Raw genomic sequence first — 57,671 nt, forward strand, 5'->3', positions numbered from 1 at the left:
GCCGGAGACCGGACTTGAACCGGTACGGGCTTATTAAGCCCGGGGGATTTTAAGTCCCCGGTGTCTACCAATTTCACCACTCCGGCGTTCTATTTTGCAGAAACGATACTACCCGTCTTGCATCGATCCGTCAAGCGCTGATACCATGCGCTGGTCAATCGCCTATGAAGAAGAAAACCGAAGCACCCGATATCAGCGGATATGTAGATACCCATTTTCATGTACTTCACTCAATCAAAAAAGGTTTGAGCCGGCAGGAGGTTCTTGATTCCTCTTTTGATTCCGGTATGATCTTCGGCATAGATATTGCCACCGGTCCTGAAGATTTCAACGAACGCCTTGCCTTGTCCCGCGAGTATCCGGGTCTTTTTCTCAGCATTGGGTACTACCCCAGCTGGGCTGAATCCGCTCCGGATTCTTTAGAGGAAACTCTTGCCTCCCAGGCCGGCAGAAGCGACAAGATCGTCGCAATCGGAGAGGCCGGCCTGGACTATTACTGGAAATACGGCACCCCGCAAAAGCAGAAGGAGCTTTTCTCCCGGCAAATTTACACTGCAAACCAGCTTAAACTGCCCATCATTGTTCACTGCAGGGACGCACAGGAGGATCTTCTCGAGCTTCTTCAGGAAACAAGGGTCGAACACGGCGGAGTGATTCACTGTTTTTCCGGAGACTACTCCTTCGCTTCGGCCTGTATGGACCTGGGATTTTATATATCCTTTGCCGGGAATCTGACTTACAGAAATGCTCCGGAACTGCGGGATGTTCTAACAAAATTGCCCCTTCACTCCCTTTTGCTTGAAACCGATGCTCCCTATCTTTCACCGGAACCCAGAAGGGGCAGAATAAACAGGCCTTCCAATGTTCGATTCACCTATCAGGCTGCGGCGGACATTCTGGGGCTCGAAACAGAAGAGCTTGTATATACTGTGCGCAGGAATATGGAAAAGCTCTTTAATCTTCCAGGATCATAATCTCGACCCGGCGATTCATGGCACGTCCCTCTTCCGTATCGTTCGATCCGAGCGGTTCGTCGCCCCCCACACCCCGGTAGAGAAAACGTTCCGGAGCGATCCCTTCCTCTGCAAGAAGGCCGACAACTGCTTGTGCCCGTTGAATGGATAAATCGTACTGACTATCCCTGCTTCCGACATCCGCTGTGTGACCCGTTACCATGAAGGTTCTATCGGGTATCCGCCGTAATGCATTTGCCAGGGATTTCAGTTTTCCCATCTCGCCCGGGAGGAGTTGCGGCGAATCCGGATAGAACTGAAGATTCTTCAGGGTAATTGAGACGCCCTCGTCCCGCTCTTCAATACTTACGTCGTCAAGCTGTTCATCCTGTACAAGGCGGCCCAGATCATCCTTAAGAGCCTTCCGGTCCATACGTGGAAAATCCTCGAGCCAGGTAAGAATAAAACCTTCCCGTTGAACATTGCTGCCGTCCGCATAGCGGTAGTGTTCCTCCACTACATCACGCATAAAAAGGGCGGAGCCGTGATCCACGGGAATATAGATATCAACGATATGACGTCCCTGAAGACTGAGGAGCTCCCGGTCGCCGTAAGGATCCTCTCCCCTTTTATATCGAAGGGCGTATTGAGCACGAACAATGTGGGCATCATTACCATTGTACTCACCCGATCCCAGATACTCATATTCGCACAGGAAGGGTATCCGCGTTGCCTCCCGTCGCAGTGGATTCACCACACGAAGCCCGTAGGATTGCCATTTTTCTCCCTTCGCCACAGGCTCTGCAGGAAAACGGGGAAAATCCCGAAGGAGCGGATAATCAGTATCCGAGGCGACACGCATTTCTCCGGCGGTGGAAAATGAGAGTGTGACGGCCACCACATCATCGATTTGACGGGCCACATGACGCTGATCCCGGGTCATGGACTGAAGAACGTAGAAATTTCCGCTGTATTCCGACGTTTTTCCGCTTTCAAGAAACAGGGTTCCCCGAACCTCATTATGTACAAAACCCCTGTATTTTCCGTCAACCCGCTGACGCATATTCTCCTTCTCGACGATGCTGTAGCGCGGTTTGACTGCGGGATCAAAGGCATCGGTAAGGCTGATCTGGGAATGGAGAAGCAGGGGGAAAAGAAAGGGGAGAATTAATAAAAAAATCCCCCGCATATAACGGGGGACAATTCGGCAATTTATCATGACGTCTATACAGAATGCCGGGTGATATGCATCACCAGCTGTCCTGCATATCATCTACATCGCGGCTCTCTTCGGAATAGAGGTCCGTAACAGCCCGCATGTCATCAAAATAGATGTAGTAGTCGCCGTAGGTATCCACGGGATCACAGAGGATCTTGAATCCGTCTACCCGGATACCCATTCTGTTTGCATGGTGATAGTCCCGCTGAATAATATGGGGAGGAATAGCGACTGTCATCTTCTTCCAGCCGGTGAAGTTCAGACTGCCCATGGTTATTTCCGCACGGTTGCCAAAATAATCACTGATCAGAAGCTTCAGGGTATGGCGGTTGTTACGCCCCACAACCCATACTGAAATGGTCTTTGTGATTCCTTCAATTGCCATGGGCCGGGCCGGAGTTACCAGGAACTCATGAAACCCTCGTTTGAAGTATTCAACCTTCACACCGAGAACGTACTTGTCCACTTCGCTCTGGGAAATACCGATCTCTTCTTCCTCAGGAATGGGCTCCTTGTCCAGGGGACCTCCGGGAAGCCGCCGGATGCTTACACAGCAAACTCCTGAGCTGCCAGGGAAGTCACGGCAAGCAGACATACAATCAGCAGTAAACTCTTCTTAACAAGCTTCATAACTTCTATTCCTCTTCCTCGGGCCAGATCTGAGAGCGCGTTTCCGGGCGTACAAACTCGTCGCCATCAAAGCGGCTCTCAAATACGTCTGTAAGTACCTTTACATGATCCATGTAAAAGTCAAAACCCGCCACGTTTTCATCCGGTTCGGTGCGGAGCACAAACTTGATCAGTTTGAGGTTCCGGTAGTTGGGAATGTATACCTGGCTCTGGGGAATGTACGTGGGAATACTGATCCGCAGGTTCTGCCAGCCGGTATAGTTCAGGCTGCCCATGGGCAGAACGTAAACATATCCCCTGTAATCCTCAACATGAACCTCAAAGGTAAACTTGTACTGGGATCCCCAGGCCCATAAATCCAGCTCTTTCACCCTTCCCGGAAGGGAGATTTTCGCCGGTACCAGACCGTCGGGGCCCTCTTCCACGGGGAAAATCTCCAGGTAGTTGAATCCCTTGCGGTCAAAGGCCGCCTGCATTCCAAGCACCTGGTGCCCCTGACCGTCCCCGGCTCTGCCGTACAGGGCAAAGGGAAAGCCGTCAACAAGCTTGTACTTGGGATAATCCTCAGCGATAAATTTGCTCCCCTGAACATACCATTCGTAGGCAGAATCCTCACCATCGAAGGTTTCCACAACATCGGATACAATATTCTCAGTGGCTTTATCGGCAAATAGAGAGACCGGTATGGTCAGGATGAACAATAAAAGGCAAACAAAGAATAAACGGAAACCGCGTTTCATTCTTAACTCCTTTATGTAATAGAAAAACTCACAGGTCCGTCAGCAAGTTGAATTATATTTCTATCAAAATACTTTGTCAAACCTTTTTCCCTTTTTAGGGAAAAAGGGTAATTACTGATAAAATCTGTAATTACCCCCGTCGGACAAGCTTATTGACTTACACGGTCTGAAACCAGAAACCAGGGAGCTGCCTCCTGGCTTCCCTCGAGCAGAGACCTGTACACCCTTCCCCAGTCTACAGCAAGGGTCCAGGACCTGATATTTCCCCCGGAATCGACGGGACGGTCACTGATAATCATCTTTGGAAGCTTTCCCCTCGAATCAGGAGCCGGGTCCTGTGCGATTCCCGGGCTGTATTCACCCAAAAAAAGAAGAAGTACATCCGTCGCTGCCGCTGTACCAGTCCCGAAATCACGTTGTTTGACCCTTTCCACCGGTACCTGCAGCTCAGAAAAGCGAAAACGCCCATTCTCCAGGGTAAGCTTCCGGGTCATACTGTTCCAGAGGGTCTCGTCGGTGAATCTGATCAGGGTAATATGTACCGCATCGTCTGCAGGAAACTGAGACTCCAGAAGGGTGATAATTGCGTCGGCAGCCCCCCGGGTACTCAACTCCACCGCTCTGATCCCGGCCGGTGTCCGGTGGCCCGGAGGTACAACTGCGTAGACCGATACACCGGGATCCTCCCGGTGCACGCTTTCTGCAAGATCATAATACAGGGGACTGAAAACAAGAGCTTCAGCATTCTTATCCCCGGCGGCTTCCAGAATCTCCAGGGGAGAGGGTTTTTTGGAAAATACCTCGAATACTATCGGCCGGGAGGAAAACTCCTCAATCCCGGCCCCTTCCATCTCTCCGAAACTCGAATCACTGATAAACAGATAGGGTTTCGAACAGGAGAACATAAACAACGTAAAAAGCAGGGATAAAAACATGCCCCGAATCCGCATGCGGACACTCTACGGCTCCGCCTCGTACTGGTCAAGCCCGCCCTTGACATCGACTTTGCCCCTCCCTACAATCATCTGAAAGATTCATTCCATTTAAGGAGCAGAAAATGACTTCATATAAAGATCTGGGGCTCGTAAACTCCAGAGAGATCTTCAAGAAAGCGGTGGCCGGCGGCTACGCCATTCCCGCCTATAACTTTAACAACATGGAGCAGCTGCAGGCGATTATTCAGGCATGTGTGGAAACCAAATCTCCTGTTATTCTTCAGGTATCCTCAGGGGCACGCAAGTACGCCAACTCCACAATGCTCCGCTACATGGCCCAGGGAGCGGTGGAATACGCAAAAGAACTTGGTTACGCCATCCCGATCGTTCTTCACCTGGACCACGGCGACACCTTTGAACTCTGCAAGGACTGTATCGACTCCGGATTCTCTTCGGTAATGATCGACGGCAGCCATCACTCCTTTGAAGAGAACATTGCCCTGACCAAAAAGGTTGTGGAGTATGCCCACGCCCACGATGTAACCGTGGAAGGCGAACTGGGAGTTCTTGCAGGGATCGAAGACGATGTTGTGGCCGAAAAATCCACCTACACCAAACCGGAAGAGGTAATCGAGTTCGTAGAACGTACCGGCGTGGACTCCCTGGCAATCTCCATCGGGACCAGCCACGGCGCGAACAAGTTCACCCCTGAGCAGTGTACCCGTAACGCCGAGGGTGTTCTGGTTCCCCCTCCCCTGCGCTTCGATATTCTGGAAGAGATCGAAAAGCAGCTTCCCGGCTTCCCCATTGTGCTCCACGGCTCATCTTCCGTACCTGTCGACAAGGTAGAGACGATCAACAAATTCGGCGGGGCCATCAAGGATGCTGTGGGAATACCCGAGGAACAGCTGAGAAAAGCCGCCAAGTCAGCGGTCTGCAAAATCAATATCGACTCCGACGGCCGGCTTGCCATGACTGCCGCTGTACGGGAAGTTCTTGCCACTAAACCCGGGGAGTTTGACCCCCGCAAGTATCTCGGACCAGCCAGGGACTCCCTCAAGGATCTTTACATGCACAAAAACAAGGCTGTTTTGGGATCTGCAGGCCACGCCTGAAAACAAAATCACTGAAGAGACACTGTTTCAAAAGCTGCCAGGGAATACCCCCGTGCAGCTTTTTTATTCTGTGGGCACCTCTAAAAACTACTCTTTTCTCCATATCCTGCGTCGTCAAGATTTCCCGCGGTCCTCAACTCTTGTTGCCACAAGAGTTTGCGGGCGCTACAAAATCTTTCCTCCTTGACTATGGAAAAAATACCACGTTTTTAGAGGTGCCCCTGTCTTATATCAGATGCTGCCGGCGGGAAAGAAGAATACTCCCGGTTCCAATCAACAGGAACACAGCCAGGCTCAGTCCCCAGCGAAAGCTGTAGAAGAAGGCGGGAACAAGGGCCATGAGCAGAGATACCGGTATAATCAGTATCACGTAAAAGAGACGCAGGGCTCCCCTGGCCTGCAGATACTGCATCAGAATGAGCACAATGAGCACCAGAAAGAAGAATTCCGTAAGAGGCAAGCCAAAAAGAACGAAGGGATCCTGCACATGAATATACCGGACGCTGTTTATAGCGCCGGTGGGAATAAGGATTCCCATTGAAAAGGGCATCAGGGTCTCCTCGGAGAGGAAGGCGCTGAAAAAGCCGGAACGGAAGAGCAGCATTCCCACCACCGCTGCCAGTCCGAGAGCCAGGTAGGTTCTCAACCCCCATATAAACAGATCGGCGGTGAAGGAAGGTACCATACTTCCGGGAAAGGACAGAATCCACGAGAAGAATAGAAAGAGTAAAAAGGACCATACCCCTGCCGCCAGAGATTTCCACCAGTCCAGCTGATCAGGTAATCCGTTTTCTTTCAGGAGTAGCACAAAAAACGGCAACAGTAATGGAGAGAACAGCATAAACGCGATCATATGGCAAGATAGTAGCAGGAAAAGGTGCTTCGTGCAATCAACTTTGAGAATGTATGAGCGGGGTCAGGTCAGGGATTCCAGCTCAAGGCGGCTTTGAACGAGGCCGGCATGCTTTCGTTCATCCAGCGAGTATTGAGTAAAGAATACCCGGCCCTCCGTCTCCGTTATATTTCCCGCCAAATTTTCAAAGAGGTCAGCCATGGCCTCCTCTCTTCTCATAATATCCTTTAGTCCGGCAATATCGTCCTTCAGGTCCAGAGGTTTCGAAAGGCTCCGTATCCCCTCTTCCATGCTTTCCCGGGTAATCCCCTCGAAGAAATATTCTTCCAGTTCTTCTATTTCCGATTTATGCTCTCGTTCCTGATCAATGATTGTGTCCATAAGGCGCTGCAGGGAAGGTTTTTCGAGGGAGTTCCTGTAACGCAGATATTCGTTCATCGAGACATCTATCAGTCTTAGAATGGTCTCTTTCATACCGGCAGCCCCTTCGCGTTTACTCTAGGACAGATAAAATATATCAAATTTCCCCCAGGATGCAAATATATTCCTTTCAGCTATTTACATTCCATCCAAGAGCTTGCTATGTTAGGTGCTGATGCCCCGTTGGCTCTCATTCGTGGCGTACTTTCCAGTAAGCTGCCGTGGGTGAGTTATTGATTCTTTCCACGAGGGATGGTATAGTTCCATCTCATACCAGATATTTTTGGAGGACTATTGGCTGTTAAAGACCTGCGGATCAATGAACAGATCCGAGTTCGCGAAGTACGATTGATTGATGGCGACGGAGAACAACGCGGAGTGCTGCCGGTTAATGAGGCAATTCAGCTTGCCCAGGATGCCGGACTCGATTTAGTAGAAATCGCCCCGAACGCGAATCCGCCGGTCTGTAAGATCCTGGACTACGGAAAATATAAATTCGATCAGGAAAAGCGAAACCGGGAATCAAAAAAGAAGCAGAAGCTTCTGAAGATGAAAGAAATCCGGATGCAACCCAAGATCGAAAAGCACGACATGGAGTTCAAGGCAAAGCACATTCGGGACTTTCTTGAAGATGGAAATAAGGTAAAGGTCACGATTCGCTTTCGCGGGCGTGAACTGGCCCATACCGAACTTGGACGTGTGGTACTGGAAAAAATTATGGAGCTTTTAGGCGATTCCTTTGTTATCGACCGTCCGCCGGCAATGGAAGGGCGGTTCATGTCGATGATTCTGAACCCGAAGGCATCCAATAAAGCAAAGCAGAAGAAGAGCAAAGAGAGCGATACGAAGGAGGAGACGGCAGATGCCAAAGATGAAGACGCGTAGGGCCGCCGCAAAACGGTACTCCTACACCGGAAGCGGCAAAATCAAGTATAAGAAACAGGGCCTCAGGCATATTCTGACCAAGAAGAGTACGAAACGGAAGCGCAAACTTCGCAAGACTGGAATACTCAGTGAAGCGGAAACGAAGCGGGCCCGTGTGCTCATGCCCTATACCTAAGCAAAGGAGAACCTAAGAAATGCCACGCGCAGTAGACGGAACCAGACGTCACGACAGACGAAAAAAGATACTCAAATCCGCCAAGGGATTTTGGGGTCGACGCAAAAGTAACTTTCGGGCAGCCAAGGATGCCATAGCCAAAGCCGGCGTATATGCCTACAGGGACCGCCGGGCAAAGAAACGGGAATTCCGCAGACTGTGGATTGCCCGTATTTCTGCGGCCTGCAGAGACAGGGGAATAACCTATTCTCGTTTTATCAACGGTCTTTCAAAAGCAGAGGTTGAGATTAACCGTAAAGCCCTTTCGAATATGGCTATTGAAGATCCGAAGGCTTTTGATGCGGTTGTGGAAACGGCAAAATCAGCTCTGGGAGTTTAAACGCGTATGATTACGCTCGAACAGGTCCGCCTGCTTGATCAGAAGGTCAATCAGGCGGTGGAGCTTATTTCGTCCCTGAAATCCGAAAACCGTATGCTCAAGGATAAACTTGAGAGCTATCAGAAAAAAATATCCGAGCTTGAAGTCCTGCTGTCCGGCCTGAAAGAAGACCAGTCGGAAGTCGAGGTAGGCTTTCGAAAGGCCCTGGATACCCTTTCTGCTCTGGAAAAAGCCGGAGAGAACGCAGAAATCGCCCCGGAAGAGGAAAAGAATTTCGAAGCCGATGCAGATTCTGCCGATGAAGACCCTGAACTCGCCGACGAGGCTGAGCTGGACGAGGAAGAATCCCTTGAAGCTGAAACCGGGTCAGAATCTGAAGACGCGGAACTCGATATATTCTAAAAGCCGCAACAGGCACTGATAATGGGAAAGGAACCGCTGATGATCGATATTCTCGGCACGACTCTCAAGGTCAATACCGACGAGGATCCACGGTACCTTTCCCAGCTTATTAATTATCTCCATGAAAAAACCCATGAAGTCCGAAGCTCTACCCAGTTAAACGACCCTTTGAAAATTTCCATTCTTACATCCCTCTTTCTTATTGACGAGCTCTACAAGGAGCGCTCGGGCATTGAAAAAGCCGGAGAGAATGGGGATCTTTCAGTTCTTGCCGAAGGGATGATCAAAAAGCTGGAAGAGAGCCTCGATTAACGGGGCTAAATACCGCTTCTCCAATCTTTATTGTACTCTCCTTGCTTTTCTGCAGGCGCTGTGATTGACAACAGGGACAGGCAAAAGTTACTATCCCTAGCTGTATGGCCTTAATTACAAGTCAGCAGCTTTCGCGCTTCTTTGAAAGATACAACGATGTTAACCTGACCTTCACCAAGGACGTTGTTCGTGCAACAAGACTGCTGCAACGTAATACCCATATAAAGTGCCTTGGCGATCATTGGCCGTGCGTGCTGTATTCCTGTTCAATGAAAGGGGCCAAGGTTATCGCAAGCTTGAGTAAAAGCTTTTATGAAAAGCTGAAAAGCGCCAACAATCTCGTTACCCTGCATCTGGCTTTTGCTCAGGAAGACAAGAGTACTCCTTTGAGTTTTTTCGTTACCAGCAAGATCAATGGTTTTACTCCCTACGATAAATCCAAGCCGAACCTCAATTTTCTCAGCCTTGAATATACCCAGAGGCCTCCGGACGATCTCATCGTCATCCTCGGAACCCTGGCGGAGGCCAATATAAACTCCTCCCAGCGAAGAGAGGAACGCATCGAGATAACCGCCGATACAATCCGAAAACTCGGCCTGAAATCCAAGACGGGCCTGATTTACATTGATGGAATTCCGAGGAAATGCATCATCCGGGACCTCTCCTTCTCCGGCTCAAAACTGATTCTCCCCGGTATAGGGAAATTTCTTCTCAACAAAAACGCCCTGCTTCGTTTTGAGCTGTCCGAACGCAACAAGCAGATAAGTCTTGACGGTTCAGTGGTTCGAACGGAAAATGTGGCCGGACGCAAGGACCTGATTGCGGCTGCCGTCAAGTTTGAAGAACCGAAGGTTCCCTACGAATATAAACTTCTGATCAATGATTATCTCAACACCCTGCGCAGCAAGAAAGGAAACTTCAGCTGATTATGCCTGGAAAGCCCCTTGATTCAGTCTATTTCATTTCCATTCCGGAACAGTTCAGCCTTTCTGTGGGAGATTTTTCCGTCGATCCCGCCATCCTGCTCCCTGTGGAACTGCAGTCGCCTGCGGAGAAGCTGGATGTATCATCCATCAGCTGGGAAATGATCGTCTCCGGTATGTTGAGGGTGATTACATTTTCACCGGAACATGAAAACGCCGATTATTACCGCCGATTTGTTCTGGCGGTAAAACCTGATATTGAATCGGAGCTTGTCAGGGCAGGAATCGAAAAAGCCAGACATCACGATTACGACCTCGCCGAAGAGCTTTTTGCCACCGCTGCTGCGGTCAATCCCGAATCACTGGCCTCCTGGTTCAACCGTGCCCAGGTTTACGAGAGCCGGGCACGGTCGTATCAGCAGCTGGGAAATGACAGCCTTTGCCAGACCTTTCTTGAAAAAACGCGTCTGGCCTATGAGGCGGCTCTGAATATAGAACCCCGTTCCGTACAGGCCCTCAGGTCGGCGGGAGAGTTCTATCTTCGAATCGGAAACCATGAAAAGGCCCTGATCACCTTCAAGGAGCTGGCGGAACAGGAAGACAGCACCGGGGTGAGGGATATCATTGAAGAACTGACTACGCGGAAACGGCTGGATGCAAAGTTTCAGGAGGCCTACGCTGCCATTCTTGATGGCAGAGAGGAAGATGCCATCAGGTTTATCGACAACTTTCTTGCCGAATCCAATGCCACCTGGACCGCATGGTTCCTCCGGGGATGGGCGCTCAGGCGTATGGGTAACTATTCCGAAGCTGAAAAGAACTTTCGAACCGCCCTGGACTTGAGTGAACCCCAGACAGACATACTGAACGAACTGGCCATCTGCACAATGGAAAACGGTAAATTTGATGAAAGTCGCGGCTTTCTTGAAAAGGCACTGGAACTGGAACCCGAAAACGTAAAAATCCTCTCGAATATGGGAATAATCGCCCTGAAGCAGGGTAATCCTTCGGAAAGCGAAAATCATTTCAGACGAGTCCTCGAGATTGACCCGAAGGATCCCATCGCCCTGAATTTCCTGAATTACCTGGATTCATAATTCCCCCCCCCCAAAAAAAGCATAATTTTTTTTTGTTTTCTCTCTAAAGTTTAAGACCCGGGGTACCGAAGGTGTGAGTAAGGTAAAGTAGGCTTTACTGTGGTGCGTCGGGGTACTACTCCCCCTTATTCTGTTTATCGGAATTGCGTATTCAGGGTTTAGCAAAACTTTCCTTAAAAAAGGAAAAAAGGCACGGAGGCCTTTTTCTACCATTCTTTTCATGGAGGAAGAGATGATCATTAATCACAACATGAGTGCGATCTACGCGAACAATCGCCTCAACCAGACGAACCGAACTGTTCAGAACAACATGGAAAAGCTGTCTTCCGGACTGCGGATCAACCGCGCCGGCGACGATGCATCCGGACTGGCGGTATCGGAAAAGATGCGTTCCCAGATCCGCGGTCTGAATCAGGCTGCAGACAACGCTGAGAACGGCATCTCCTTTATCCAGACCACGGAAGGTTACCTGCAGGAATCCCAGGATATACTGCACCGGATGAGGGAACTGGCTGTTCAGTCCGCCAACGGCATCTACTCCGACGAAGACCGCATGCAGATCCAGGTTGAGATTTCCCAGCTCGTCGACGAAATCGACCGAATCGCAAGTCATGCCCAGTTCAACGGTATGAACATGCTGACCGGACGCTTCGCAGCAGACATGGGAGAAAACGTTGTTACAGCCTCCATGTGGTTCCACATCGGCGCCAACATGGATCAGCGGGAACGGGTTTTTATCGGTACCATGACCTCCAACGCCCTGGGTGTTCGGGACATCGGTTCAAACGAAATCATCAGCATGTCCTCTCCGGACAATGCAAACCGGGCCATCGGAACCCTTGATGCGGCACTCAAGAAGATCAACAAACAGCGGGCCGATCTGGGTGCCTACCAGAACCGCCTTGAGCACGCAGTTGTTGGTATTACCGTAGGGGCTGAAAACCTCCAGGCTGCGGAATCCCGCATCCGGGACGTAGACATGGCATCTGAGATGGTTGACTACTCCAAGAACCAGATTCTGGTACAGGCTGGAACCGCAATGCTGGCCCAGGCCAACATGAAGACACAGTCTGTGTTGCAACTTCTGGGATAGAGGGTTATATTAATAAGGTAAAACCGTCAGTTCTTTGAAAAAAACCCTCCGGGTTTAGTATGTTCGGTATGGGGAGTTCTTCCCTCTCCGGGTAAAATCGGGGATGAGGAAGACCTCCCTGTTACGTCGGATGGCATAACGGAGCGAAAGGCGCGCGGAAAGAGAAGCCTTTCGGCTGTCCGATAGTGACATACTTGCTTATAAGAGAGGCAAAGGATGCCTCTCTCAATCGATCCAGGAGGGTTATATGATAATAAATCACAACATGTCAGCCATGTACGCCAACCGGAATCTCGCTGTAAAAGGCAAAGAGTTAAACAGCAACATAGAGAAACTCAGCTCCGGTATGCGTATCAATCGGGCCGGCGACGATGCTTCCGGGCTTGCGGTATCCGAAAAGCTGCGGAGCCAGATTCGTGGACTCAACCAGGCAGAACGCAACATTGAAAACGGCGTGTCCTTTATCCAGACTACTGAGGGTTACCTTCAGGAGACCCAGGATATTCTGCACCGTCTGCGGGAACTGTCTGTACAATCTGCCAACGGTATCTACTCTGATGAGGACCGTATGCAGATCCAGGTTGAAGTCTCTCAGCTGGTTGATGAAATCAACCGGATTGCGAGCCACGCGCAGTTCAACGGCATGAATATGCTGACCGGCGCTTTTGCCCAGGAATCCGACCGGGTCATGCAGTTCCAGGTAGGAGCTAACATGGACCAGAACGAGCGGGTATACATCGGAACAATGACCGCTCAGGCACTCGGTCTGCAAGGCGCTCAGGGAGCGGCAGGAGAGATGATCTCTATTTCCACCCCTGATTCGGCGAACATGGCTATCGGTATGGTAGATAGCGCTCTGAGGACCGTCTCTAAACAGCGGGCCGACCTGGGTGCCTATCAGAACAGGTTTGAAGAAGCCTCTAAAGGCGTCGCTATCGCTGCTGAGAACCTTCAGGCTGCGGAGTCACGGATTCGTGACGTCGACATGGCCACAGAAATGGTTGATTACGCGAAAAACCAGATCCTGACACAGGCTGGTTCGGCGATGCTGGCACAGGCTAACATGAAGACCCAATCTGTTCTTCAGCTTCTTTAGTATTTATCATGCTCCGTTTACTGCAGTTCAAGAGATTTCTGGACGTCATCTCTTGAGGCAAGGGGGTCGGGAAGAAACCGCGCTTCTTCCCTTCTCTCTATTATCATAGTTGTTCCTACTTCATTGTTCTTCATCGACGTGAACTGACATAGAGCCTGGTATTAATGGAGTAATCCAGGGAGAAAAACAATGGACCTTGACATTAACGCAATCAGTCATGGGGGAGCTGTTCAGGGACGCCTGAACGACGCAAAAGCATGGAAGCAAAAGCGTCCGGCAGACACCAGGACTGAACAACCACGAACGATTCCCATGGAAAAGGGCCCGAGTCCTGATGAGGTACAGCGGATGCTCAGGGAAATCGTTAATTTCAGCAACACTTTTAACCGTCGGCTCAAGTTCTCTGTCAACAGGGATCTGAACCAGGTAGTGGTAAAGGTGATTGATCGGGACACCGATAAAGTAATTAAGGAAATCCCTCACGAAGGGCTGCAGCGACTGCATATGCGGCTCAAGGAGGCCATCGGGTTGCTCTTCGACGAGGAGATTTAAAACCAGTCTTTGTAGAGGACGCAACGCCTAATGTCCGACTTCTCGATCCCGGGTGTCTCAAGCAAATATAATACCGACAAAATGATAGAAGATCTCATGAAGCTTGAACGCGTTCCCCTTACCCGGGCCGAGGAGCGCATCGAGACTTTCGAGCTTCAAAAGCGCAACTGGCAGGAGATAAACAGAGGCCTTGCCCGGGTCCAGGACAGTGCAAAAAAGCTCTTTGGCTTTGAAAACCCTTTTATGGAACGCCTGGCCGTTTCCGGCGACGAAAGCATACTCGGAGCAAGCGCTTCCAGAGAGGCTGTTGAAGAGACCAGATCCGTCCTGGTAAAGAAAGTCGCCAGGGCCGACCGGTTTTTATCCGACAGTCTGGACAATGATTTTCGGGTAGCCAAAGGCATCTACGGTTTCAGTATCGGTGACCGGGAATTTTCCTTTTCCTATAACGGCGGAACCCTTGCGGATTTTGCCGCTACCCTGCAGCGGCGTTCCAACGGACTTTTACGCAGTTCCGTTGTAAAGAATACCCCCTCCACACAGGTTCTGATGATAGAAGGAACCCGTACCGGCAGTTCGAATACAATCAGTTTTCTCGAAGATTCCCGGCGTCTTGCCCTGGACGCAGGTATCCTGAAGCAGGCAGCCGCCGGTTCCCGCACCGTCGAACCGACCCCCGAGACGGTAAAGACTCCGGCGGGAGCCGTTTCGGGGTCTGCCGCCATCAGCGAGGGAAAGCTCGTTCTCGAACCTCAGACCCGCAGGGAGCTGCAGTTCAGCCCTCCCATACGGCCCGAAGCAGGCTTTATGCTCGAGTTTACCGTGGAGATTGAAAAGCTCCCCGAAGATGAATATGTCCCTCCCGAGCCGCCCTCCGGACCGGCTTCACCCGATCCGGGCGGGGTAACCCTCGATGATGTGACGGTACGCAACTTTGGAACGAATCCGGCATTGCCTTCATGGTCGCCTCCTCCCCCGCCGGTAAAAACCCTGGACATGAACATTCTGAGTCTCCGGCAGAGCGGAAGCTCGGTCAGGCTCCCTCCCCTTCGGGACCAGGAAGGTACCCAGACTGTCCAGGTTCCCCTGGAACCCGGCAGCGGAAGCATACAGGCCTTGATTGTTGATAATATCAATACCCATCGCAGGGTCAGTGTTTCAGCGGTCCGTTTTTACGATCCCGATTCCCGGGGAGATCTCGAACCGAAGAACCCTGTGGCCACAGCCTCAGATGCAGTTATCGAGGTTGATGGAATCGAGGTAATCCGGGAATCCAACGAGATCGACGATGTGATTCAGGGGGTAACCCTTGATCTTCGACGTCCCGGGGATCAGGCGATCGACCTGGAAATAACCCCGGACAGAAAGACCGCAAAGGATTCCATTATCGAGTTTGTCGGGTACTATAATCAGCTGATAAGCCAGATAAACATCTACACCAGTCGTGACGAGACGGTTGTCAATGAACTTGATTATCTCAGCGACGATGAACGCGAGCAGGCCCTTGAGAAACTCGGGCTTTTTCAGGGAGAAACAAGCCTGACCCAGATGAAAAACCGTCTTCAGCGCATTATGATGGACCCCTACACCACCCGTTCAGGCAGTGAACTTGCCCTGCTGGCACAAATCGGGATTTCAACCAACAGCAGAACAGGAGGAGCATTGCGGGCCTCAAGGCTCCGGGGATATCTGGAAATAGATGAAGCCGCCCTGGACAAGGCACTTGAATCCCGGCTGGAAAGCGTAAAAGACCTCTTCGGCTACGATTCCGACGGAGACCTGATTGTCGACCAGGGTGCAGCGGTCTCCATCGATAACTATATCCGGCCCTATGTCCAGACCGGAGGCATAATTGCCTATAAAACCTCGGCCATCGATGGTCAGATCGACAGAACCAACCGCGAAATCGTCAATCTTGAACGCAGCCTGGAACGGAAAGAGCAGCAGTTACGCCGTGAGTATGGTATGATGGAAGGAGCATTACAGCAGCTTGAAGACAATTCCAGATCTCTGGAGAGCTTTAACAACCGTAATCAGGATTAAAATCCGTATCAGAATCAGTAAGGATGACCATGGAAGTTATAATAAACAGCAATCCCGTAGATGTACATCTTGAAGAAGAAAAGAACGCCTGGGAGGTTGTCCGGCAGCTGGATACCTGGCTTGTGGCGGAAGGCTTTTTTATTACCGGACTGCTTGTTAACGGAAAGGCCGCTTCAATCTCCGACGATGATGCCCTGAAAGGGATTAGCATTAATTCCATCGGGAACCTGGAAATCCTTGCCCAGCCCCTCAATGAACTCAGCATAGAACGCTATTCCACGCTGCTGCAGTATTTTTCCTATATGTATCGGGCTCTTCAGGAGGGTGATGTAAAGCTCCTCAAGGATTTATCCTCCGAAGCAGGTCCCGTCATCAACAATATGGATTCAATACTCAGGCTGAAGGTCGGAGATAAACCTGTGTCGGAGGTTTTCTCCCGACTCATCTCGGAGATGAACTTTGATGGAGACTCCCCGACTGTTCCCGCCGATCTCAAGAACTTTACAGCCAATCTCTGTATTTTTATAGAGAGCCGTGCCAGGGAAATCGCGAATCCTCTGCTGGAACTCCGTTCTACCGCATCCTTGCTTGAATCCTACATTCCAAAACTCGAAGAAATCCCTATTCTGCTTCAGACCGGCAAGGAAAAAGAGGCCATGGAGATGGTCATAGCCTTCTCCGAGATAAGTGAAAAGCTTACCCGGCTGTATCCTCTCCTCAAGGAACGGGACAGTGAAAACCTGATGACCCAGGAGATAGACGGGGTATCCTTCGAAGAGTTTTACATCGATCTGAACGCCAAATTTCAGGAACTCACCGAGGCATTGGAAGCCGAGGATTCGATCCTGATAGGCGATCTTCTGGAATATGAGATTGCTCCGAAAATTCGGGAACTGACCGGTTCCATAGAAAATTTACCGGCCTTCGCGGACAGCAGCCTATGAGGATACTCATACAGACGACCTTTCAATGGAAGGAGACCGACCCTGTCTCCATGGTGATCGCAGGGCTTATCTTTGCCGGTTTTATTGTTTTTCTTTTTATCGCCAATGCTGCTTCCCGGAATTCCACAGGCAGACCCTCTTCCGGCGGAAACAGGCGCTTCAGCAGACGGTCTTTCTACGTCCGGGCCAAGAGCCTGGGTCTGAATCATGTCCAGATCAAGACCCTGCAGAACCTGATCAAACGCTTCCAGCCTGTCAATCCCAACAATATTCTGTACAACTCATCCCAGCTTGACTCCCTCCTCAGGCGGGGAATTCAGAGTATTGACGGCCTGAGCGCTTCGGATCAGCAGAAGGAAAACCAGAAGCTCCAATTGTATCGTATAAAACAGAGTATTGAACGTAATTCAAGCCGCAAGACCCTCTATTCGAACACGAAACAGCTGACCGCGGGGATACAGCTTGTCCTTACCCCGGAACATGGGGGACGCTTTCAGAGCAAGCTCCTGACCAATCTCAAGGGCTCTCTGGCGGCCTCTGTTCCCCTGGATGCCGAGGGACACCAGATACGATGGAAACGCTGGACGAAACTCAATGTTTTTTTCTGGCGCTCCAACGGACAGGGATACTTCTTTACTACAAAAATCAGCGGCTATGGAAAGGTCCGGTCCGCGGATGCCCTTTTATTGAACCACACATCCTCTATAACCCAGGCCCAGCAGCGTAAATACCGGCGACGCAGCATAGAACGTCCCGCCTACTTTTTTCCCGTCCGAATCATGACCGAGGGCATTGGAAAGGATGCCAAAAAGCGGGCCTACGTGGAAGGCAACCGGGGAACCCTGGCAACCATGCTGGACATTTCCAGCGGCGGCTGCAGCATTCGTACATCCAGACCGCTGTCAAAGGGTGACCTTATCAAAGTTGATTTCGAGACCGACCAGCGATCGAAAATTTCCTTTTACGGCAAGGTAATGCACACCAGAAAAGCGCGTCCCTTCGGCGGGGTAATGCATATAATGTTCACCCGTATCAGCAAACGTAACCTTAATAACATCAACGCCTACATTTACAACTACAGTACCTCCTGATTCCCTGCTTCCTGATATTGACCTCTCACATTTTTTTGCCTACAGTTATGTTCATGAAAATTCATGAGATTCGCAATCTCACCAAGAAAGAGACCCCCCTTCATTACAGGAATGAATACACCGGTTCGCTGGTGTATTCCGCCGGAAAGATTGAAGAAGAGGCTGTCGTTGAATTTACCCTGGAGCGTACAGCTACCGGAAATGTCGATATATCCGTCTCTTTTCCCTCTTCCATCCATTACCCCCTTGTTCCCGCGGTAAAAAAGGTGAAAGCCTACATAACTGGTCTGGAAAAAACCGGGAGACTGCTCTGAATTCCCACAGATGCAGCTCTCCTGAAGAGACCATCTCCTTTGGCCGCAGTGTAGGCGCTTCCCTGACGGCGGGAGATATTGTTTCTCTGGAGGGCAGCCTGGGCGCCGGCAAAACAACCATGGCCAAGGGTATTATCGAAGCCCTGGGCGTGGCAGAAACCGTAACAAGCCCGACCTTTACCATAATTTCTGAGTACTCCGGCAGGCTTCCGGTGTATCATATGGATCTGTACCGTATAGAGGACGAGGAAGAGCTCATTCATCTGGGCATCGATGAAATCATTTACGCCGGGGGAATATCCATAATCGAATGGATCGATCGCCTTCCAGAGTTGCCCTCCCGGTACCTGCGGGTCCTGCTGGAGGTTGTTCAGCCCTCGGGAGACAGGCTTGTCACGGTAGAAACTATCGAAGGACCGAGCCCCTCATGAAAATCCTGGCCTTTGACACCTCCGGTCCTGTGCTGTCCGTCGCCCTTGAGACCCCGCGGGGAAGATATGCCCTGATCCGTGATATCGGTCTGCGCCACGGGGAAATTCTGGCCTCCCTTATTCAGCAGCTCTGCACTGATGGGGAAACATCAATACGGGACCTGGATCTTATTGTCTGTGCCCGCGGTCCGGGCTCCTTCACCGGTCTTCGTATAGGCATGTCCCTGGCCAAGGGGCTTTCCGCCGGAAGCGGAGTTCCCCTGGTTTCCCTTCCGGTACCGGATATTCTTGTTCACCCCTACTCCTTTTACGCGTCCCCGGTAATTCCGGTAATCGATGCCAAAAAAGGACGCTTTTACGGGGCATGCTACATCGGCGGAACCAGGAAAAGCGAATATTTTGATCTGGATGCAGAAACGATTGTACGACGTTATAATTCAGCCGAAGGGATTCTTATAGCTGGCCCCGATGCGGAACTTTTCAAATCCGGACTCTCCGAGACCGGGAATGTTTCCTTTGCCCCTTACTCTCCGACAGCGGTTTTTGATATGCTTTCCATGGGACCGGTTCAGCTTGAAACGACCGGTCCGGATGCTCCCGGGCAGGGTCCCCTGTATATACGGAAAAGTGAAGCAGAACTGGGAATGGAGAAGGATAATGGAGGATGACAGGACGGGCATCATCCGTTTTAAGGAGAATCATCATAAGCGGAGTGCAGTTCCCCAGGCAGTTCTGGGATCCGATCTTCACACGACCTGGGTAAATAAGGCCTTCAAGGATCTTTTTCACCACCAGGATACCTGTACCGGCGAACATATAGCGACTTTTGCACACCTGACCGGACTCGATGGGAGATCCCTCTTCCATCAACTGAAAGATCCTTCGACGGGCTACTCCTTTACCGGTAATGGAGAAAGCAGATTCCAGCATTACCCGCGGCTCATTACCAATGTTCATATTGTTCCCATATTCCAGGAACCCTATGCCGATGAAATCATCGAAGGATACTGTGCCTATTTTCACGATGCCACACAAAGTCACAAACAAAGCTTAAGGGCGATCTTTTTGAGTCTTCTGGAAGCATCCCGGATGAAGGACAATGATACCGGCCGTCATATTGAGCGGGTTAATCGTTACTCCGCTCTTATGGCTGAATACATGTACAAGGATGGTACGGATTTACAGGTAGACCGTGATTTTGTGGATAACATATCCTTCCTGGCTGCCATGCATGATGTAGGAAAGATAGGTGTTCCCGATGACATCCTCAATAAAGCGGGCCCTCTGGCGGACTGGGAATGGGAAATCATGACCACCCACACCTTGAACGGGGCCTATATTCTCGGGGCCTATCCTGATTCCATGGCGGTCGAAATTGCCAGGAGTCATCATGAACGCTGGGACGGTTCCGGGTATCCCTATGGCCTTATGGAAGATATGATTCCCTTGAGCGCCCGTATCGTTACCATTGCGGATGTCTACGATGCCCTGCGCAGCAGGCGTGCGTACAAGGATGAGATGAGTCACGAGCAAGCTTCAGAATTGATTATACTCGGGAGCAGAACTCAGTTCGACCCTGACCTGGTGGAAATATTCCGGGTCCTCAAGGATAATTTCGCCGATATCTACAATGAACTCGACGACGCTAGTCATCCTCACTCTTCCGGGACGAAGAGGTAAAAAAATCCGCCAGGCTTCCAAGGTCCGAGGGACTTTTTGAGGCTGCCCTGTTCTCACTCTGGATTGCCTCATAGACTTCGTGGCGATAGACCTTTACAGTTTTTGGTGCAAGGATTCCCAGCTTTACATGGTCTCCCTTGATTTCAACGACGGAGACCTCGATGGTATCATTTATTATGATCTTCTCATTCAGTTTTCGCGAGAGTATCAGCATGCGGTATCCTCCCCCGCATGTTTCATCTCTTCGATGATGCTGTGCCGCACGTGCCAGCGTTCGTCCCCCGAGATAATCTGCCGGCCCTGCCGGGTCTGACGATTAATCAGGAGCGGCCCCTGCAGGTTGGCGGTCATTCTTTTCTGATCCTCAGGAATGGTAACTATGGAAAAAACGAGAAGGTTCGCATCCCCCTCTTTGAGGATCCCCAGGGCTTCAAGGTCTTCAGTGGAAACAGCGGGAGAATAATCAGGCCGGAATACCCGGGGGTCTATCAGAACAAAGGCTATGTCCCGTTCATCCAGCGATTGGAACCAGTAGAAAGGGGGATGTTCAGAGTCCATCAAGGCGAATTCAGTAAAACCCTCGAATCCGAAGAGCCCTTTTTGCAGGGTAATTCTCTGTCTTTCGTCAATGTCCAGTTCCCCGTAAGCTTTGGTATCAATCATCATGCCGGTACACTCCTTTCAGACTGGGCCTTAACGCAGGAAATCCATCAAAGTGGGCTGCAGAATGCGTCCGGCGGTCTGAAGGGCCGCCTTGTGGGTGTATTCAAGCATCTTGAGCTCCAGAATGGCCTCCGCCATGTCGATATCAGAAGCCAGTGAGTTCTGTTCCTGAGTCTGGGGGATTTCACGGTTCAGACGGTTCCAGACAATCTCCATCCGTTCATCAACGGATCCCAGTTTGGCGATCTCCTGGACCAGGTTATTCTGGGCTGTGGTGATTCCCTGGATACCACGTCCGCCGATATCGAGGGTATCCCCCGAGTAGAGACTGTCACGCAGGGATATTACCATGTCAAATACCGAACCGCCGGATTCCCGGGCATCCGAAGCGATATTGAAAGGAGGTCGTCCGTTTCCGGAAACAACACCCAGATCCTGCAGTACTGTACCCCCCTGTTCGTCTTCCAGAAGAATCTGGTGGGGCACAGTACTGCGAATATTCAGAGAATTTGAGACGGGATCCAGGTAGGCATCCACCGCCGCATCGGAATCCTTTATTTTGGCGATAATGCCGTGAATATTGTCTCCCGCAGCAAGAGGAACACGTACCCCGTCTATCAGGATCGCGGTATCCTCCGCAACCGTATAAGTTTCGGCGTTCACACCGGAGAAGATCTGATGCTGCTCCGCCCAGAAAATATTGTTGCCCCGGAACCCTGCGGGAATCAGATTTTCATCGGATATCTCCACAAAGTTGTCTTTGTTGCCCCCCACATAGTCGACCTTGGAAATAACCCTTCCATTGATTTCCGGATGCCTGGATTCCAGAGCACGGAAGGGCTCGGTGATATTCCGGTCTCCTCCGAATAGTTTGCTTCCGTCTGCACCGGAGGAGTTGGCTACTTCCACCAGCTCCTTCAGAAGCTCATTGACCTCCTGGCCCATAATCTTTTTGTCATCCTTTGTAAAGGTGCCGGTGGCTCCCTGGACGGCGATTTCCCGTATCCGGTGGAGAATCTGATTGGCCTCGTTCATGTAACCCTCGGCCACCCGGCGGAAGCTCTGGACATTCTCCACGTTCTCCTGGAAACGTTCCAGCCGGGAAATCCGGGAGAGAAAGCGGGCTGAATGGGCTGCGGCTACCGGTGCATCCCGCAGTTCCTTGATCCTCGTCTGTTCCGCCATCTTGTTCTGAAGGTCATTCATCAGCTTCTGCCGGCGGTAGGTGTGGTAGATCATGTCGTTGTTTGCCTGGTTCGTGCTAACTCTGTTCATTATCAAACTCCAAGGCGGTTAATGATTGTGTCGAGCATGGAATTAAAGGTGCTGATAAATCTGGCTGCAGCGTTGTATCCGTGCTGAAATTTAATAAGCTGAGAGAACTCTTCGTCTATATTTACCCCGGAGAGGGCCTGTTTCATTCCTTCAAGCTCCTTCATTACCAGGTTCTCCGTTTCGAAGGTCCGCTGAGCCTGTTCACCCCTCAAGCCGGCATCGGCTATGGTTTCTGCAAAAAAGTCGTCGAAGCTCATCAGGTTTCCCAGCATTACAGGGCGCGTTCTCAGCTGGGCTACAGAGAGGGCAGCGCTCCCGTCTCCGGGATTCGCAGGCCTGCCGTTTTCACCGAACCCGGCGGCAAGGCGATTGATATCGTTTTTCAAGGCCCCTGAGATTTCTATCCAGCCCGATGGGTGGGCCACCGGAGCTACGGCATAATTATCTCCACCGCCGCGGAAAGCCAGAACCGCGTCGGCCTGTTCCCAGTCATAGGCTCCCTCGGCTCCCGAGCCCTGAAGAATGCCGGCATAGCCCACGAGAAACTGTCCGGAATCCTCGATGTGGCGGATAACAAAATCGGGATTTTCAAGCTCCGTCGCCGGCAGAGCCTTCATGGCCATTCTTCCGGACTGGTCAAGCCGTGCCACGACTTCGGCCCCTGAGCGGTTGATTCTGCTGATTACATCCCCTACGGTATCCGTGGGATTATAGGGGATTTCTATATTTCCCTGCGGACCGGACAGCGTAATAGTGCCCTGCAGGCCCAGATGATCCTGAGGATTGAGATTGTTTGTTCCGCTGACCCGGAAAATGTAGGAGGAATCGAACTCCCCGTCTCCGTTACGGTCGTAGTTTCCCGCCACATCTGTAACAAAGGGAACTTCTTCAAAAAAGGCCCGGCCATTCTGTCCGTCCAGACCATAGGCGGAACGATGGATCTCGTTAACAAGATCGATATAATTCATGGCCAGGACATCGAGCTTCTGAATCTCCCCGCGGATGTCTCCGTCCCGCAAATCCAGCAGGGCCTGGAGTTTTCCTCCGGTAAAATAGGCCTCTTCGCCGCTCTCCGCCCAGCGGACGGTGGAGTAGCCTTCGTTCAGGGGATTCGGGTCGGTTCGCAGGGGGGTAAGGACCCTCCCCTGCATCAGATGCCGCCCCTGGGTATGAATGGAAAACTCGTCGGGGTCGCGGTTATCCACGGTAATATTGATGAGGCCCGAAAGCTCCTTGACAAGAAGATCACGGCGGTCAAGCAGATCGTTGGGGTTGTCCCCCAGGGCTTCCACCTTAAGAATCTCCTCGTTCAGGGATCGTACATCGTTGAGTATTGCGTTAACCCTGCCCACGGTGGCGGTCAGATCATCCTCCACCATGTTGCGGATCTCCTTCATCCGGGAGTACTGGCGATGGATACCGTCCATCAGAGCCTCGCCTCTCTGTACCACCGCCTGCCGGGCAGCTCCCTCCTGGGGGTGTATGGACAACTCCTGCCAGGAGTCCCAGAAACGGTCCATCAGGGTTCGGACCGAAGATTCTGTGGGCTCGTTATACACCTGTTCGAGCTGCAGCATATAGGAGTCCCTGGCCTCCCAGTACCCCCTTCCGTTTGCCCGGGAGACAATCTTGCCCTCCAGGAGTTCGTCATGGACCCGCTCTATCCGGGTAATATCCACCCCCTGGCCTATCTGCCCAGGGGTATTCTCCCGGTTCAACTGTGGCATATAGAGGGCATCGGTGGGTTTGAAATGGACCCGCTGACGGGAGTAACCTTCGACAGAAGCGTTGCTCAGGTTGTGTCCCACCGTTGTCATGCCCTGGGTATGGGCTATCAGGCTTCGTTTGCCGATTTCAATGCCGGAAAAGGTTGATTGCATTACAGGGACTCCTTACAGGTGCTGGTTTACCACCAGCGGTTCAGTGTCAGCAGTCCTGGTCTTTCCATGGCGGGAATAAATCCGCCCCTTGCGGTAGGGAAAGAGTTCGTTCAGGACAGCCTGCATTGTATCGCTGACACTTCGTATATGGCTGTCCAGGCTCCAGGTAACTCCCTTGATTTTAACGGTAGTGAATTTCAGGCTGCGGTACAGTTCCGCACATTCGCAGCGCATATCCTCGGGCAGACTCATTATTGCCTGGTAAAAGGGAATTGAATCGTCTGCATCAAAATCCGCGCACAGGGCGGAATAGGCATCCCGGCGTTTTTTTTCTGTTGTATCAATCCAGTCGGCGATCTGCCCCATACGTTCCATATGATCCGACAGGGAAGTCCAGTCGCTCTGCTTGAGGGCATCTCGAAGCTTTTCTTCGTTGCACCGGAACTCCTCCATAAGGGAGATTTCCTGTTTCATGATTTGAACTAGTTCTTTAGCAGTTTTTAAACCCTTGGTGGACATAGATACTCCTCTTCTTCTATATTCGGCTGTTTGCCTGCGCCGGTTAAGAAGAAAATGGAGTCCCCTTACCATGGAAAAAACGGGGAAACCCTTTCTGCAACTTTCGCTGCACTAATCTATTGGTGTCCCGAATCGTGGGGATAAAAAGTTCCCGGAACGCGAATATACCGGAAAACAGGATAAAATCCATGAAATGCATGAGCGTTACCAGTAAATCCCGGGGGGTGGAGGTGTTACTGCAAACTCATCCCCACGGTTCTGAACACTAAACACGTATCAGGGGTTCTGAGCCTGCCTGAGAATCTGCTGGTCCCTCAGCAGCAGGGGATTACCCGATAACTCGTCAAGACCTTCCTGGATAAGATTCCCCGCCTCCCTGTATCGTTTTTCCCGGAAAAGTGCCACAAAGCGGTTATGGTAAAAGGCCGCAGCATTATGGGTGAATATCTCGAAAGCCTGACGTATCCGCTGGTCCGTCGATTTCTGAAGCTCATGATCCCGGAAGTACTCCAGAGCTGCCAGATCCCCCTGGTCCAGGGCTATCTCTTTTGCCCGCCGTATATGAAGAACAGCAAGATACTCACTGTAGGTAGCATCCGAAATCAACCCATCATCGTGCAGGCGTTCCAGCTCCGTCAGGGAATCAAGGGGACCCCTTGTGGTACTGTAGCGGTAGATCAGTCCGTCCCCCAGAATATGGCGGTATTTCAGGAAGCTCTCTTCCGAAAGATCCCCCATTCCGTGCCGGAAGGAGAGCCGCGCCAGGGCCTCCTCTTCCCGCCCATCCCGACCGGCGATTACCGAAGAATTGTACAGAAGGGTATCCAGAATATTCGAATATTCATCATTCTCCCCCCAGCGAAGCCTCACCGCGTCGAGAAATTCCAAAGCCTCATCGAATCGCCGTTCTCCATTCAGAACAGATGTGTAATTGATAAACTCTTTTCTCATCTCCGCTTCGGTCCGTTCGGTCCGTGTCATGGCGTAGCGGTCCACCGCAAGCGGTACGGCCAGGTCGATTCTGTTTTCCCGCTGCAGCCTGGATATCCTGTTCTGCAGGATGAGACCGACAAGCTCCCTTTCATCGATGCCGGTCCGCAGGTGGTAATTTCCCGGGGGGACGTAGGTGAATCCCGTCTGGCCGAAGGCGTTGATAAACTCCCGTTTCTGTCCGGGATTATACCCGTAGGGATTGGTCGTCTCCACATCGGTTCCGGTACCGTTTTCGATTACCCTGCAGAAAGCGTGGTCAGGAGTAACGACCCCCTCAACCTGCAGACCCGCGAAGCGCGCCGCAATGGCATATAGAACGGCGGAAGAAACGCAGTTGTACCGACCCGTATTCAGGCTTACATGAATCAGTGTCTGGGGTTCAGCATAGCGGGTAAAAAGTTTCTCGTGAAGGTAATGAAGCACCGCTTCTCCCGCCGGAAGGGCACCGCTTTTTTCCCGCACATACCCGGGCAAACCGGAAAGCAGGCTGTGTATCCGGTTCCGGTACTCAGGAAAATCCTGCTCCCCGAGCCCGGAGGCGAACAGAGACGCTTCAATGAGCTGTGAAACCGCCGGGGGTCCGTCCAGACTTCCGATTCCGGAGGTCCAGGGAGACGGTTCAATACGGGGATAATCCTCAGCTCCCAGGCCTGCATTAACCAGTATATAGAGCAGAGTTAATAAAGCCGCTTTTTTTCCTCTTTTCATAGCCTTCCCATAGTCAGAATATTACGAGTATACTACATGCGAATCAAGGAATACTTGATCTTCCTTATATGGAATATGTAATAGAACGGAAGAAGGAGCTTGAACTATGCAGCCCCAGCGAGACCTCATAATAGTTGGCGCAGGAGCAGCGGGATTGAGCGCAGCTGTATATGCCCTGGAAGAACGTCTGGACACTCTGGTAATAGAGGAAATGGCCGCCGGGGGACAATCACTGGTAGTAAACGAACTTATCAATTATCCCGGATTCCCGAACCCGGTAAGCGGGGTCGACTTTTCCATGCGAATGGAGATGCAGGCCCGTAACCTTGGGGTGGAGATCCTCAATACCAGCGTCATTTCCCTTGAGCGTAATGGTTCCGGCTTTGTTATGGAGACCGCAAAAGGAACAATGGAGGCAAGGGCCATAATTCTCGCCACCGGTTCGAAACCAAAGCAGCTTGAGGTGCCCGGGGAAAAGGAGTTCTCCGGCAGGGGAGTCTCCTACTGTGCCACCTGTGACGGTCCTTTCTTTAAAAACAGACGTATAACAGTAGTGGGAAGCGGTGATTCTGCCTGCGACGAAGCCCTGTACCTCTCGGGTCTTTCTGAGAGAATCAGTATCGTTCACCGGGGAGAAACCATGAGCGCCCGTTTGGGTCTTGTTGAAAAGGTAGAAAAGAACCCCCATATACGGCGCTTTCCGTACAGTGAGATAATCAGAATACAGGGACAGCAGAAGCTGCATTCCGTCACTCTCAAGGATGAGAAAACAGGCGAAATCTGTGAGCATGAAACGGACGCCCTCTTTGTTTTTATAGGTTCTGTTCCCCGCACCGAACTTGCCATGGGTGCCAGAAAAGATCGTCATGGCAAGCTGCTTACCAACGAAAAGATGGAAACAAGTATTCCAGGACTCTTTGCTGCCGGAGAAGTACGCAACACGCCGTTCCGTCAGATAGTTGTTGCCGCCGGAGAAGGTGCTGTGGCAGCCAGGAGCGCCGCCGAGTATATTGATTCCAGGGCTCTGCACTGATGATATTCTCGAAGAGACTGGCATTTCTGCTTGTTCTCGCGTTGCTTACCCCTGGTATTCACGGGGCACAGGCGGAAACCGTCTCCTGGCAGGACAGGGATTTAGGGAAATCCCAGGCTTTTTCCATGGCCTCATCCATGAGCGACGAAGAACTCCTGGGTCAGGTTTTCATGATAGGCTTCAAGGGACCCGGGGCGGATTCCACAATTCTTAGGTGGATCCGGGAGAAACATATCGGCGGGGTCAAGATCTTCGGATGGAACGGCGAGGACCTCAAGGTCCTTGCAGGGGCTGCGGGAACCATGCAGCAAACAGCGGCGGAGAGCGGCCAGGGAATTCCCCTCTTTATTGCCACTGACCAGGAAGGGGGGTGGGTACGCCACGTCAAGGGAGAAACCTCCATTACCCCGGGCAATATGGGAATTGCTGCCGGGGGACTCCCCTACGATGCATACCGGACGGGAAAACTCATCGGGGCGGAGCTCAGGGCCCTGGGAATCAACATGAATTTCGCTCCCACCGTGGATGTCTATGTCAATCCGGAGGCCCACGTTATAGGTCCCAGATCTTTTTCCTCGAACCCCTCAACCGTAGCTGTTATGGCCCAGGCCTACTATCACGGTATGCGTTCGGAGGGAATCATATCCACGGCCAAACATTTCCCCGGACACGGAAACGCCGATGAGGACTCCCACGGATTCCTTCCAATAATTAACGACGATATCGAGACCCTCATGGAGCGGGACCTTCTGCCTTACAGGATGCTCATTCCCGAAGGGCTGCCCGCGATAATGACCGGACACCTTGCTTTTCCGGCGCTTACCGGTGACGCTACACCTGCTTCACTATCGAAAAAGCTCATCCATGACCTGCTTCGTCTGCGTCTCGGCTTCAACGGACTTGTTATTACCGACGACCTGAGGATGAGCGGGGCTCAGCAGGGGGGTGAAAGCATTCCCCAGGCGGCGGAGGCTGCCCTGCGTGCCGGAAACGACATGATCATGATCTCCCTGGATTCCCGCCTGCATCAAAGGGTATGGGACCATCTTCACCGGGTACTTGAGACGGATCCCGATTTCCGCGAGATCCTCAGGAACGCGGTTACCAGGATTCTCACGATCAAGGAAGAATACCTGAACCGCCCCTGGTCGGTACCTCTGGAACCTGACCCCACGATCCTGGACAAGGCAATTCCCGCGGATACGGAGTATCTTTTTCAGCAGGCCTGCAGGGCAATCACGGCGGTGGCAGATAAGAGTCTGCCCCTGGATCCTTCCGCGAAGATCCTTCTTGCAGGTCAGCTCGGGGGATTTTTCCGGGAGGGGAAACGGCGCTTTCCCGCTTCCGACAGCTTCGACTTCGCCTATACCCCCTTCTATTCCGCTCCCCCTGGAGCGGTGGAAGGAATAATCAGCCGGGCAGGCCGTTACGAGTACCTGGTGTTTCTTCTTGCAACGCCGGGGAGCGCGGAGGTTCTCAGCGAAGTTGTTCGAAAGGCCCCTGAACTGAAACCCCGCATTGTGATCATCTCCGTACTTACCCCGGTTTATCTTTTTTCCATGGACTGGGTTGATACCGCCCTCGCCGCCTATGGCACCGGGGATGAATCCTTCGCTGCCGCCTTTGCCGCCCTTGCCGGGGAGTTTATTCCCAGGGGCAAACTCCCTGTAAGTAAAGCTTCCTTTGGAGAATAAGGTTCATGCTCCGCCCTTGTCATCCAGGTTATGTATCTGTTGTCTCCGACTTTCTGCTGGCCCACGAGGAGCTTTGGACGGCCCTGACGGACAGGCTTTTTTTCAAGGGACGACTCCGGACGTCCAGGAAACTCGAGGATCTGTACCTGCTGGAGGGAACTCAGGGACTCCGGGGCCTGATTTACCATGAATCGGCCGGATTCACCTTCCCTGCAGTCATTCCTCCCCTTGATACTGTCGATATGAATACCCTGGGAGAAGCACTGCGTTCCTTCGGGAAGATTACAACCCTCATGGGAAATTCACGGGTTATAGACGTCTGCACGGCGGCTGTCGGCAGAGCCCCGGCCTACCGGGTGGATTATCTGCACATGGTCCGTCCCTGCAGAGCCGGCTGTTTTTCAGCTGAGAACCCTGTTCCCCGGGAGATTTACGAACACCTCAAACCGGGACAGGTCCGGGAGGTATATCCTCTGCAGCGGGCCTACGAAATAGAAGAAGTCCTGCTGGAACCGGAAAAGTTTAATCCCCTTATCTGCATGAACCACCTGCGGGAGGCCCTTAAAAAGCAGCAGATATACGGAACCCGAATAAACGGCAGTCTGGCCGCGAAGGCGGGAACAAACGCCCTGGGTGTGAACTGGGTACAACTGGGAGGAATCTTTACTCTCCCGGGCTTCCGTGGACGGGGTGTTGCCCGCCGGCTTATGGCCCGGCTTCTGGAAAATCTTGACGAACAGGGACTGGGCTCGACACTCTTTGTAAAACCGGAAAACATCCCCGCCGTAAGTCTTTACAGAAGAGTCGGTTTTACCGACACCGGGCCTTTTTCCATCGCCTATTATCTGCGCTGAACCGTCCATCCCTCCCGGGACACTACTGCCCCTTTTCCATGGCCTGGAAGCAGGATATACTCCTATCGATGCCCTCACGAAATGTACTTAAAATACTGATGGTCTCCAGCGAAGCGGTACCCTTCGCAAAATCCGGAGGCCTTGCCGACATGGTCGGTTCCCTTGCCAAGCATTTAGCCGGTCTTGGTCATGATGTTAAAATGCTGATTCCCGCGTACAGAGGCGTAGACTATACCAGAGAGGAAAGCATCAATGTATCGGTGAATGTCGGATTCAGAACCGAGAACACCGTATGCGGGAGAACCACCCTTGCAGGTTCAAATGTATCGGTGTATCTCCTGGAACATCCCTACTTTACCGAACGAAAGGGTATCTACGGGAACGAAGAGGAGGAGTTCTTCGCGGATAATGCGAAACGCTTCGCCCTTCTCTCCCGGGCCGCCTTTTCCCTGCTCAGGGCCATAGACTGGAAACCTGATGTAATTCACAGCCATGACTGGCCCACGGCCCTGGTTCCGGTATACCTCAGAACCCTGGAACGAAATCAAGGTTTCGAGGGAACAATTTCTCTTTTTACCATTCACAATATCGGCTATCAGGGAATCTTTTCTCTTCATGATCTGCACTACACCAGGCTTCGTCTGAAGGATGTCTGCCTGGAGAAAGGCGAACACCTGGAACAGCTTAACTTCCTGCGGGGAGGGATACGCTGCGCCGACTATGTGAGTACCGTCTCGCCTCAGTACGCCCGGGAAATCCGTACAACCCGTTTTGGGCATGGTCTTGAAGCTGAACTGGAGAAGAGACGGGAAGATCTTTTCGGCATTCTAAACGGCATAGATGCGGAGATCTGGAATCCTGAGACCGACTCATACCTGCCTCTGAACTACTCGAAAACAAGCCTGGAGAAAAAACTGCAGGTCAAGACAATCCTGCAGGAGGAGTCCGGCCTGTCTGTCGATCCGGGGATTCCTCTTATCGGCATCGTCTCCCGGCTGGTTGAACAGAAGGGATTCCGGGAGCTCTGCGGCCCGGGAGAAACGGCTCTTAAGGACATCCTTGACCGCGGAGACTGCCAGATAGTAATCCTGGGGACAGGGGAAAAGTGGTGCGAAGAGGTCCTGAGATCTCTGGCCGCAGAATATGAGAACCTCCGGGTAAGAATAGGATTCGATGAGAAGCTGGCACACATGATCGAAGGCGGCAGCGACTTTTTTCTCATGCCCTCCAGATATGAACCCTGCGGGCTGAATCAGATGTATTCCCTGCGCTACGGGACTGTCCCCATTGTCAGGAGGACCGGAGGCCTCGCGGACACGGTTATCAGTCGCGAAGAGGATCCGGCACGGGAGAACGGCTTTCTTTTTGAAGAAATAACCGGCGAAGCCATCCGCTCCGCCGTGGCTGAGGCCGTCAGGATATACCGGGAAGAACCTGACAGAATCCTCAGGATGCGCATGAATGGAATGTCCGAGGATTTCTCCTGGAACCACTCGGCTGAACGCTACGTTGAACTGTACCGCTACGGATTGCGGCGTGGCAGGCACCCCGATACCGAAGAGTCCTTCGATATTCAGGCCTGACCCTGGATCTTCCTTTCCAGACGACGGATCCGCCGGCGGAACTCCCTGATCCTTGTCTCCGAAGCGGTACCCCGGACTGCGGCGCCCATTCCCAGGCTAGCCCAGCGGAGGGCCGCTTCGTAGTCTCCCGTCCGATGCTCGTAGTATTTTGCGAGCTCTTCATATACTCCGGGATCTGCCCCGGAAGCCATACTGAGCCAGAGATCAAGAGCCGAGTCCGTTCTGCCCCTGCGCTTGTACTGTAAGGCAAGCAGACGACCCGCCCGGAAATCTCCCTTGTGCCAGGCCAGGCGAAGAAGCTCCTCGCCCCTTTCGTCCCCCCGGGAAATAAGGTGAAGCCCCAGGGCCCGGGGATCGGCGTCTCCGCGGCTTTCATGGCTGAAGGGATCCAGAAACAGCTCCTCCAGGCGTTTCCACAGCATTGCAAGGCTCAGGATGTCCTGCCGGTGATGCCTGAAGATATCCTCCAGCAGCCGCGGGTCAGCACTCCTCAGAAAGCTGAACCAGCGCTCCGGGACCTCCCTTCCCGGAAGATCTCCGTCCCTTTCCAGGCGCAGAATACTCCGTTCGATGTTTCCCAAAGAGCAGGACCCGAGAGCATCGCGCCAAAGCCTGCGGCTTATATAGAGAAGATCCAGATGACGGGAAAAATTGAACTTGATCCCATGCAGAATGCCCCGGGTTTTCAGCAGGGAGGCATCGAAAGACCGGCCGTTGTAGCTTACGAAATATGGGGCCTGTACCAGTCGTTCACGGATTTTTTCCAGGAACTCCGCCTCCCCGGGATAATCGGAAAGAAAGAACTGTTCCAGAAGAAACGTTCCCCCACGGAAGCAGCCGAAACCTGCCAGAAAGGCCAGGGTTCCTGCCCCGGATGAGAGGCCGCTGGTCTCCAGGTCAAAAAACAGAAGCTCCTCCGGGTCCTGAGCGGCAGAGAGCAGCAGTCCCGACAGAGATACCGGGGGACCTGCAGTTTCAATAAGCTCCCGGCGGTAATGGGTGTAGTCCCCGATCCTGCTGAACCTGGGAATGCACAGATTCCGGGAGGTCTCGGCCTCATCCCTGGAATGCAGGTCCGGGGGCTCCCGCAGGGCACGGAGCTGTTTCAGCCGCGAAGTAAGTCCGCTGCGCGGCATCAGCCGGAACTCCTCCAGGCGGTGAGGAAATCCCGGATTATGGTCTTGCGGTTCATATGTTCCGGAAGTTCGGCCTCATCACTCTCCACGGGTCCGATACAGGACGGGCATCCCTCCTGGCATCCGCAGCGTCGGACCACCTCTTCGGCTGCATCGAGAATACCGGGCAGGTGCTGCCCCAGGGCCTCGGCAAGACCGGTACCGCCGGGGTAGCGGTCGAAGAGAAACAGGGATGGCATCATGAGGTGCGGGTCCTTCAGACGTTCAGCCACGCCGAGATCGTTTCTGTCGCAGAGCAGAAAAACCGGAGCCACGTTCTTCATCAGGGTACCTATCCGGGCAATCACCTGTTCCCGGGCCTCCCGGGGGATTCCGGAAAACGCCAGCCCCGCCGGAGTGTCCGGGGAAAAAGCGATAATTGCTCCCCGGGTGTGCATCTGCTCCTCGGGAAGATGGATTTCTCCATAGCCTACATTCTCATGGCTGTGAAAGCGCAGTTTCTTGAATTTCGCCACCTGGCTCCGGACAAGAATATCTCCCAGAATCAGAACGGCGCCTTCTCTTTCCTGACGGCTGTCCTCCTGCAGAATCTTTATGTCCGTCTTTACCACAGCATCGGTATAGTAGTTTACCCTGCTCGCCTCCACGTAACAGCGGCGGTTCTCTATATCCAGATTCTTGACCACGTACTGGTTTCCCCGGTGCATGTATATGGCGTTATCGAAAATCAGTTCCTTTGCGGACGGCCGGTCCATCTCCCCGATCACCCGATGGGCACCTTTTGTGGTATCCACAATGACGATGTTGTCCGCAGTGGCGGAGCGAAGACTTATCTCCTCGGAGGGGTAGGAACGGTCAGCCCAGTACCATTTTCCGCCGGTGTGCCGCACTACTCCCTCGCTCTGAAGTTCCGCCAGCAAATCCTCAACGGGGCCTCCGAAATCATCCCCGTCGCTGAAGGGAAGCTCGAAAACAGCGCACTTCATGTGATCCATCAGAATGTAGAGGTTGTCCGGATCCAGATGGGCGGATTCCGGCGGCCGGGAGAGAAAATACTCCGGATGCGCCATAATGTACTGATCGATTGGTCCTGATGAGGCGATCATCAGCGCCACCGAGAGAGCCGCGCTGCGCCCCGCCCTTCCCGCCTGCTGCCAGGAAGAGGCAATGGAACCGGGAAAACCCGCCATGATGGAGGCGTCAAGGCCGCCGATATCGATCCCGAGCTCGAGGGCGTTGGTGGAGACGACTCCCATGATACTGCCGTCTCTCAATCCCTTTTCTATCTCCCGTCGTTCCGAAGGCAGGTAGCCCCCCCGGTAGGCCTCCACCCGTGGGATTTCCCCCTGGAGGTAGTGGTTGGCCAGGGCCTTGTTTATGTAATCGGCGATCAGTTCGACCCTCAGCCGGGAGCGGGCGAATACAATTGTCTTAACCCCTCCGCGAATAAACTTCAGGGCCAGCCGCTGGGATTCATTTACCGTTCCCCTGCGAATACCCTGGACCTTGTCCACGTAGGGCGGATTGTAGAGGATCAGCTGCTTCTCCCCGGCGGGCGCCCCGTTTTCATCTATCAGCACCGTCTCTTCCTCGAGAATACGCTCTGCAAGCTCTCCGGGATTACCGATGGTGGCGGAACAGCAGATGAATACGGGATCCGAACCGTAGAAGCGGGCTATCCGTTTAAGCCGGCGTATAACATTGGTCATGTGGGAGCCAAAAACCCCCCGGTAGGTGTGTACCTCGTCGATGACCACATAGCTGAGGGAACTGAAAAAACGAATCCACTTGGGATGATTCGGAAGCACACCGGAGTGAAGCATGTCCGGGTTCGAGATTATGATTCTCCCTTCGTCCCGGGCGGAAACCCGGACCGATGAGGGGGTATCGCCGTCATAGGTGGAGATCTTTATACCCACCTCCCCGGCCAGAACAATCTCGTTCAGAGCGGACTGCTGATCCTGACTCAGGGCCTTGGTCGGAAAAAGATAGAGTCCCCGGGATTCCGGATTCTCCAACAGGCCCTGCAGTACCGGCAGATTGTAGCTGAGGGTCTTGCCCGAGGCCGTAGGGGTGACAACGACGACATTGCATCCCCGCCGCACCTGATCGTAGGTCCGGCCCTGATGGCTGTAGAGACGGGTTATTCCTCTGCGGGAGAGTACCTCCCGCAGACGGGGATCTATATCCGGAGGAAAATCAACGTAACGGCCTTCCCGTGCGGGTATAGTCTCCCAACGGACAACCTGCTCCATAAAGTCCGTGTCCGCTTTGAGGGTTCTCAGTATCGCTTCTTCCATCGGCAAAATAGTAGCACAAGAGATCACTATTTTAATAGATCTTCCTTGACCACGAAGAGGGGGTGAAATACTATTGAGAAGGAAGGAGTTTTTATGCCGGAGATTCTGGCCATTGTTCTTGGCGGGGGTAAAGGAACCCGTCTGTATCCGTTGACGCAGCAGCGAGCAAAACCGGCTGTTCCTTTCGGCGGCAAATACCGGCTCGTCGATATACCCATATCGAATTGTATCAATTCGGATATGAAGCAGATCTATATTCTGACTCAGTTCAATTCTGTTTCCCTGCATAATCACCTTGCACGGACCTATATCTTTGACGTTTTCAGCCGCGGTTTCGTGGAAATTCTTGCGGCGGAACAGACCTTCGAAAATACCAGCTGGTACGAGGGAACCGCAGATGCGGTGAGGAAGAATTTTCCCCATTTCAACGTCCAGAAACCCACCCATTACATAATCCTGTCGGGAGACCAGCTCTACCGGATGGACTTCAGGGAGATGTTCCGAACCCATATTGACAGCAAAGCCGAAATCACCATCGCATCTACCCCGGTCGACCGGCTGGCCGCCACATCCCTGGGGATACTGCAGGCGGACAGGAAGGGACGGATCAGCAGTTTCCTGGAAAAGCCTCCCCTGGATGTGGACATCGAACACCTGAGAATCCCGGAGAACCTGCATCCCGACCAGGCAATGAAGGATGCGGGGAAGAATTATCTGGCCAGCATGGGAATGTACATCTTCGATGCCCATGTCCTCGAACAGATGCTGAATAATGATAAAGCCGACTTCGGCAAAGAGATCATTCCGTTGGCCATCGAGTCCAGAAAGGTACAGTCCTATATTTTTACCGGCTTCTGGGAGGACATCGGAACCATCAAGAACTTCTACGAAACAAATATAAATCTGGCAAGCTTGAATCCCGCCTTCAATTTTTATGATGAAAATATGCCCATTTATACCCATCGCCGTCATTTACCGGCTACGAAAATCAACTACTGCAATTTTTCTCTCTCCCTGGCTGCGGAAGGAAGCATCATAACCGATGCCAAGATCGGTAATTCCATAATCGGTATACGCACGATAATTGAACCCGGCTCCGATCTGAACGGTGTAATCGTCATGGGGGCCAGCGAGTACGAGACACCGGAAGAACGAAAACAGAACCGGGAGCTCGGCCGTCCGGATATCGGCATAGGCAGAGGGACTCATATACACAGGGCAATCATAGACCAGAACTGTCGTATCGGCGACGGCTGCCGTATCGGGGTTGATGAGATGGAAAGAAAGGACGGCGACTACGGACGTTACCATATCCGCGACGGGATCATAGTGATCCCGAAAAATACGGTGATACCATCGGGGACGATTATCTAGGGGTAAAGTAATCAGGAAGCGAGAAGAAAGGTCAGGATCTGGCGGTCCGAGTCCGCCATGGGCAGGGATTGCAGGGCTGTGAGATCGATCCACTGCACCTTCTGATGTTCCTTCAGCCGGAATTCTTCGGACTCGAGCTCCACGTTGTAGGCGTGCAGAAGGTAGTCCTGCCCGCGGTTTGAGAACCTGCCTTCAAAAATCAGCGTTCCCACCTCCACGCCGATTCCCAGCTCTTCCCGGAACTCCCGCTGCAGGGCTTCAACCGGCCTCTCCCCTCGTTTCACCTTGCCTCCAGGGAACTCCCAGCTTTCACCTATGCTCGTACCGGGTTTTCTCAGGGCAACCAGGACTTTTTCGCCCCGCAGTACAACCCCGGCGGTGGAAATCCTCATGCAGAAACTACAGAAGAATCATGCGGGGAAGAATAAAATGGACCAGACCCGAAAGGGCTGTGAGAATACCGATAATATCGCGGTATCTGTAGACATACTTGTCCATGAAGGAAGTTGTCCCTGAATCGATGTCGGAAACCTTTTTATAGTAACCGTAAAAAAGGCTGATTCCGCATATAATGGCCAGCAGCGCGGGTACAAGATCCTGGGCCACCGAAGCGGCAGGGGAAGCCGGAATAATGAGCTTCAGCACGCCGATTATGATCAGCGCCAGAGACAGCATGGTCACATAGGCCTTGTTGTCTGTCAGAAACTTCTCCAGCTCCTCAAGGGAGGGAAACTTTTCCTTAAAGAATCCAGAGGCCAGTAGAATACCGCCGAAAATATTAATGATTACTGTGAGAAGATAAACCTGATACATATGCTTCCCCCTTGTGTTTTCCTGTTGAAAAGAATACCCAAGGAGGATGCAAAAATCAATAGGACTTATTCCGGAGGGATTGTTTCTTCCATGATAAGGGTTTCATTGTTGAAGGATATTTCCGCTCTGACCAGTTCGTCCCCTTCCCGAAGCGGCATACGCCCGCGGATCAGGTTCTCCCGGTCCGGCTGCAGATAATCATATACGCGCATCTGTCGCCCTTCCGGCAACACCCGAAAGGTAACGGTCACATCCGATGCCGAGGCGGCCACGTCGTCTTCAGGGTTCGCCTCTGCCTTCAGGCTTGTGAGAATCATTCCGTCGAAGTTGACAACCTTCATGGAGAAACTGTAGCCGCCAAGCACATGCTTGCCCTGCCGGATGTAGGGCAGCAGAAACATGAATACCAGGGAAATTACCAGAATATCGATAAAGATAATCATAAGATGGCGATTTCTTCCCCAGAACCCCTTCTTCCGCTCCTCCCGCATGTAGTCGGGGAGGCGGGCTTCCCGCTCTTCACGGTTATAGTGATAGGCAAAGTCTCCGGGACTGCGGCTTTCAGGACCTTTCATATCGATATTCCCCGATAAGTCGGGAGAGGCTTTTCAGCAGATCTTCGGCAAGAAAAACCCCGTCCTCAAGAGCTGCGGCTCTTCCCGCCTGCTGGTGAAGGAAGCATCCCGCGGCAGCGGCATCGAAGGGATCAAGACCGGTATCGGCCAGAAGTCCGCCGATAAAACCGCATAGGATATCCCCGCTGCCGCCGGTACCCATTAGTGGGTTCATGCCGTCAATCAGGGCGGTACGCCCGTCCGGGGTCCGCAGACAGCTTACGTGGCTCTTGAGGAGAACAACGGCATTATACCTGCGGGAAACCTCCGCCGCGGCGCCGAAGGGATCCTCGAGGATCTCCCGGGAAGAGCAGTCCAGAAGCCGGGCGCACTCACCCGGATGGGGCGTCAGGATCCACTCCCCTTCCAGGGCTCTCTTTGTTCCGGAGAGCAGGCTCAGTCCGTCGGCATCGATGACACCCCGCCGAGAGCTTTCCAGAAGCTTTTTGAACACACCTGCCCGTCCGTCAATGCCCCAGCCGGGTCCTATTACGCAGGACTGATACTTTTCCGGGTTTTCGGGCTCATCCCCATTCCAGGGACGTACCATTACCGAACGCATCCGGGATGCAGCGGCGGTGTATACTGCGGTATCACAGAACAGAGTCACAAGGCCTGCTCCGCCGCGCCCCGCAGCTTCCGCGGCAAGCAGCCCCGCACCCAGGGTTCCCGGAGAACCTGCGTATACTGCGGTATGACCCCGGCGGTTTTTATAGGAATCCGGTGCAAAGGGAGGGAGTCTCTTTATTAGCTCCTCCCTGTCCATCAGCACCCAGCCCGGAACAGCCTCGACAGCCTGGGGAGGAAAACCGATTAAGACAGGAAGAATCTTTCCGCAGTGAAGCCTGGCGGCAGGATTGAAAAGGGCTGATTTTGCCGGGAAAACACTCAGGGTCAAACCGGCGGAAAGAACCGGGTAACCTGTCCGAAAATCATCTCCGATTCCGGAAGGCGCATCCACAGCGACTATTTTTTCAGAGATTCCAAGGCGGTTAACCGCCTCAACACACTCCGCAGCTTTACCCCGTAAGGGACCGGAAAGGCCGGTACCGGTAATGCCGTCGATTATCAGAGCCGCACCGGAGATTCGTTCCATGGAGCTTTCGAACTCATCTTCAAAGGAGAGAATCTCAAGACCCAGCCGATGCACAACATCGAGCCATTTTGCGGCCAGCCCCCTGGCTTCCTTTTTAACCAGTACGATGCTGAGCTTCCGGAACCCCCGAACAAAGGCCTGCCTGGCCATGACCAGGGCGTCCCCCGCGTTGTTGCCTCCCCCTGCAAGAAATACCAGGGGCGTATTCGGTCCGGGATGAAACTCCCCGACCAGGGCGTCGAAAATCCGGATACCGGCGTTCTCCATCAGGATATCGCCGGGAATCCCGTATTTTTCCTGGGCGATCCTGTCTATCTCGCGGGCTCCCTCGTTATCTACGAGTTTCATTCCCTGTTTCATCCTCCAAAAGTCTGTCCGTCCGCCACCAGACGACATCTGCGCGGAAATCCCTGACCAGTATGGCGGTTAACAGGCCATTACGGCTCAAATGAAAATCCCGGAAGAATATCTCCCTGTCCTGAAGATTGATCCTGGGACGGGCTATTACCACCCCCTGCCTGTCCACCACGAGGAGCTGATACTGGTCCGGACCGAAGGGTCCCATAAGAAAGAAAAAACCTCCATGGGCTACGCCGAGGAATTCATGCAGGACTTCTTCATCCTGGCTGTTCTGCAGTCCCGGGATATCCTGCTTTCGAACGACATGGGGCACCTCCAGGGAACCTTCATATTCGCCGCTTGCCGGATTAAGCCAGTAGAAGTAGGAGGCAAAGTATTCTATGCTCGATCCCGTACCGCTCAGGGATTCACGGGACTCTTTGTAGGTGTCGATCTTTATGTAGAGGGTATCTTCCTCGGGATCGGGGACTATCCGCTCCAGGGTTGTAAGAATACCCGGCTCATCCGGAGAAGGCAGATCCGTAAGAGGAATGGTTACCTTGTACTTCAGATTGCCCGCAGGACTGAACCAGAAAACGAGCCAGGCCCGCTCTGCGCGGCATACAACGATTGTATCGTTCGACGAATTGACGTAAAGGGCGTTTATGTAGGGAAAGGGTGTTCCCCCCACTCCCTCCTGTCCAAGGTAATCGAGGTAGATTCCTGAACGGTCGAAGCGGCGGACAACCCGGTCAAGATACGCCTTCTGCTCTTCGTCGTATTCGGCCCTGTTTTCCGGAATGGCGTCCTCCACAAAGAGGATTCCCGAATCGGAAACCGCTATTTCTCCCACATCCAGAAAGGGAAATGAAAGAGCCGCTCTGCTTGAGACCCGGTTTCCATCATTGGCGCTCTGCAGCAGCACGGGAATCGGGTTCTGCGACTGGTTGTAATAGAGGCTCAACAGATCGCCGTAGGAGGAAAACTCCATCACCTTCCTTCCCCGGCTGTTGGCGATAAAAATAATGCCCTCCTGCATTACGATCCGGACCTTGTCGTCGAAGGCCGAAACTCCGTCATAATAGATATCCAGCTGGTCTTCCATGCGGCCAATGGGAAGGGAAAACAACTGCTGCTGTTCGAGGCTTGCTGAAGAACCGGAGGTACAGGAGCTAAACAGTATCCCGAAACTCAGAATGAGAAGGAATACTCCGATGGTGCTGCGGCGAATCATTGTCTGGGATTCTACAACCGGTACCATAAAAGGTCAACAAAGCCCTTTCAAGCCTCACCGGGACCGGCTGACGTAAGCTTCAGATTTATGTATAGTAGAAAAATAAAGGGAGGCACCGTACGTAATGATACAGAAAATACTGAATGCCTTTTTCGGCTCACAGCATGAACGGGATCTGAAACAGCTGCTGCCTGTTTTACATAGAATCAACGCCCTCGAATCCTGGGCCATGGGACTGGAAAACAGTCAGTTTGCCGGTCAGACGGAGACGTTCAAAAACAGACTGAAACAGGGAGAAAGTCTGGAAGACATTCTTCCCGAGGCCTTCGCCCTGGCCAGAGAAGCCGCCCGACGCGTCCTGGGGGAACGCCACTACGACGTCCAGCTCCTGGGGGGAATAGTCCTTCATCACGGTAAAATCATGGAAATGAAGACCGGAGAGGGAAAAACTCTGTCCTCCGTAACCGCCGCCTATCTGAACTCCCTCACCGGAAAGGGTGTGCATATAATCACCGTCAACGATTATCTGGCTGAGCGGGATGCCGCCTGGATGCGTCCTGTCTACCAACTTCTCGGTGTCTCCGTCGGCTCGATCCTCTCAAACATGGATACCGAGGCCCGCAAGGAAGCCTATGGCAAGGATATAACCTATGGGACCAACAACGAGTTCGGTTTCGACTACCTGCGGGACAACATGGCCTGGGACATTGCGTCAAAGGTCCAGCGGAACCATCACTTCTGCATAATCGACGAAATAGACTCCATACTCATAGACGAGGCCAGAACCCCGCTGATCATCTCAGGTCAGGCGGAGGACGATACCCGCATGTTCACCGAGGTAAACCGCCTGGTCGGCCGCCTTCAGGAGTGTGATAAGGATCCTGAGACCGGAGATTATCCGGAAGAACCCGAAGGAGATTACAAGATCGATGAGAAATCCAAGCGGGTAACCTTTACCGACCAGGGAATGAACAACATCGAGAAGCTTCTGCTTCAGGGCAAGCTTATATCCGGCAGCCTTTTTACCGAGGACAACTTCGAGTATATCCACTACTTTACCCAGGCCCTGAAAGCTCACCGCCTCTTCAAGCTGGACCGTGACTATGTCGTACAGGAAGGTCAGGTCCAGATCGTCGATGAGTTTACCGGACGCATTCTCCACGGGCGCAGATATTCCGACGGACTTCACCAGGCCATCGAAGCCAAGGAAGGCATCCGCATAGCCCGGCGCAACAAGACCCTGGCTACCATAACCTTTCAGAACTTTTTCCGCATGTACGACAAGATTTCCGGTATGACCGGTACGGCGGATACCGAGGCTAAGGAGTTCGGCAAGATCTACAGTCTCGATGTTGTGGTGATTCCCACCAACCGTCCGGTTGTCAGAAAAGATGAAAACGACGCCATCTACTTTAACGAAGATTTCAAGTTCAATGCCATCTGCGACGAGATCCAGCGTGTAAACGAGATAGGTCAGCCGATTCTCGTGGGAACAGTATCCATCGAAAAGTCTGAACGCCTCTCGTCAATGCTGACAAAGCGGGGCATACGCCACGAGGTACTCAACGCGAAGAACCACCACCGGGAGGCAATGATCGTTGCGGAGGCCGGCGCCAAAGGGTCGGTAACGATAGCAACGAACATGGCCGGCCGGGGTACGGACATAAAACTCGGGGGAAACCCGGAGTTCCGGACCCGCAAGGAGGTGGGGACGGAGGCGAGCGGCGAAGAATACGAGAAGGCGTATAAAAGGATTTATGCCAAAACCCGCCTGGATTATGAAGAGGTAAAATCCCTTGGCGGACTCTATATACTCGGTACCGAACGCCACGAATCCCGCCGGATCGACAACCAGCTGCGGGGGCGTTCCGGGCGCCAGGGCGACCCCGGGGTCAGCCGGTTTTTCCTCTCCCTGGACGACGATCTCATGCGCCTCTTTGCAAACGACAACATGAAGAACATCATGGGAAAGCTCGGCATGTCTTCCGGAGAGCCACTGTTCCATCCGTGGCTCAATAAAACAATAGAACGGGCCCAGACCCGGGTGGAGGACCGGAACTTTGAAATCCGGAAGCACCTCCTTGAATATGACGACGTTCTCAATGAGCAGCGTACCTTCATCTACAATCAGCGGGACGAAATCCTGAAGGATGATTCCCTCTACAAGAGAATCCTGGGGGCTGCGGAAGAGATTATCGATGATCTGCTGGCAAATTATGCCTCGGATCGCAGCGAGACGGGCATAACGGAACTCCTGGAAGGTCTGCAGGAACGTTTTTTCTACTCCCCCGATCTGGAACGGGACCGGCTTCTGGAGATGCCCGTCCAGGACCTCAGGGATTTCTTCCTCTCCAGCTTCGAGGCGGATATCCGGGAAAAGGAAGACAAAGTAGGAAAAGTGAATTTCAACTCCTTTATCCGCTTTGAATATCTCCGGCTTATCGATTCAAAATGGCAGGACCATCTGGAGAACCTCGAATCCCTCAGGGAAGCTGTTTATCTGAGGGCCTATGGTCAGAAGAATCCTCTTCTGGAATACAAACTTGAAGGCTTTCAGATTTTCGATACCCTGATCCAGGAGATTCGTGAGGGGCTGGCGAAAAAGGTGATTTCCGTGCGTATTGAACGGGCTGACTCACCCCGACGGGTTCCGTCGGCATCGGCGGTTACAGAGAGCCACCGGCAGCTTGGGCAGTTTGCAGCGGGTTCCCGTCCGGCACAGCCGAAGGGCGACATGGGTACGGGAACTGTAACGGTGAAACGCTCAGTACCCAAGGTGGGGAGAAATGATCCCTGTCCCTGCGGCAGCGGGAAAAAGTATAAACACTGCCACGGGAGCTGAGAAAATCAGACTTCAGATTTCTGATACATGCTGCCGGAGGAGGCGGCCTTCTGGGCCGCCATCTCGTCGGTATAGGCGCGGATAAAGGTAAACAGGGCAACCAGGGCCATCAATATCAAAACAAGCTTGCGCATTCTCTGCTCCTCGCTTCAGATGATCTGTCAATGCAGAACGGACAGTGGATCCACAGGTCGGTTATTCTTGTACAGTGCAAAATGCAGATGGGAACCGGTACTTCTTCCGGTATTTCCCATGGTACCAAGGCTCTGGCCCTGGCGAACCCTCTGACCTTCCCGTACTGCAACGGTGTTCATGTGCCCGTAGAGTGTCTGGTATCCCCTCTCGTGCTTAATAACCACGTACCTTCCGTAACCTGCCGGACGGTTCTCCACACTCAGCACCACTCCGTCCATGGCGGAGATAATTACTGTTCCCGTTGCATTCGCTATATCAATACCATAATGGAAACGCCGCAGTCCGGTAAAGGGGTCCGAACGATACCCATAGGGCGAGGTGAGTCGTCCTTTTGTCGGGTAGATAATCAGGGTTCCCGTGGCTTTCTTGTACTCATAATCACTGATAGCCGCACCGGGAAGGAAAAGCACGTCCCCGGGCTTGATAAGGGCGCTTTCCAGATTGTTTGCGTCGAGAATCTGATTTACGCTGATACTTTTCGTGGCGGCGATATTTGAGAGATTGTCCCCGGGGCGCACTACATAGCGGACGCCGTCGTAGGAAGGTATTTTCAGACGGGTTCCCGGAACAATCCGGCGAACGTCTTCTATTCCATTATAGCTTATGAGGGTACCGATCTTTACGTCATACCTGAGAGCGATCTCTGAAAGAGTATCACCCCGTGTCACGGTATGAACATTTTCCTTGATTCCTCCAAGATAGCTTGCCAGGGGGGGAAGGTCGGAAACCAGTTCCTCTTCCGAGGCCTGGCTCCCCTCGAGGTACGAAACCATACTGGCATACAACTGATCATCCGCAGGAAGATGAAGGAGCTCTACGTCTTTCGTATTCAGGGAAGGGACAAGGGAATAGAGCATAGCCGTTACAGCCAGACTCACACCGAGAAACAGTGAAAGCCAGGCGATCTTTTCAGGGGTTTCCCGGATCTTCTCTATTCCCAGAGAAAGCCGGTTCCTCAGTTCAAGGCCTTCAAGGAATCCTGAGTGAGACGGTTTTCTGCGTTTACGTATAGTCTGCTGTTGTATCAGTTCAATCATAACCTTCACTATTCATATCGACAATAAGGCACCAACATATTACTATAATGATCGTTCCCGGGGCCCGGAACTCGTTGAAATTATGATAGAAAAGCAGCGTCTGACCAGATTCATCATCTTCGCAATCCTTACGGCAATGGTTATCGTTTTCGTTGTCTGGCGATACACCGCAATAATGCTCTTTTCCTCCTCCGATGGGGCTGCACAGCACCGGACCCAGGGAATAGTAGAGCGAGGCCCGATTCTCGACAGGGACGGACGCATACTTGCCATTCAGACTCAGCTGGATACGGTGACCGCCTGGATGCCCAGCGTCAGCGATCCGGAAAAAACCTACAATTCCCTTGTCCGGGTTCTCGACCTGGACAAAGAGGAATTGCAGAGCAAGTTTGAAACACGCAGCGGTTTTTTCTATGTTAAAAGAAAGATTTCCCGCAGCGAAAGCCGATCCATGCAGGAACTTTTATCCACCGAGGATCTCAAGGGAATATCCCTTATACCTGAATACGGAAGGGCGTACCCGGAAAAGAAACTGGCATCCCACGTAGTCGGATATGCCGGAACGGACAATGTCGGTCTGCTGGGGATCGAATATACCTACGACAAGATCCTGTATCCCCCCCCCGAGCCTGGAAGAACACGCTACGGAAACCAGCTGTTTTTAACCATCGATGTCAATCTTCAGCATATTCTGGAAGAACTTGCCACCGAGTCCTTTGAAGAGAACAAACCGGAATCAATCACCCTCATAGCCGCGGAAGCAAAGACCGGAGAGATACTGGCGTATGTATCGATTCCCGGCTTTGATCCCAATACCTTTTCCGACTTCTCGCCCCAGGAACGGGTAAATGTTCCCGCCACAACGGCCTATGAACCCGGTTCGGTTTTTAAAGTCTTTTCCATAGCATCATTTCTCGAACTGGGAGGAATAGCTCCTGAAACCACCTTTTTCTGCGGTGGAAGCTACGATAACGTCGAACCCCACATCAACTGTCTGGGTTACCACGGGCTGGTGAATGCCGAGGAGATACTGAAAAAATCCTGCAATGCCGGAGCGGGATACGCCTCCGAAACAGTAACGGAAGAGGATTTTTACAGCCTGCTTACGGCTTTCGGTTTTGGTACGGAAACAGGAATCCCCTTTCCTGGAGAAACAAACGGAATCTTCCGGAATCCCCAGAACTGGTCGGAGAGAACCAAACCCACCATAGCAATGGGCCAGGAGATTTCCGTCTCCGCTCTGCAGATTATCCAGGCCGCCAGCACCTTTGCCAATGACGGGGTAATGCTGCGTCCCATGCTGGTAAAAAAGATCGTCAGTCCGGAGGGAAAGACCCTGCAGGAGTTCCAGAGAGAACCGGTTCGACAGGTAGTATCGTCCCACGTGGCCAGGGAGATACTCATGATGATGGAGTCTGTAACCCAGTCCGACGGAACCGCCCATCGTGCGGCCGTAGAGGGTATGAGGATTTCTGCGAAAACCGGGACGGCCCAGCTCATCGATCCCAGTACGGGAAAATATTCCGAGGAAGACTATGTAGCCAGCTGTCTTGCCCTTTTTCCCAGCGACGACCCCAGGATCATTCTCTACGCGGCGATACATAAACCCAAAGGTCCGTCGACTTTTGGCGGTCGCATAGCCGCTCCCCTGGTGGGAAAAGCCGCTGAAGAGGTTATCCGGCACCTGGGGATCCCCCGGGAAGGAGACAGACAGATAGACCATCCCGGCAGGGTCCAGATAAATGTTCCCTCTCCCCTACGCATAACAGACACCCTGCCGGATTTAACGGGCAGGCCCAAACGGGACCTGCTTCCCCTGTATAAGATCCCGGGGGCTGTAATTGAGATTCGCGGAGAGGGATGGGTCAGCGGACAGTCCCCGGCCCCCGGTACACCCATACGCGAAGGTATGCATATTGTGGTGGAGCTTGAATAAATGTTTGAATCCAACATCCGCAGCCTCTGCAGTATGTGGCCGGGTTTTCGAAGAGAGATTGCAGACAAATACGCTCCACACCCCGCTGTACGGATCATTCCCACCGAAACGGGGGAATCAGCCTTAAGCCTCGAAGGCCGCTTCCTCAGCACCCGGAGAGACCCGGTCCGGGAAGCGGAAAGGATAATAGAGGCCCGTTTTCCCGCCGCCCCCGATATTGCGGTATTTCTCCACTTTGGTCTCGGCTACGAACTGGAGGCTTTCTTTCGACGATATCCCGATACCCCCGTTATTCTGCTGGAACCCGATATTCCCCTCTTCATGACAGCCCTTGACGCCAGGGATTTCAGTAGGCTTTTCAGAAAGAAAGGTCTCGTACTGCTTCTTGATACCCCCCCCTCTTCTCTGGCGACTGTTCTGAACGACCGCTGCAACGATACAGTGGAGCTGTTTCCCATAAAGAGCATAGCCAGGCTCCACCCCGACTATCTGGAGGCTTTGAACGAATGGTTTCACCGCTTTCAGTCCCGAAGGGAGATAAACAGAAACACCCTGAAACGCTTCGGCCGCGTCTGGGTCCGCAACCTCCTCTCGAATCTGCAGGTTCTGGCGGAAGCCGTCCCCCTGGGGGAGCTTGAGGGAATATTGGACGGACGGCCCTGTCTCGTTCTTGCAGCGGGCCCCAGCCTGGATACCTTGTCCGATCATATCCACGAACTCAGAAAGAGAATGGTCCTTGTGGCGGTGGACACCTCAGCTGCATGGTGCAGACAGCGGAATATTCAGCCGGATTTTCTTGTGGTTGTGGACCCCCAGTACTGGAACACACGGCATCTTGATCCCGTGGACCGGGAACAGATACTGGTATCAGAATCATCCACCCATCCCGCCGTATTCAGAAGAATCGACGGACCCCGTTTTTTCTGTTCCTCTCTTTTCCCTCTGGGAAGCTTTCTGGAAAAGGACCTCGACATCCACGGGAACCTCGGGGCCGGGGGATCCGTTTCAACCACGGCCTGGGATCTTGCGCGCTTTCTCGGCGCTGGAAAAATCTTCTGCGCCGGTCTGGATCTCGGTTATCCCGACAACCGAACCCATTATTCCGGGAGTCTCTTCGAAGAGCTCTCCCATATCTGGTCCTGCCGTACGAACCCCTCCATGACACAGCATTTTCGTTACATCCGGGATGGAAGCCCCTTAACAACCGAGTCCAATTCCGGGGAACCGGTTTTAAGCGACAGACGGCTCTCCCTGTATCGATGGTGGTTCGAGAACCGGATGAGTGAACCCGAATCCCCCGAGACCTTCACCCTGTCCCGGAAGGGGGTTCTGATCCGGGGAATGGAACATGCCGGCCCCCTGGAACTTCTGAAACTTCCGGAGATTCGGAATGAACTCGACATGCTTCTTCCCGGAAAGGATTACCGAAGCCTGCGGGGAAATCCTGATACATCTGCAGTAATTATCAAGGGCCTGACCGAGCTGGATACGTCCCTCATGGAGATGGAAATCCTCTGCCGCCGGGCGCTGGACGCCCTGGATAATCCCGCCGGCAGCCGCTCGGAACTGCTGGCTGCCCTCGGAACGCTGGACGCGGAAATCATGGCAAATCCGGCCAAGGATATAGCCGGTTTCCTCCTTGATGCCGAGCCTGAGGCATCGGAAGATCCCCTCGTGGCTTCCAGAAAAGTCTACACATCTATTCTTGATTCGGTGCTGTATCACCGGGAACATCTTCAGCGGGCCCGGGGAATGATCAGTACCGGACCCTAAAGTTTCTGCCCCCTGCAGCCGAACAGTAAAGTAAGAAGGAAACAAGAACTTCTTGTTAATTAAACGGTATGCTTATCTGACGTCCAGGCATACCGTTTTTTTATTGCCTCCAGGATCTGGTACTCCCGGAAGGGTTTGACGATAACCGCATTGCCTCCTGCATTCATAAACTCCTGTGCCTCGTCGCTTCCGGAATGAGCTGTCAGGGCGATAACAGGCACCCGGGAAAAATCTTCCCGGGCTTTAAGAATGCGGGTGGCTTCCTTACCATCCATGACTGGAAGCCCGATATCCATAAAAATAAGGTCGGGTTTATCCTCTATGGCCCTGTCTACCGCTTCCTGTCCGTTTGAGGCCTCCAGTACCGTATACCCGGCACTTTCCAGAACTCTTCGAAGGTACAGCATGTTTATACTCTCATCTTCAACAATCAGGATCCTCTCTACAGAATCATTTCCGTCGGCGTTCACGGATACTTCGCTCTCTCCGCTTGTTTCCGGTCCATCCGGTTTATCACTTTTCCCCGGAGGGATGCTTAGCGTAAAGGTTGATCCTTTTCCTTCGACGGATTCAACATTCAGACGCCCTTTCATGAGTCCCACAAGGGATTTGACAATAGCCAATCCCAGACCTGCACCCTGGTGCGTTTTTGTATAGGGATTCTCGAGCTGTCGAAAGGAGTCGAAAATGCTGGACAGTTTCTCCTCCGGAATGCCCAGGCCCTCATCTGCGACTGAAATTACAAGCTCCGAATCCACATGAGCCCTTACAGTAACGGTTCCTCCCTCGGAGTATTTAACAGCATTGGATACAAGGTTAATTATCACCTGTCCAATTCGCGTCCGGTCTCCGGGAAAAAGGATTGCAGGATCCGGAAGTTCGGAGATTATTTTTATACCCTTTTCTCCTGCCGGTTTCTCCACCATCCTGATACAGTTTTCAATCACCTCCCTGGGACTGAAATTCTCTATCAGCAGGCGCAGACGGGAATTCTCCAGACGAGCTGTATCCAGAAGATCATCAATAAGCTTCAGCAGATATTCAGCTGAATAATCAGCCATATCGACGTACTCGGACTGTACTTCCGAGAGTTCGGTATTTCTCAGGAGAGCTGTCATACCCAGAAAACCATTCACCGGTGTACGCAGTTCATGGCTTATATTTGCAAGAAAAAGGGTCTTTGCCCTGACAGCCTTTTCGAGGTTCTCCTGGATCTCTCTGCTCCGGACCAGTTCCCGGTTCAGGGCAGCGGTTTTCTGTGAAACCTGTCGACGGAGTGTAAGAGTCCAGGATAATCCGATGAGAAAGAGGGCTCCCACACTTATGAGTACAAGGCGGGCTATTCTCGATCCCAGCAGTCGTCTCTCCTCGATCAGCCCGAACCACTTTTCATAAATCCTGTCATATTCACCATTGATTTTTATCAGGTTAAGTCCCTCGTTCAATATGGCGAGCAGCTTTGTATCGCCCTTTCGAACGGCAATGCAGTATGATCCGGTCAAAACCGATTCAGGAATAACCTTAAGGGATGTAATATCGTAGCGGTCAAGGATGATTCCCCCTTGAGTAAGGGATGCCAGGGCACAGTCGCCCTCTCCCTCAGCAAGACCGCGGATTACTTCTGTGACGGAATCCTTTACAACAAGGGATTTTTCATAGCCCTTCTCCAGCAGATAATCATGAGCCAGGTCTCCCCGCTGTACCAGTATTCTGGAGTCCCTTGCATCCTCCATAACCCTGATATCTGAATTCCGGGGAACAAAGAGATTATAGGAAGCTATGAAATGGGGTATGGTGAAATCTGCTTTCCTGGCCCTTTCGGGGGTCCTGAACATTCCCATAAGAACATGAATCTCTCCTTCCTCAAGTTCCTCCCGGACCTCATGCCATGGGCCAAGATCGATAATCATCTCCAGCCCCAGGACTTCCTGTATGGCCTTCATGATATCCACATTGAAGCCTGATGGTTCGCCGTCTCCGTCAAGGAATTCAAAAGGCGGATATTGCCAGTCTCCTTTTACAACGAGGGTGGTGGTACCCGCCTCCTGAATAGAGACGGTTTGAACTCTGGAAGGTGTTTCATAAATAGCGTATTCTTCAGCACATCCGGATAATATGATTAAAAAAGTAGTAAAAATCAGCAATATCCGGAGCTTACTCCCTGAAGTGTTCATTCGTTCTGCATAACCGGGTTCTTAAGATTCAACAGGTCATCACTGGAAAGAAAACTGATACCTGTTTTCAGACCACCAATCGAAAGCTGCGACAGGGGTTCTCCCCCCTCAGCTTCCGAGAGTACGAACAGATCGGCTGGAAATGACTCAATGAAAAGCAGCTTATCAACCAGAAGATAGTAATCCTCCCGGCTGTTTCTGATCTTTATCAGGGTATCCTCGGAAACAAAATTGTCGCTCCAGAAAAGATACCCCTCACAGGTATAGACCGGACAGCCCCGATACCGGACCCGTCCATCCCCGTCGTCCCGGAACCCTGTTTTCTCCGGTTTCTCATGCTCGAGAAAGACTGTACCGTCCACAGCAATTGTGTGCCGCTTGTACCGGGCAAAATAGATCTTTCTCACGGATGCTTCCACCGGAATGCTGATACAGAACCGGGCTCCCTGATTCTCCCTGTTCTCAAGGCTGACGGTGGCGCCGGGTATACGTCCAATCTCCTCGGCAACGATATCGAGGCCTATACCTCTTCCCGCTTCCAGGGAAATAATCTCACTGGTGGAAAACCCCGGGGAGGTAATTATTCTGAACAGTGAAGCAGAGGAATCCAGACCGTGCTCCAGAGCCTTGTTCCGGATGGCTTTTTCATCCATTCCTCTGCCGTCATCCTGAATATCGATACGGATCTCCTTGTCGCTCCGCTGGTACCGGACGGTGACCTCTCCCCGGGGGGATTTTCCCTCTTTCAGACGTGCGGCAGGCACTTCGATACCGTGACTTACGGCATTTCGCAGAAGCTGAACCAGGGGTCCCCTCAACCTGGGGACAAAGCAGCTCTCAAGCAGCTGTTCCCCGCCCTGCAGCAGACAACGGGCGTCTTTTCCCTGCTCCGCCGCGCTGTGATGAACTATTTCAGGCAAATCGTGAAAGATCGTTTCGAAAGGAACAAAACGGGTTGCCTGAAGGGCCTGACCGATACCGTCAAAGACCTCCGTAAGGCCGGAAGAGCCGCCTTTTATCGATTGGTCAGTCAGCTGTGTATGTATTTTCCCTTTGAGGTAATTAAACCAGATAGAGATAAGTTCATGGCGATTAATAATCAGCTGAGAATCGTCTTTGCCGGCTTTATCCCTGCTTTTCCGCGCCGGGGTATCCGGCAGATACTGGTCCCAGTTCAGCCTGGTAAGGAAAACCCTTTTTACCTGGTCTACCTTGACCGCGTTAAAAAGATCCTTCTCGGGCCGGTGGGTGGTAAAAAAATATTCAGGGCTTATGTTTTCTTCCTCAAAGCCCTGGGACAGGTCCGGAAAGCTCCGTATAACATTGACAATCTGTTCCAGGTTATTCAGTATCAATACGGCTTTTGGATACAGCATCTCCGTCGGATCCTCAAATTCACAGATCATCCGGTAGAGGTACTCGCCCCTGTCCCGGGCCTCCCTGAGAAGCACGAGCTGGAACTCATTCAGGACTTCGAATCCCGCAAGCTTTTCTTCAGCCCTTCCCGCCGGGCTTGAGCCGGATTCATGAAGCGACGAAGGGGTATCACCGGAAGCGATACCTTCCCGGGAAACTGTATCTTCGATCCGCGAAACGGATTCGAAGAGTCGATTGAGATGTCCCTCGTACTGCGGTTCCTCTTTCAATTCCTGGAGTACCGATTCTGCTACATGCGTAAGATCCGCGATACTCTTTTTGCCCAAATGGGCCGCTTCCGATTTTATGCTGTGCATGAGACGGAAGGCATTGTCTATGTCATCCCCCGTTGCGGTCCTGGACTCCAGCCTGGACAGAAGGGGATTCAGCCTCGCTAGATAATCCCGGGTGTCCCGTATAAACATCTTCTGATAATAGGCTGTCACCTGGCACTCCTCTTCTGCTGCATGGAATTAAAAAGGCGTAATGATTTTCTGCGGATAACAGAACTGGTATCCTGCATACCTTTGATGATGATCTCCCTGAAAGCGGAATAGTTATCTATCGCCATAAGGGTTTCCAGAATAGAGCTCTTTACTGCAATATCACCACGACGAAAAAGCGAAAAGAGATCCTGAGTTGCATAATCAATCTTGAGCTTCCCTATGGCGCGAACAGAAGATATCACGACCTGGGGATCCTTATCCTGGAGCGCCTTCCGCAGATAGACGTAACTGCTTTTCTGTCCACTGTTTCCAAGACGCAGGGCTGCAAAGGATCGCTGGTAGGGAGTTTTTCCATTCAGCAGGGTATTCCCCAGGCTGTGAAGACTCTCATTTTTACCCCAGTTTCTTTCCGGTTGTGTCTTTTTTACCCCCTGACTTTTACGAAAGCCTGAGGCTTCCGGACGTGGAGGAAAATCGAGAATTCTCCTGGCAGACTTGAAACTGGAGATTGATCGATAGGCCTCCACTACCCTGGAAAAAGCAAGGTTGTCCGGCCGCTGGCCGGTATCCGGATGCAGCTCCATAACCATTCGCCGGTAGGCCCTTTTAATCTCCGAGTCAGGTGCCGATTCAGGGACACCCAGGATTCTAAAACACTCCCTAGCCAGCACAATCAGCCTCCCTGCCCGCATCCAGGGACTTGATCTCCTTCAGAATACTCCATAAAGCAATCGAACATTCCCGCCTGAGCCCTGGATCAGCTGATTTTTTTTGCCTGCGGGCAAGCTCCAGTATAGCATTGATATCCTCGGAAAACTCAGGATCGATAAAGAATCTTCGTCCCCGGTATTCCCGTTCAACCCGGGAAATAAGAATATCCATATCCTTGATGCCGGAACCACACTTATCCCCGACCGCTTCCTTTATCATGATCTTCATGGTTTCAGAGATCCTTCCTGAAGGACTCTGCACGGTAACAGTCAGCATGCCGCTGGAGTGAAGAACGAACTGTATTTCGATTTTCGGTCGGCCCTGGAGAGCGGGAGGAATTTGGGGAAGCATAATCCGGCTGAGAGAAACAGTCCGGGACGGGTCTTCTGTGCTTCTCTGAATAACATGGATTTCTGCCCGTCGCTGATTATCCGCAAGGGTGGTAAAAATCCTTTTCTCCAGGGCCGGGAGAGGTCTGTCCTTTTGCATCATCCAGAACGGTCTGCCCCAGTCGATCTCCAGTCCGAAATCCGACGGAGATATCCCGACAGTTCCCTGCACCGGAGCCGTTCTCCTCTGAAACAGAAGCAGGGCACCCCTGGCTGCCGTATCCGCAGGACAAATTCTTACAGGTACCGATTCACGGAAGATCCTGCTGACACAGCTTTGAATGCACGGAATATGAGATCCGCCTCCCGCAAGAAGGACGGTATCGATCTCTGATGTCCGGTGTCCCGATGACCGTAACAGCTGCCGCACAAGATCTTCTATGCGGCCGATCCTGCTTCCAAGTATTTTCTCATAGTCCCGGCGATCAAGGCTCACCTGTACACCCTGCACGGAGGAGGTATATTCCGATGAAGAGCTCAGTGCGATCTTGAAGGCGTCGGAAACATTCTGTAATTTTCCGATTATGTTTCCCGTCTTCTTTTTAAGAAGTCCGCACATGTCCCGGGTAAAGCTGCCTCCCCCTGTGGAGCTATCGCTTAAACATCGATTCAGGCTGATATCATTGCCTTTAATCTCTACAAGGGATGCTTTGAAACTGCTCTCTCCGAAATCGAGAACCAGTACCGTACCGGTTGTACCATGCAACATGGCGGCCGCCGTTGCTTCTGCCTGGGGGATCAAACGTATCCGATGGAAACCGGCTTTTTTTGCGGCATCAGTAATCTCCCGGGATTGAATATCTCCGATACCTGCCGGAACAGCCACAACAGCGGTATCCGCATAGCCTGCAGTCTGCGCTTCGACGAGGGACTTAATCTGTTTGAAGCGCATTTCCGTACTGCAGCCGGGCGCTGCCGGATGACTGGAGGATCCGTACCTGTCAAGAAACGTTTTTATTTTTTTGCCGTCAATTATCGTAACCGATGTATTCGCTGTACCAAAATCTATGCCTACTACCATACCTTTTATCTATCGGTTTTTTCCGACAGCGAGATTATCAGTTCTACCTCCCCAAGAGGCCGTCCAACCTTGCCTGCTATTATTTTGGCGTCTATTCCCTTTCTTTTCAGCTCGAGTATTTCTTCTTTTATACCGGCCCCGCCGGTATTTTCACGGGAAGTATCGGTTTTTGTTTGCACAGCGTCTTTCCCCTCATTCCCGGTGGAAGATGAAGGTTCCGCGGATTTCTTGACCGGTTCCTCGATGACCTCGATGCTGAGGGGTTTATGCCGTGCCAGATGCAGATAATCTGTCCGGGAGCTGTCATCCCGTTTCTGGATCTCCCCCTGAAGAATTCGGATTCTCTTGTCGGCCTTTGACACTTCGTCCTTCAGACGGCGGATACTCTCTTCGATAAGCCGGATATTCCGGTCTGTTGTACCGTTCATTTCGACCAGAAGCGAGTCCAGTTCTGATTCAATTTCCATCAACAGCTTTTTAGGCCTCACCGTCCTCTTATGTACTATCCGGAAAACCAGGATAAAAAGGATCCATGCAAGACCGTTTACGAGCAGGATTATTCCAAGAGTCATATTTATCCGCTTATGTCTATTTTCTTGCCCAGGTCAGGGTCGCTGTAGTAGTTGCGGGATTCGTCCTTCGTTTCATTTTTTTCCTCTTTGCCTTTTTTACGCTTTCTCCCTCCCCGGGATTCCTCGTCATCATCGTGAATCTTCTCGGGACCGTCGGAAAGAGGATTGGTCTGGTTGACACTTGAATCCTTCTGCTCGGTTTCACGGACCAGTTCACTGCCCGCTATAACCTGCTGCAGGTGCAGGCCCTGCTTCTGCTGGGCCTGATCCCTTCCTACCTGATTCATATGCATAAATAGTGTCTGCAGATCGATTGGTTTAATGGACATCAGTGGTTTTTGGAAAAGTCCTCCTCAAGGGCTTCGTACTTCGTAACCTTTACCTCATTCAACTCGTTGATAAAGGTGACGTTTTTAAACTCATTCCGAATCTTAAGGCTCGCATCTTTGATAACCACTTTAACGCCGGGATATACCTTCCCTGAAGCGGAAACCTTTCCGTTTACCTTGAGAGATGCGAGATACTCCTGGATTTTTTTTATCTCTTCCTTTTTTTCATCCCGTTTTACTTCAATCTTTCGCTGCTGTCCCTGAAGTTCCTCAAGATACTGCTCCTTTTCTTCAGGCAGCGCCTTTTTCATTTTCTTGATATTCTCCAGGGTGTGGATATTCAGCTCGATCTCTTCCAGCTGATCATCAAAGGTCTTTATCTCTTTTTCCAGTCGCTGAATACTCTCGATACTCTTCGGATCGTAACCAACCTCGACGACAGTCTCCGCACCGGCCACTGAACCGATGTTCTTCGCATGGACCTCTTCACTGGCCCGCAGATGACCGCCTACGATGGTCGCCCGTTTTCCCTGGCAGATAATACGCTGATTAGCATCCACGGAACTGTTAATGATTCCGTCGCTGACAACGACGTTTTCACCGGATTCAACGTTGGAGTTTTCTATGAACTTTGCCCACACCGTGCGGCCGGCCCGGACAGTGCCGCCGCCCCGGCCGTTGACACCCTGATGGATGATGATATCCCCTTCAGCGTCCAGTTCGCATTTTCCGACGTTTCCGACAACCTCAATATTACCCGCGGCTTTAACTTTAAAACCGTCTTCCACACCGCCTTTTACATAGACGGTCCCCAGGAATACCACGTTACCGCCGGTTTTCAGATTGACGCTTCCGTTGACAACGTGAATCGGTTCCACATTCAGCTTGTCGTTCACGATGACAACCTGGCCGTTTATGGCCGCCACGGCGGTCATACCGTCTTCAGAAAGATTGACGTTCTTGCCTATTCCAAGGTTGACATCTTTTCCGTTTTTGGCCGGCAGCAGTTTTCCGGTTACGCTTCGTCCGTTTTTGCCTTCGCCGGCGGGTACCTTCCGGGCAAGAACCTGACCTTCGACTACATTCTGAACAATATTCTGTTCCTTGAAATCGACTTTACCGTTCTTCTCTTTCAGCTGGATCTTGTTGGAATCCCGTTCAAAATTATACAGGATTCGAGCGTCTTCTCCATCCTGAGGTTTCGTACCCTCCGCCACCAGTATCGACTCGTTGTATACGGGACGATCGATAAATGCATTAATAGTCTCATCCCTGAGACCATGGATGATGCCGTTGTTTTTGAGAAAATTTTCTATTACTTCATAGCTGAGATCTGAACCGCCCTCTCCCGGAGGCCGTACAACTATATAGGCCTTCATCTCGAAATCGGTGATATCCACTGTCATGATAGGATCATTAGCCGGATTGTATGCGTATTCGCCAACCGGGATGTAATCTCCCGAGGCCTGCTTTACCACCTGGGCTATCATGTTTTTATCGAAATGGCTGACCCCTCGGCGATCAAGAGCATCAAGGGCCTGTCGTTCAGTCGCCTTTTTCCCCCCGCCCACTGGAGGGCTGACCTTTAATAATATACCCTCAGGAGATAAACGGACAAAAACATCCCCGTTTCGAGTCTCCTCTTTTCCGTCGTCATCTCCGGCAAAACCGAGATCGATGTCAAGGGCCTCTTCCTCTGGCAGCTGTTCTTCTGCTTTTTTATAGGCGATAAGGATGCAATCCTTCCTGCCGATACCGAAGGTCCCCCGGCTGCCGGGTTCGAGGAGTTCATATTCTATGTCTTTAAGCGGAATGCCCAGTTCAATGGAAGCCTGAGTCAGTGCATCTTCGATACTGGGACCGCTCACATTGACGGATCTGCGGGTCTTATCCTCTTCCGCCTGGCTTCGCATGTACTCCCGGATACGGGACAATCCGACCATTACTACATAATCCCCTTCTTGATATTCGTAAGCTTGGCCCTCAGGCGCATGATCGCCTTGGTATGCAACTGGGAAATTCGCGATTCAGTCACCTCCAGGACCTTTCCTATCTCCTTCAGAGTGAGATCTTCATAATAGTAGAGTACAAGAACCTTTTTTTCTTTTTCCGGCAATTCATTTATCGCTTCGATAATTACCTTTTTAATCTCTTCTTTTTCTACAATAATGTCCGGATTCAGACTCTGGGGTGACTCAATACTGTCGACAATCGATATTTTGTCGTTTTCCTCCCCGGAATACCAGACATCATTCAGGGACATTATGGAAGTACCGCTGATCTTGACCATCGCCCGGTGATACTCGTCAATATCCATACCCATTTCCGCGGCTATCTCCTGATCGGAAGCACTTCGTCCCAGGGAGGCTTCGAGACGCTGAACGGTATCCTCTATCTCCCGTGCTTTCTGACGCACCGACCGCGGAACCCAGTCGATGGA

56 protein-coding genes and 1 tRNA gene (1 of these 57 running past the window's edge) are annotated in these 57,671 nt (G+C 52.2%); 27 read left to right on the forward strand and 30 right to left on the reverse strand.

The features are described from left to right. Positions 1-86, reverse strand: a tRNA-Leu gene (locus B4O97_RS12880). 78 nt (positions 87-164) lie between these two features. Between B4O97_RS12880 and B4O97_RS12885 the strand changes: the two genes are divergently transcribed. Continuing rightward, a complete protein-coding gene (locus B4O97_RS12885) occupies positions 165-974 on the forward strand; it encodes a TatD family hydrolase (RefSeq protein WP_083051405.1) in 810 nt (269 codons plus the stop codon). On the opposite strand, the gene B4O97_RS12890 is transcribed toward B4O97_RS12885, so the two are convergent. The 4 genes from B4O97_RS12890 to B4O97_RS12905 form a co-directional block, all read right to left on the reverse strand. Further along, the gene (locus B4O97_RS12890) at positions 955-2,172 is read right to left on the reverse strand and encodes an OmpA family protein (protein ID WP_158084287.1); all 1,218 of its coding nucleotides are present in this window, start codon (positions 2,170-2,172) and stop codon (positions 955-957) included. The two genes, B4O97_RS12885 and B4O97_RS12890, sit on opposite strands and share 20 nt — an antisense overlap. 31 nt (positions 2,173-2,203) lie before the next feature. Beyond that, positions 2,204-2,767: a flagellar filament outer layer protein FlaA gene (locus tag B4O97_RS12895; RefSeq protein ID WP_083051409.1), complete on the reverse strand. Its 564-nt coding sequence runs from the start codon at positions 2,765-2,767 to the stop codon at positions 2,204-2,206. A gap of 40 nt (positions 2,768-2,807) precedes the next feature. Continuing rightward, positions 2,808-3,542 carry a flagellar filament outer layer protein FlaA gene (locus B4O97_RS12900; RefSeq protein ID WP_083051411.1) on the reverse strand — a complete coding sequence of 245 codons (735 nt, stop codon included), beginning with the start codon at positions 3,540-3,542 and terminating at the stop codon, positions 2,808-2,810. A gap of 149 nt (positions 3,543-3,691) precedes the next feature. Continuing rightward, positions 3,692-4,477: a hypothetical protein gene (locus tag B4O97_RS12905; RefSeq protein WP_143305695.1), complete on the reverse strand. Its 786-nt coding sequence runs from the start codon at positions 4,475-4,477 to the stop codon at positions 3,692-3,694. Between the two features lie 122 nt (positions 4,478-4,599). Here B4O97_RS12905 and B4O97_RS12910 point away from each other — a divergent pair, with 122 nt between their 5' ends. After that, the gene (locus tag B4O97_RS12910) at positions 4,600-5,592 is read left to right on the forward strand and encodes a class II fructose-bisphosphate aldolase (protein WP_083051414.1); all 993 of its coding nucleotides are present in this window, start codon (positions 4,600-4,602) and stop codon (positions 5,590-5,592) included. Between the two features lie 226 nt (positions 5,593-5,818). Here B4O97_RS12910 and B4O97_RS12915 read toward each other — a convergent pair whose 3' ends face one another. Together B4O97_RS12915 and B4O97_RS12920 are read right to left on the reverse strand one after the other, a co-directional pair. Further along, positions 5,819-6,277 (reverse strand): hypothetical protein, encoded by a 459-nt coding sequence (locus B4O97_RS12915; protein WP_083051415.1) that lies wholly within the window; start codon positions 6,275-6,277, stop codon positions 5,819-5,821. 231 nt (positions 6,278-6,508) lie between these two features. Continuing rightward, complete coding sequence (locus tag B4O97_RS12920; protein WP_083051417.1) at positions 6,509-6,919, reverse strand: ferritin family protein; 411 nt, start codon at positions 6,917-6,919, stop codon at positions 6,509-6,511. Between the two features lie 240 nt (positions 6,920-7,159). Here B4O97_RS12920 and infC point away from each other — a divergent pair, with 240 nt between their 5' ends. The 17 genes from infC (at position 7,160) to B4O97_RS13005 (ending at position 20,282) form a co-directional block, all read left to right on the forward strand. After that, positions 7,160-7,750 carry a translation initiation factor IF-3 gene (gene infC / locus B4O97_RS12925; RefSeq protein ID WP_083051419.1) on the forward strand — a complete coding sequence of 197 codons (591 nt, stop codon included), beginning with the start codon at positions 7,160-7,162 and terminating at the stop codon, positions 7,748-7,750. After that, positions 7,728-7,925: a 50S ribosomal protein L35 gene (gene rpmI / locus B4O97_RS12930; protein ID WP_083051420.1), complete on the forward strand. Its 198-nt coding sequence runs from the start codon at positions 7,728-7,730 to the stop codon at positions 7,923-7,925. The genes infC and rpmI overlap by 23 nt, the downstream gene beginning before the upstream one ends. Positions 7,926-7,944: 19 nt before the next feature. Then, positions 7,945-8,304, forward strand: coding sequence for a 50S ribosomal protein L20 (gene rplT, locus B4O97_RS12935; RefSeq protein WP_083051422.1), 360 nt, complete (start codon positions 7,945-7,947; stop codon positions 8,302-8,304). 6 nt (positions 8,305-8,310) lie between these two features. Next, positions 8,311-8,706: a cell division protein ZapB gene (gene zapB, locus B4O97_RS12940; RefSeq protein ID WP_083051424.1), complete on the forward strand. Its 396-nt coding sequence runs from the start codon at positions 8,311-8,313 to the stop codon at positions 8,704-8,706. Positions 8,707-8,727: 21 nt separating this feature from the next. Next, positions 8,728-9,018 carry a cell division protein ZapA gene (gene zapA, locus B4O97_RS12945; RefSeq protein WP_083051425.1) on the forward strand — a complete coding sequence of 97 codons (291 nt, stop codon included), beginning with the start codon at positions 8,728-8,730 and terminating at the stop codon, positions 9,016-9,018. Positions 9,019-9,122: 104 nt separating this feature from the next. Beyond that, entirely contained in the window at positions 9,123-9,944 is an 822-nt protein-coding gene (locus B4O97_RS12950) for a PilZ domain-containing protein (RefSeq protein ID WP_083051427.1), read from the forward strand. 2 nt (positions 9,945-9,946) lie between these two features. Next, positions 9,947-11,038 (forward strand): tetratricopeptide repeat protein, encoded by a 1,092-nt coding sequence (locus B4O97_RS12955; RefSeq protein WP_083051428.1) that lies wholly within the window; start codon positions 9,947-9,949, stop codon positions 11,036-11,038. A 232-nt stretch (positions 11,039-11,270) separates the two neighbouring features. Then, positions 11,271-12,131, forward strand: coding sequence for a flagellin N-terminal helical domain-containing protein (locus B4O97_RS12960; protein ID WP_083051574.1), 861 nt, complete (start codon positions 11,271-11,273; stop codon positions 12,129-12,131). Between the two features lie 247 nt (positions 12,132-12,378). After that, complete coding sequence (locus B4O97_RS12965) at positions 12,379-13,227, forward strand: flagellin N-terminal helical domain-containing protein (protein WP_083051430.1); 849 nt, start codon at positions 12,379-12,381, stop codon at positions 13,225-13,227. 189 nt (positions 13,228-13,416) lie between these two features. After that, the gene (locus tag B4O97_RS12970; RefSeq protein ID WP_083051431.1) at positions 13,417-13,779 is read left to right on the forward strand and encodes a flagellar protein FlaG; all 363 of its coding nucleotides are present in this window, start codon (positions 13,417-13,419) and stop codon (positions 13,777-13,779) included. Between the two features lie 30 nt (positions 13,780-13,809). Then, positions 13,810-15,822, forward strand: a complete 2,013-nt coding sequence (gene fliD / locus B4O97_RS12975; RefSeq protein WP_083051433.1) for a flagellar filament capping protein FliD — start codon at positions 13,810-13,812, stop codon at positions 15,820-15,822. 29 nt (positions 15,823-15,851) lie between these two features. Further along, entirely contained in the window at positions 15,852-16,766 is a 915-nt protein-coding gene (locus B4O97_RS12980) for a hypothetical protein (RefSeq protein ID WP_143305697.1), read from the forward strand. Then, on the forward strand, positions 16,763-17,857 hold the full coding sequence (locus B4O97_RS12985) for a PilZ domain-containing protein (RefSeq protein WP_083051436.1): 1,095 nt from the start codon (positions 16,763-16,765) through the stop codon (positions 17,855-17,857). The genes B4O97_RS12980 and B4O97_RS12985 overlap by 4 nt, the downstream gene beginning before the upstream one ends. A 53-nt stretch (positions 17,858-17,910) precedes the next feature. Further along, complete coding sequence (locus B4O97_RS12990) at positions 17,911-18,171, forward strand: hypothetical protein (RefSeq protein ID WP_143305699.1); 261 nt, start codon at positions 17,911-17,913, stop codon at positions 18,169-18,171. Next, positions 18,168-18,602 (forward strand): tRNA (adenosine(37)-N6)-threonylcarbamoyltransferase complex ATPase subunit type 1 TsaE, encoded by a 435-nt coding sequence (tsaE, locus tag B4O97_RS12995; RefSeq protein ID WP_083051439.1) that lies wholly within the window; start codon positions 18,168-18,170, stop codon positions 18,600-18,602. The genes B4O97_RS12990 and tsaE overlap by 4 nt, the downstream gene beginning before the upstream one ends. Further along, positions 18,599-19,270, forward strand: coding sequence for a tRNA (adenosine(37)-N6)-threonylcarbamoyltransferase complex dimerization subunit type 1 TsaB (gene tsaB, locus B4O97_RS13000; protein ID WP_158084288.1), 672 nt, complete (start codon positions 18,599-18,601; stop codon positions 19,268-19,270). Before tsaE ends, tsaB begins: the two co-directional genes overlap by 4 nt. Next, positions 19,260-20,282 carry an HD-GYP domain-containing protein gene (locus B4O97_RS13005; protein ID WP_158084289.1) on the forward strand — a complete coding sequence of 341 codons (1,023 nt, stop codon included), beginning with the start codon at positions 19,260-19,262 and terminating at the stop codon, positions 20,280-20,282. Before tsaB ends, B4O97_RS13005 begins: the two co-directional genes overlap by 11 nt. Here the strand turns inward: B4O97_RS13005 and csrA are convergent. The 6 genes from csrA to B4O97_RS13035 form a co-directional block, all read right to left on the reverse strand. Beyond that, complete coding sequence (gene csrA, locus B4O97_RS13010) at positions 20,248-20,496, reverse strand: carbon storage regulator CsrA (RefSeq protein ID WP_083051444.1); 249 nt, start codon at positions 20,494-20,496, stop codon at positions 20,248-20,250. The two genes, B4O97_RS13005 and csrA, sit on opposite strands and share 35 nt — an antisense overlap. After that, positions 20,490-20,948, reverse strand: a complete 459-nt coding sequence (locus tag B4O97_RS13015; protein ID WP_083051445.1) for a flagellar assembly protein FliW — start codon at positions 20,946-20,948, stop codon at positions 20,490-20,492. The genes csrA and B4O97_RS13015 overlap by 7 nt, the downstream gene beginning before the upstream one ends. Positions 20,949-20,975: 27 nt before the next feature. Next, complete coding sequence (locus B4O97_RS13020) at positions 20,976-22,220, reverse strand: flagellar hook-associated protein 3 (protein ID WP_083051447.1); 1,245 nt, start codon at positions 22,218-22,220, stop codon at positions 20,976-20,978. A gap of 2 nt (positions 22,221-22,222) precedes the next feature. Then, positions 22,223-24,100: a flagellar hook-associated protein FlgK gene (gene flgK, locus B4O97_RS13025; RefSeq protein ID WP_083051448.1), complete on the reverse strand. Its 1,878-nt coding sequence runs from the start codon at positions 24,098-24,100 to the stop codon at positions 22,223-22,225. A 12-nt stretch (positions 24,101-24,112) separates the two neighbouring features. Then, the gene (gene flgN / locus B4O97_RS13030; protein WP_083051450.1) at positions 24,113-24,691 is read right to left on the reverse strand and encodes a flagellar export chaperone FlgN; all 579 of its coding nucleotides are present in this window, start codon (positions 24,689-24,691) and stop codon (positions 24,113-24,115) included. 204 nt (positions 24,692-24,895) lie between these two features. After that, on the reverse strand, positions 24,896-26,320 hold the full coding sequence (locus B4O97_RS13035; protein ID WP_083051451.1) for a hypothetical protein: 1,425 nt from the start codon (positions 26,318-26,320) through the stop codon (positions 24,896-24,898). A 106-nt stretch (positions 26,321-26,426) separates the two neighbouring features. Here B4O97_RS13035 and B4O97_RS13040 point away from each other — a divergent pair, with 106 nt between their 5' ends. The 4 genes from B4O97_RS13040 to glgA all read left to right on the forward strand — a co-directional run bounded on the left by B4O97_RS13040 (position 26,427) and on the right by glgA (position 31,484). Then, a complete protein-coding gene (locus B4O97_RS13040; RefSeq protein WP_083051453.1) occupies positions 26,427-27,353 on the forward strand; it encodes an NAD(P)/FAD-dependent oxidoreductase in 927 nt (308 codons plus the stop codon). Further along, complete coding sequence (locus B4O97_RS13045) at positions 27,353-29,047, forward strand: glycoside hydrolase family 3 protein (RefSeq protein ID WP_083051454.1); 1,695 nt, start codon at positions 27,353-27,355, stop codon at positions 29,045-29,047. Before B4O97_RS13040 ends, B4O97_RS13045 begins: the two co-directional genes overlap by 1 nt. Positions 29,048-29,052: 5 nt before the next feature. After that, positions 29,053-29,901, forward strand: a complete 849-nt coding sequence (locus tag B4O97_RS13050) for a GNAT family N-acetyltransferase (RefSeq protein WP_083051455.1) — start codon at positions 29,053-29,055, stop codon at positions 29,899-29,901. Between the two features lie 68 nt (positions 29,902-29,969). After that, the gene (glgA, locus tag B4O97_RS13055) at positions 29,970-31,484 is read left to right on the forward strand and encodes a glycogen synthase GlgA (RefSeq protein WP_083051456.1); all 1,515 of its coding nucleotides are present in this window, start codon (positions 29,970-29,972) and stop codon (positions 31,482-31,484) included. Here glgA and B4O97_RS13060 read toward each other — a convergent pair. Together B4O97_RS13060 and B4O97_RS13065 are read right to left on the reverse strand one after the other, a co-directional pair. Then, positions 31,475-32,620, reverse strand: coding sequence for a ribonuclease H-like domain-containing protein (locus B4O97_RS13060; protein ID WP_083051458.1), 1,146 nt, complete (start codon positions 32,618-32,620; stop codon positions 31,475-31,477). The two genes, glgA and B4O97_RS13060, sit on opposite strands and share 10 nt — an antisense overlap. Next, positions 32,620-34,920: a DEAD/DEAH box helicase gene (locus B4O97_RS13065; protein WP_083051459.1), complete on the reverse strand. Its 2,301-nt coding sequence runs from the start codon at positions 34,918-34,920 to the stop codon at positions 32,620-32,622. Before B4O97_RS13065 ends, B4O97_RS13060 begins: the two co-directional genes overlap by 1 nt. A gap of 93 nt (positions 34,921-35,013) precedes the next feature. On the opposite strand from B4O97_RS13065, the gene B4O97_RS13070 reads away from it, so the two are divergent. Next, positions 35,014-36,294 (forward strand): glucose-1-phosphate adenylyltransferase, encoded by a 1,281-nt coding sequence (locus B4O97_RS13070; RefSeq protein ID WP_083051460.1) that lies wholly within the window; start codon positions 35,014-35,016, stop codon positions 36,292-36,294. Positions 36,295-36,305: 11 nt separating this feature from the next. On the opposite strand, the gene B4O97_RS13075 is transcribed toward B4O97_RS13070, so the two are convergent. The 5 genes from B4O97_RS13075 to B4O97_RS13095 form a co-directional block, all read right to left on the reverse strand. Beyond that, positions 36,306-36,686, reverse strand: a complete 381-nt coding sequence (locus tag B4O97_RS13075) for a (deoxy)nucleoside triphosphate pyrophosphohydrolase (protein WP_083051462.1) — start codon at positions 36,684-36,686, stop codon at positions 36,306-36,308. A gap of 7 nt (positions 36,687-36,693) precedes the next feature. Next, entirely contained in the window at positions 36,694-37,107 is a 414-nt protein-coding gene (locus B4O97_RS13080) for a hypothetical protein (RefSeq protein WP_083051463.1), read from the reverse strand. Between the two features lie 65 nt (positions 37,108-37,172). After that, the gene (locus B4O97_RS13085; protein WP_083051465.1) at positions 37,173-37,682 is read right to left on the reverse strand and encodes a hypothetical protein; all 510 of its coding nucleotides are present in this window, start codon (positions 37,680-37,682) and stop codon (positions 37,173-37,175) included. Continuing rightward, positions 37,669-39,165 (reverse strand): NAD(P)H-hydrate dehydratase, encoded by a 1,497-nt coding sequence (locus B4O97_RS13090; protein WP_158084291.1) that lies wholly within the window; start codon positions 39,163-39,165, stop codon positions 37,669-37,671. The genes B4O97_RS13085 and B4O97_RS13090 overlap by 14 nt, the downstream gene beginning before the upstream one ends. Further along, positions 39,149-40,417, reverse strand: a complete 1,269-nt coding sequence (locus B4O97_RS13095; RefSeq protein WP_083051468.1) for an LIC_12708 family protein — start codon at positions 40,415-40,417, stop codon at positions 39,149-39,151. The genes B4O97_RS13090 and B4O97_RS13095 overlap by 17 nt, the downstream gene beginning before the upstream one ends. Before the next feature lie 97 nt (positions 40,418-40,514). Here B4O97_RS13095 and secA point away from each other — a divergent pair, with 97 nt between their 5' ends. After that, positions 40,515-43,232, forward strand: a complete 2,718-nt coding sequence (gene secA / locus B4O97_RS13100) for a preprotein translocase subunit SecA (protein WP_083051469.1) — start codon at positions 40,515-40,517, stop codon at positions 43,230-43,232. Between the two features lie 5 nt (positions 43,233-43,237). Here the strand turns inward: secA and B4O97_RS19765 are convergent, their stop codons facing one another. Together B4O97_RS19765 and B4O97_RS13105 are read right to left on the reverse strand one after the other, a co-directional pair. Further along, entirely contained in the window at positions 43,238-43,366 is a 129-nt protein-coding gene (locus B4O97_RS19765; protein WP_269844564.1) for a hypothetical protein, read from the reverse strand. Positions 43,367-43,393: 27 nt separating this feature from the next. After that, the gene (locus B4O97_RS13105) at positions 43,394-44,464 is read right to left on the reverse strand and encodes a M23 family metallopeptidase (protein ID WP_083051471.1); all 1,071 of its coding nucleotides are present in this window, start codon (positions 44,462-44,464) and stop codon (positions 43,394-43,396) included. Between the two features lie 82 nt (positions 44,465-44,546). Here B4O97_RS13105 and B4O97_RS13110 point away from each other — a divergent pair, with 82 nt between their 5' ends. Beyond that, entirely contained in the window at positions 44,547-46,400 is a 1,854-nt protein-coding gene (locus B4O97_RS13110; protein ID WP_083051472.1) for a penicillin-binding protein, read from the forward strand. Then, on the forward strand, positions 46,401-48,173 hold the full coding sequence (locus B4O97_RS13115) for a motility associated factor glycosyltransferase family protein (protein ID WP_083051474.1): 1,773 nt from the start codon (positions 46,401-46,403) through the stop codon (positions 48,171-48,173). A gap of 59 nt (positions 48,174-48,232) precedes the next feature. On the opposite strand, the gene B4O97_RS13120 is transcribed toward B4O97_RS13115, so the two are convergent. The 8 genes from B4O97_RS13120 to whiG form a co-directional block, all read right to left on the reverse strand. Beyond that, complete coding sequence (locus B4O97_RS13120; protein ID WP_158084292.1) at positions 48,233-50,317, reverse strand: transporter substrate-binding domain-containing protein; 2,085 nt, start codon at positions 50,315-50,317, stop codon at positions 48,233-48,235. A gap of 26 nt (positions 50,318-50,343) precedes the next feature. Further along, positions 50,344-52,209, reverse strand: coding sequence for an ATP-binding protein (locus B4O97_RS13125; RefSeq protein WP_083051477.1), 1,866 nt, complete (start codon positions 52,207-52,209; stop codon positions 50,344-50,346). Then, entirely contained in the window at positions 52,206-52,880 is a 675-nt protein-coding gene (locus B4O97_RS13130) for a DnaJ domain-containing protein (RefSeq protein WP_158084293.1), read from the reverse strand. Before B4O97_RS13130 ends, B4O97_RS13125 begins: the two co-directional genes overlap by 4 nt. Beyond that, a complete protein-coding gene (locus B4O97_RS13135) occupies positions 52,870-54,201 on the reverse strand; it encodes an Hsp70 family protein (RefSeq protein ID WP_158084294.1) in 1,332 nt (443 codons plus the stop codon). Before B4O97_RS13135 ends, B4O97_RS13130 begins: the two co-directional genes overlap by 11 nt. Positions 54,202-54,335: 134 nt before the next feature. Further along, positions 54,336-54,902: a hypothetical protein gene (locus B4O97_RS13140; protein ID WP_083051480.1), complete on the reverse strand. Its 567-nt coding sequence runs from the start codon at positions 54,900-54,902 to the stop codon at positions 54,336-54,338. Positions 54,903-54,904: 2 nt separating this feature from the next. After that, the gene (locus B4O97_RS13145) at positions 54,905-55,189 is read right to left on the reverse strand and encodes a hypothetical protein (protein WP_143305705.1); all 285 of its coding nucleotides are present in this window, start codon (positions 55,187-55,189) and stop codon (positions 54,905-54,907) included. 41 nt (positions 55,190-55,230) lie between these two features. After that, a complete protein-coding gene (locus B4O97_RS13150; RefSeq protein WP_083051483.1) occupies positions 55,231-57,174 on the reverse strand; it encodes a FapA family protein in 1,944 nt (647 codons plus the stop codon). A 2-nt stretch (positions 57,175-57,176) separates the two neighbouring features. Next, a protein-coding gene (gene whiG, locus B4O97_RS13155; protein WP_083051485.1) for an RNA polymerase sigma factor WhiG crosses the window boundary here: on the reverse strand, positions 57,177-57,671 show its 3' portion. It continues 294 nt past the right edge of the window; 495 of the gene's 789 nt are visible here — the last part of the coding sequence; the start codon falls outside the window, past its right edge; the stop codon is at positions 57,177-57,179.

The organism is Marispirochaeta aestuarii (assembly GCF_002087085.1).
Classification (GTDB): Bacteria; Spirochaetota; Spirochaetia; order JC444; family Marispirochaetaceae; genus Marispirochaeta; species Marispirochaeta aestuarii.

Bases quoted from the DNA above. Each gene is read 5' to 3' on its own strand.
- B4O97_RS12885 (WP_083051405.1), top strand. From the start codon at position 165: ATGAAGAAGAAAACCGAAGCACCCGATATCAGCGGATATGTAGATACC.
- B4O97_RS12890 (WP_158084287.1), bottom strand. From the start codon at position 2,172: ATGATAAATTGCCGAATTGTCCCCCGTTATATGCGGGGGATTTTTTTA.
- B4O97_RS12895 (WP_083051409.1), bottom strand. From the start codon at position 2,767: ATGTCTGCTTGCCGTGACTTCCCTGGCAGCTCAGGAGTTTGCTGTGTA.
- B4O97_RS12900 (WP_083051411.1), bottom strand. From the start codon at position 3,542: ATGAAACGCGGTTTCCGTTTATTCTTTGTTTGCCTTTTATTGTTCATC.
- B4O97_RS12905 (WP_143305695.1), bottom strand. From the start codon at position 4,477: ATGTTTTTATCCCTGCTTTTTACGTTGTTTATGTTCTCCTGTTCGAAA.
- B4O97_RS12910 (WP_083051414.1), top strand. From the start codon at position 4,600: ATGACTTCATATAAAGATCTGGGGCTCGTAAACTCCAGAGAGATCTTC.
- B4O97_RS12915 (WP_083051415.1), bottom strand. From the start codon at position 6,277: ATGGTACCTTCCTTCACCGCCGATCTGTTTATATGGGGGTTGAGAACC.
- B4O97_RS12920 (WP_083051417.1), bottom strand. From the start codon at position 6,919: ATGAAAGAGACCATTCTAAGACTGATAGATGTCTCGATGAACGAATAT.
- rpmI (WP_083051420.1), top strand. From the start codon at position 7,728: ATGCCAAAGATGAAGACGCGTAGGGCCGCCGCAAAACGGTACTCCTAC.
- rplT (WP_083051422.1), top strand. From the start codon at position 7,945: ATGCCACGCGCAGTAGACGGAACCAGACGTCACGACAGACGAAAAAAG.
- zapB (WP_083051424.1), top strand. From the start codon at position 8,311: ATGATTACGCTCGAACAGGTCCGCCTGCTTGATCAGAAGGTCAATCAG.
- zapA (WP_083051425.1), top strand. From the start codon at position 8,728: ATGGGAAAGGAACCGCTGATGATCGATATTCTCGGCACGACTCTCAAG.
- B4O97_RS12950 (WP_083051427.1), top strand. From the start codon at position 9,123: ATGGCCTTAATTACAAGTCAGCAGCTTTCGCGCTTCTTTGAAAGATAC.
- B4O97_RS12955 (WP_083051428.1), top strand. From the start codon at position 9,947: ATGCCTGGAAAGCCCCTTGATTCAGTCTATTTCATTTCCATTCCGGAA.
- B4O97_RS12960 (WP_083051574.1), top strand. From the start codon at position 11,271: ATGATCATTAATCACAACATGAGTGCGATCTACGCGAACAATCGCCTC.
- B4O97_RS12965 (WP_083051430.1), top strand. From the start codon at position 12,379: ATGATAATAAATCACAACATGTCAGCCATGTACGCCAACCGGAATCTC.
- B4O97_RS12970 (WP_083051431.1), top strand. From the start codon at position 13,417: ATGGACCTTGACATTAACGCAATCAGTCATGGGGGAGCTGTTCAGGGA.
- fliD (WP_083051433.1), top strand. From the start codon at position 13,810: ATGTCCGACTTCTCGATCCCGGGTGTCTCAAGCAAATATAATACCGAC.
- B4O97_RS12980 (WP_143305697.1), top strand. From the start codon at position 15,852: ATGGAAGTTATAATAAACAGCAATCCCGTAGATGTACATCTTGAAGAA.
- B4O97_RS12985 (WP_083051436.1), top strand. From the start codon at position 16,763: ATGAGGATACTCATACAGACGACCTTTCAATGGAAGGAGACCGACCCT.
- B4O97_RS12990 (WP_143305699.1), top strand. From the start codon at position 17,911: ATGAAAATTCATGAGATTCGCAATCTCACCAAGAAAGAGACCCCCCTT.
- tsaB (WP_158084288.1), top strand. From the start codon at position 18,599: ATGAAAATCCTGGCCTTTGACACCTCCGGTCCTGTGCTGTCCGTCGCC.
- B4O97_RS13005 (WP_158084289.1), top strand. From the start codon at position 19,260: ATGGAGGATGACAGGACGGGCATCATCCGTTTTAAGGAGAATCATCAT.
- csrA (WP_083051444.1), bottom strand. From the start codon at position 20,496: ATGCTGATACTCTCGCGAAAACTGAATGAGAAGATCATAATAAATGAT.
- B4O97_RS13015 (WP_083051445.1), bottom strand. From the start codon at position 20,948: ATGATGATTGATACCAAAGCTTACGGGGAACTGGACATTGACGAAAGA.
- B4O97_RS13020 (WP_083051447.1), bottom strand. From the start codon at position 22,220: ATGAACAGAGTTAGCACGAACCAGGCAAACAACGACATGATCTACCAC.
- flgK (WP_083051448.1), bottom strand. From the start codon at position 24,100: ATGCAATCAACCTTTTCCGGCATTGAAATCGGCAAACGAAGCCTGATA.
- flgN (WP_083051450.1), bottom strand. From the start codon at position 24,691: ATGGTAAGGGGACTCCATTTTCTTCTTAACCGGCGCAGGCAAACAGCC.
- B4O97_RS13035 (WP_083051451.1), bottom strand. From the start codon at position 26,320: ATGAAAAGAGGAAAAAAAGCGGCTTTATTAACTCTGCTCTATATACTG.
- B4O97_RS13040 (WP_083051453.1), top strand. From the start codon at position 26,427: ATGCAGCCCCAGCGAGACCTCATAATAGTTGGCGCAGGAGCAGCGGGA.
- B4O97_RS13045 (WP_083051454.1), top strand. From the start codon at position 27,353: ATGATATTCTCGAAGAGACTGGCATTTCTGCTTGTTCTCGCGTTGCTT.
- B4O97_RS13050 (WP_083051455.1), top strand. From the start codon at position 29,053: ATGCTCCGCCCTTGTCATCCAGGTTATGTATCTGTTGTCTCCGACTTT.
- glgA (WP_083051456.1), top strand. From the start codon at position 29,970: ATGCCCTCACGAAATGTACTTAAAATACTGATGGTCTCCAGCGAAGCG.
- B4O97_RS13060 (WP_083051458.1), bottom strand. From the start codon at position 32,620: ATGCCGCGCAGCGGACTTACTTCGCGGCTGAAACAGCTCCGTGCCCTG.
- B4O97_RS13065 (WP_083051459.1), bottom strand. From the start codon at position 34,920: ATGGAAGAAGCGATACTGAGAACCCTCAAAGCGGACACGGACTTTATG.
- B4O97_RS13070 (WP_083051460.1), top strand. From the start codon at position 35,014: ATGCCGGAGATTCTGGCCATTGTTCTTGGCGGGGGTAAAGGAACCCGT.
- B4O97_RS13075 (WP_083051462.1), bottom strand. From the start codon at position 36,686: ATGAGGATTTCCACCGCCGGGGTTGTACTGCGGGGCGAAAAAGTCCTG.
- B4O97_RS13080 (WP_083051463.1), bottom strand. From the start codon at position 37,107: ATGTATCAGGTTTATCTTCTCACAGTAATCATTAATATTTTCGGCGGT.
- B4O97_RS13085 (WP_083051465.1), bottom strand. From the start codon at position 37,682: ATGAAAGGTCCTGAAAGCCGCAGTCCCGGAGACTTTGCCTATCACTAT.
- B4O97_RS13090 (WP_158084291.1), bottom strand. From the start codon at position 39,165: ATGAAACTCGTAGATAACGAGGGAGCCCGCGAGATAGACAGGATCGCC.
- B4O97_RS13095 (WP_083051468.1), bottom strand. From the start codon at position 40,417: ATGGTACCGGTTGTAGAATCCCAGACAATGATTCGCCGCAGCACCATC.
- secA (WP_083051469.1), top strand. From the start codon at position 40,515: ATGATACAGAAAATACTGAATGCCTTTTTCGGCTCACAGCATGAACGG.
- B4O97_RS19765 (WP_269844564.1), bottom strand. From the start codon at position 43,366: ATGCGCAAGCTTGTTTTGATATTGATGGCCCTGGTTGCCCTGTTTACC.
- B4O97_RS13105 (WP_083051471.1), bottom strand. From the start codon at position 44,464: ATGATTGAACTGATACAACAGCAGACTATACGTAAACGCAGAAAACCG.
- B4O97_RS13110 (WP_083051472.1), top strand. From the start codon at position 44,547: ATGATAGAAAAGCAGCGTCTGACCAGATTCATCATCTTCGCAATCCTT.
- B4O97_RS13115 (WP_083051474.1), top strand. From the start codon at position 46,401: ATGTTTGAATCCAACATCCGCAGCCTCTGCAGTATGTGGCCGGGTTTT.
- B4O97_RS13135 (WP_158084294.1), bottom strand. From the start codon at position 54,201: ATGCGCTTCAAACAGATTAAGTCCCTCGTCGAAGCGCAGACTGCAGGC.
- B4O97_RS13140 (WP_083051480.1), bottom strand. From the start codon at position 54,902: ATGACTCTTGGAATAATCCTGCTCGTAAACGGTCTTGCATGGATCCTT.
- B4O97_RS13145 (WP_143305705.1), bottom strand. From the start codon at position 55,189: ATGAATCAGGTAGGAAGGGATCAGGCCCAGCAGAAGCAGGGCCTGCAC.
- B4O97_RS13150 (WP_083051483.1), bottom strand. From the start codon at position 57,174: ATGGTCGGATTGTCCCGTATCCGGGAGTACATGCGAAGCCAGGCGGAA.